General features: G+C 66.8%; 63 protein-coding genes and 7 pseudogenes (2 of these 70 only partly in view). 34 read left to right on the top strand and 36 right to left on the bottom strand.

What is annotated here, in order from left to right; all coding sequences use genetic code 11:
* Together G6N13_RS13490 and G6N13_RS13485 are read right to left on the bottom strand one after the other, a co-directional pair.
* A protein-coding gene (locus G6N13_RS13490; protein ID WP_163697733.1) for a cytochrome P450 crosses the window boundary here: on the bottom strand, positions 1 to 529 show its 5' portion. 686 nt of this gene lie to the left of the window's left edge; only the first 529 of its 1215 coding nucleotides appear in the window; it begins with the start codon at positions 527 to 529; its stop codon lies beyond the left edge, outside the window.
* A gap of 12 nt (positions 530 to 541) precedes the next feature.
* Positions 542 to 931, bottom strand: a complete 390-nt coding sequence (locus tag G6N13_RS13485; protein ID WP_163697731.1) for a (deoxy)nucleoside triphosphate pyrophosphohydrolase — start codon at positions 929 to 931, stop codon at positions 542 to 544.
* 27 nt (positions 932 to 958) lie between these two features.
* Between G6N13_RS13485 and G6N13_RS13480 the strand changes: the two genes are divergently transcribed.
* Entirely contained in the window at positions 959 to 1246 is a 288-nt protein-coding gene (locus G6N13_RS13480) for a 4a-hydroxytetrahydrobiopterin dehydratase (RefSeq protein ID WP_163697729.1), read from the top strand.
* On the opposite strand, the gene G6N13_RS13475 is transcribed toward G6N13_RS13480, so the two are convergent.
* Positions 1221 to 2432, bottom strand: a complete 1212-nt coding sequence (locus tag G6N13_RS13475; protein ID WP_407663927.1) for a mannosyltransferase — start codon at positions 2430 to 2432, stop codon at positions 1221 to 1223. The two genes, G6N13_RS13480 and G6N13_RS13475, sit on opposite strands and share 26 nt — an antisense overlap.
* Before the next feature lie 157 nt (positions 2433 to 2589).
* Between G6N13_RS13475 and G6N13_RS13470 the strand changes: the two genes are divergently transcribed.
* Together G6N13_RS13470 and G6N13_RS13465 are read left to right on the top strand one after the other, a co-directional pair.
* Positions 2590 to 3201 (top strand): hypothetical protein, encoded by a 612-nt coding sequence (locus G6N13_RS13470; protein ID WP_163697725.1) that lies wholly within the window; start codon positions 2590 to 2592, stop codon positions 3199 to 3201.
* A gap of 29 nt (positions 3202 to 3230) precedes the next feature.
* Positions 3231 to 4307: an Rv1157c family protein gene (locus tag G6N13_RS13465; RefSeq protein WP_163697723.1), complete on the top strand. Its 1077-nt coding sequence runs from the start codon at positions 3231 to 3233 to the stop codon at positions 4305 to 4307.
* A gap of 24 nt (positions 4308 to 4331) precedes the next feature.
* Here G6N13_RS13465 and G6N13_RS13460 read toward each other — a convergent pair whose 3' ends face one another.
* Positions 4332 to 4478 carry a hypothetical protein gene (locus G6N13_RS13460; protein WP_005147085.1) on the bottom strand — a complete coding sequence of 49 codons (147 nt, stop codon included), beginning with the start codon at positions 4476 to 4478 and terminating at the stop codon, positions 4332 to 4334.
* A gap of 43 nt (positions 4479 to 4521) precedes the next feature.
* Entirely contained in the window at positions 4522 to 5097 is a 576-nt protein-coding gene (locus G6N13_RS13455; RefSeq protein WP_163697721.1) for an HhH-GPD-type base excision DNA repair protein, read from the bottom strand.
* A 72-nt stretch (positions 5098 to 5169) separates the two neighbouring features.
* Here G6N13_RS13455 and G6N13_RS13450 point away from each other — a divergent pair, with 72 nt between their 5' ends.
* The 9 genes and pseudogenes from G6N13_RS13450 to G6N13_RS13410 all read left to right on the top strand — a co-directional run.
* Complete coding sequence (locus G6N13_RS13450) at positions 5170 to 5466, top strand: DUF732 domain-containing protein (RefSeq protein ID WP_163697718.1); 297 nt, start codon at positions 5170 to 5172, stop codon at positions 5464 to 5466.
* Between the two features lie 13 nt (positions 5467 to 5479).
* Positions 5480 to 6661, top strand: coding sequence for a sensor histidine kinase (locus tag G6N13_RS13445; RefSeq protein ID WP_163697716.1), 1182 nt, complete (start codon positions 5480 to 5482; stop codon positions 6659 to 6661).
* 16 nt (positions 6662 to 6677) lie between these two features.
* Complete coding sequence (locus G6N13_RS13440; protein WP_163697715.1) at positions 6678 to 7460, top strand: LytR/AlgR family response regulator transcription factor; 783 nt, start codon at positions 6678 to 6680, stop codon at positions 7458 to 7460.
* Complete coding sequence (locus G6N13_RS13435; RefSeq protein WP_163697713.1) at positions 7453 to 7836, top strand: hypothetical protein; 384 nt, start codon at positions 7453 to 7455, stop codon at positions 7834 to 7836. Before G6N13_RS13440 ends, G6N13_RS13435 begins: the two co-directional genes overlap by 8 nt.
* Positions 7833 to 9548 carry a sodium/solute symporter gene (locus tag G6N13_RS13430; RefSeq protein WP_163697711.1) on the top strand — a complete coding sequence of 572 codons (1716 nt, stop codon included), beginning with the start codon at positions 7833 to 7835 and terminating at the stop codon, positions 9546 to 9548. The genes G6N13_RS13435 and G6N13_RS13430 overlap by 4 nt, the downstream gene beginning before the upstream one ends.
* Positions 9549 to 9678: 130 nt before the next feature.
* Entirely contained in the window at positions 9679 to 10029 is a 351-nt protein-coding gene (locus G6N13_RS13425; RefSeq protein WP_235677752.1) for a DUF485 domain-containing protein, read from the top strand.
* Positions 10026 to 11660: a monocarboxylic acid transporter gene (locus G6N13_RS13420; RefSeq protein ID WP_163697706.1), complete on the top strand. Its 1635-nt coding sequence runs from the start codon at positions 10026 to 10028 to the stop codon at positions 11658 to 11660. The genes G6N13_RS13425 and G6N13_RS13420 overlap by 4 nt, the downstream gene beginning before the upstream one ends.
* A gap of 122 nt (positions 11661 to 11782) precedes the next feature.
* Positions 11783 to 12180: pseudogene (locus tag G6N13_RS13415) on the top strand (MFS transporter); the annotation flags it as partial.
* A 221-nt stretch (positions 12181 to 12401) separates the two neighbouring features.
* Positions 12402 to 13127 (top strand): annotated as a pseudogene (locus G6N13_RS13410) (acyltransferase family protein); the annotation flags it as partial.
* Between the two features lie 40 nt (positions 13128 to 13167).
* On the opposite strand, the gene G6N13_RS13405 reads toward G6N13_RS13410, so the two are convergent.
* Both G6N13_RS13405 and G6N13_RS13400 read right to left on the bottom strand, forming a co-directional pair.
* On the bottom strand, positions 13168 to 13344 hold the full coding sequence (locus G6N13_RS13405; protein WP_163702079.1) for a DUF5302 domain-containing protein: 177 nt from the start codon (positions 13342 to 13344) through the stop codon (positions 13168 to 13170).
* Positions 13345 to 13366: 22 nt separating this feature from the next.
* A complete protein-coding gene (locus G6N13_RS13400) occupies positions 13367 to 13810 on the bottom strand; it encodes a PPOX class F420-dependent oxidoreductase (RefSeq protein WP_163697705.1) in 444 nt (147 codons plus the stop codon).
* A gap of 31 nt (positions 13811 to 13841) precedes the next feature.
* Here G6N13_RS13400 and G6N13_RS13395 point away from each other — a divergent pair, with 31 nt between their 5' ends.
* The gene (locus tag G6N13_RS13395; RefSeq protein ID WP_163697702.1) at positions 13842 to 14363 is read left to right on the top strand and encodes a DUF1697 domain-containing protein; all 522 of its coding nucleotides are present in this window, start codon (positions 13842 to 13844) and stop codon (positions 14361 to 14363) included.
* Between the two features lie 13 nt (positions 14364 to 14376).
* Positions 14377 to 15204, top strand: a complete 828-nt coding sequence (locus G6N13_RS13390) for a class I SAM-dependent methyltransferase (RefSeq protein ID WP_163697699.1) — start codon at positions 14377 to 14379, stop codon at positions 15202 to 15204.
* A 71-nt stretch (positions 15205 to 15275) separates the two neighbouring features.
* Here the strand turns inward: G6N13_RS13390 and G6N13_RS13385 are convergent, their stop codons facing one another.
* Positions 15276 to 15641, bottom strand: a complete 366-nt coding sequence (locus tag G6N13_RS13385) for an Rv1152 family transcriptional regulator (protein WP_163697697.1) — start codon at positions 15639 to 15641, stop codon at positions 15276 to 15278.
* Positions 15642 to 15679: 38 nt separating this feature from the next.
* On the opposite strand from G6N13_RS13385, the gene G6N13_RS13380 reads away from it, so the two are divergent.
* Entirely contained in the window at positions 15680 to 16399 is a 720-nt protein-coding gene (locus G6N13_RS13380; RefSeq protein ID WP_163697695.1) for an SIR2 family NAD-dependent protein deacylase, read from the top strand.
* Here the strand turns inward: G6N13_RS13380 and G6N13_RS13375 are convergent.
* Positions 16385 to 17026 carry a class I SAM-dependent methyltransferase gene (locus G6N13_RS13375; protein ID WP_163697693.1) on the bottom strand — a complete coding sequence of 214 codons (642 nt, stop codon included), beginning with the start codon at positions 17024 to 17026 and terminating at the stop codon, positions 16385 to 16387. The two genes, G6N13_RS13380 and G6N13_RS13375, sit on opposite strands and share 15 nt — an antisense overlap.
* Before the next feature lie 197 nt (positions 17027 to 17223).
* Between G6N13_RS13375 and G6N13_RS25715 the strand changes: the two genes are divergently transcribed.
* Positions 17224 to 17355: a hypothetical protein gene (locus G6N13_RS25715; protein ID WP_005147116.1), complete on the top strand. Its 132-nt coding sequence runs from the start codon at positions 17224 to 17226 to the stop codon at positions 17353 to 17355.
* 109 nt (positions 17356 to 17464) lie between these two features.
* Here the strand turns inward: G6N13_RS25715 and G6N13_RS13370 are convergent, their stop codons facing one another.
* The 3 genes from G6N13_RS13370 to G6N13_RS13360 are packed head-to-tail and all read right to left on the bottom strand — an operon-like array spanning position 17465 to position 20354.
* Positions 17465 to 18466, bottom strand: a complete 1002-nt coding sequence (locus G6N13_RS13370) for an NAD(P)H-dependent flavin oxidoreductase (RefSeq protein WP_163697691.1) — start codon at positions 18464 to 18466, stop codon at positions 17465 to 17467.
* Between the two features lie 4 nt (positions 18467 to 18470).
* Positions 18471 to 19223, bottom strand: coding sequence for a 3-hydroxyacyl-CoA dehydrogenase (locus tag G6N13_RS13365; protein ID WP_163697690.1), 753 nt, complete (start codon positions 19221 to 19223; stop codon positions 18471 to 18473).
* 45 nt (positions 19224 to 19268) lie between these two features.
* Complete coding sequence (locus tag G6N13_RS13360; RefSeq protein WP_163697688.1) at positions 19269 to 20354, bottom strand: CaiB/BaiF CoA transferase family protein; 1086 nt, start codon at positions 20352 to 20354, stop codon at positions 19269 to 19271.
* Between the two features lie 98 nt (positions 20355 to 20452).
* On the opposite strand from G6N13_RS13360, the gene G6N13_RS13355 reads away from it, so the two are divergent.
* Both G6N13_RS13355 and tet(V) read left to right on the top strand, forming a co-directional pair.
* Entirely contained in the window at positions 20453 to 21259 is an 807-nt protein-coding gene (locus G6N13_RS13355; RefSeq protein ID WP_163697686.1) for an enoyl-CoA hydratase, read from the top strand.
* 72 nt (positions 21260 to 21331) lie between these two features.
* Positions 21332 to 22618, top strand: a complete 1287-nt coding sequence (tet(V), locus tag G6N13_RS13350; protein WP_163697684.1) for a tetracycline efflux MFS transporter Tet(V) — start codon at positions 21332 to 21334, stop codon at positions 22616 to 22618.
* Here tet(V) and G6N13_RS13345 read toward each other — a convergent pair.
* From G6N13_RS13345 to G6N13_RS13330, 4 genes and pseudogenes are all read right to left on the bottom strand, one after another.
* The gene (locus tag G6N13_RS13345; RefSeq protein ID WP_163697682.1) at positions 22615 to 23316 is read right to left on the bottom strand and encodes a CPBP family intramembrane glutamic endopeptidase; all 702 of its coding nucleotides are present in this window, start codon (positions 23314 to 23316) and stop codon (positions 22615 to 22617) included. The genes tet(V) and G6N13_RS13345 overlap by 4 nt on opposite strands.
* Complete coding sequence (locus G6N13_RS13340; protein ID WP_163697680.1) at positions 23316 to 24455, bottom strand: NAD(P)H-binding protein; 1140 nt, start codon at positions 24453 to 24455, stop codon at positions 23316 to 23318. The genes G6N13_RS13345 and G6N13_RS13340 overlap by 1 nt, the downstream gene beginning before the upstream one ends.
* A gap of 35 nt (positions 24456 to 24490) precedes the next feature.
* A pseudogene (locus G6N13_RS13335) lies at positions 24491 to 25005 on the bottom strand (gamma carbonic anhydrase family protein).
* A 25-nt stretch (positions 25006 to 25030) separates the two neighbouring features.
* On the bottom strand, positions 25031 to 25987 hold the full coding sequence (locus G6N13_RS13330; protein ID WP_163697678.1) for a GlxA family transcriptional regulator: 957 nt from the start codon (positions 25985 to 25987) through the stop codon (positions 25031 to 25033).
* A gap of 82 nt (positions 25988 to 26069) precedes the next feature.
* Between G6N13_RS13330 and G6N13_RS13325 the strand changes: the two genes are divergently transcribed.
* Positions 26070 to 27332 (top strand): MFS transporter, encoded by a 1263-nt coding sequence (locus G6N13_RS13325; protein ID WP_163697676.1) that lies wholly within the window; start codon positions 26070 to 26072, stop codon positions 27330 to 27332.
* Positions 27333 to 27449: 117 nt separating this feature from the next.
* The gene (locus G6N13_RS13320) at positions 27450 to 28166 is read left to right on the top strand and encodes a fasciclin domain-containing protein (protein WP_163697674.1); all 717 of its coding nucleotides are present in this window, start codon (positions 27450 to 27452) and stop codon (positions 28164 to 28166) included.
* Here G6N13_RS13320 and G6N13_RS13315 read toward each other — a convergent pair.
* The 6 genes from G6N13_RS13315 to G6N13_RS13290 form a co-directional block, all read right to left on the bottom strand.
* Entirely contained in the window at positions 28163 to 28960 is a 798-nt protein-coding gene (locus G6N13_RS13315) for a crotonase/enoyl-CoA hydratase family protein (RefSeq protein ID WP_163697673.1), read from the bottom strand. The genes G6N13_RS13320 and G6N13_RS13315 overlap by 4 nt on opposite strands.
* Positions 28960 to 30117, bottom strand: coding sequence for a thiolase family protein (locus G6N13_RS13310; RefSeq protein WP_163697671.1), 1158 nt, complete (start codon positions 30115 to 30117; stop codon positions 28960 to 28962). The genes G6N13_RS13315 and G6N13_RS13310 overlap by 1 nt, the downstream gene beginning before the upstream one ends.
* An 88-nt stretch (positions 30118 to 30205) precedes the next feature.
* Positions 30206 to 31927 carry a DUF3556 domain-containing protein gene (locus tag G6N13_RS13305; RefSeq protein ID WP_163697669.1) on the bottom strand — a complete coding sequence of 574 codons (1722 nt, stop codon included), beginning with the start codon at positions 31925 to 31927 and terminating at the stop codon, positions 30206 to 30208.
* Between the two features lie 87 nt (positions 31928 to 32014).
* The gene (locus G6N13_RS13300; protein ID WP_235678071.1) at positions 32015 to 32476 is read right to left on the bottom strand and encodes a DoxX family protein; all 462 of its coding nucleotides are present in this window, start codon (positions 32474 to 32476) and stop codon (positions 32015 to 32017) included.
* 108 nt (positions 32477 to 32584) lie between these two features.
* Positions 32585 to 32869: a hypothetical protein gene (locus G6N13_RS13295; protein ID WP_163697665.1), complete on the bottom strand. Its 285-nt coding sequence runs from the start codon at positions 32867 to 32869 to the stop codon at positions 32585 to 32587.
* Positions 32870 to 32902: 33 nt separating this feature from the next.
* Positions 32903 to 34207 (bottom strand): DUF1298 domain-containing protein, encoded by a 1305-nt coding sequence (locus G6N13_RS13290; RefSeq protein ID WP_235677751.1) that lies wholly within the window; start codon positions 34205 to 34207, stop codon positions 32903 to 32905.
* A 23-nt stretch (positions 34208 to 34230) separates the two neighbouring features.
* Here G6N13_RS13290 and G6N13_RS13285 point away from each other — a divergent pair, with 23 nt between their 5' ends.
* Positions 34231 to 35037: an SDR family NAD(P)-dependent oxidoreductase gene (locus G6N13_RS13285; protein WP_163697663.1), complete on the top strand. Its 807-nt coding sequence runs from the start codon at positions 34231 to 34233 to the stop codon at positions 35035 to 35037.
* Here G6N13_RS13285 and G6N13_RS13280 read toward each other — a convergent pair.
* The 4 genes and pseudogenes from G6N13_RS13280 to G6N13_RS13265 all read right to left on the bottom strand — a co-directional run.
* Positions 35024 to 35941 carry an alpha/beta fold hydrolase gene (locus G6N13_RS13280; protein WP_163697662.1) on the bottom strand — a complete coding sequence of 306 codons (918 nt, stop codon included), beginning with the start codon at positions 35939 to 35941 and terminating at the stop codon, positions 35024 to 35026. The two genes, G6N13_RS13285 and G6N13_RS13280, sit on opposite strands and share 14 nt — an antisense overlap.
* Before the next feature lie 14 nt (positions 35942 to 35955).
* Positions 35956 to 36564: an Rv1363c family protein gene (locus G6N13_RS13275; RefSeq protein WP_163697660.1), complete on the bottom strand. Its 609-nt coding sequence runs from the start codon at positions 36562 to 36564 to the stop codon at positions 35956 to 35958.
* Complete coding sequence (locus G6N13_RS13270; RefSeq protein WP_163697657.1) at positions 36561 to 37181, bottom strand: Rv1363c family protein; 621 nt, start codon at positions 37179 to 37181, stop codon at positions 36561 to 36563. The genes G6N13_RS13275 and G6N13_RS13270 overlap by 4 nt, the downstream gene beginning before the upstream one ends.
* A gap of 76 nt (positions 37182 to 37257) precedes the next feature.
* Positions 37258 to 37377 (bottom strand): annotated as a pseudogene (locus tag G6N13_RS13265) (VOC family protein); the annotation flags it as partial.
* Positions 37378 to 37546: 169 nt separating this feature from the next.
* On the opposite strand from G6N13_RS13265, the gene G6N13_RS13260 reads away from it, so the two are divergent.
* Positions 37547 to 38398, top strand: a complete 852-nt coding sequence (locus tag G6N13_RS13260; RefSeq protein WP_235677750.1) for an alpha/beta fold hydrolase — start codon at positions 37547 to 37549, stop codon at positions 38396 to 38398.
* Here G6N13_RS13260 and G6N13_RS13255 read toward each other — a convergent pair.
* Positions 38395 to 38586 carry a response regulator transcription factor gene (locus G6N13_RS13255; RefSeq protein ID WP_235677749.1) on the bottom strand — a complete coding sequence of 64 codons (192 nt, stop codon included), beginning with the start codon at positions 38584 to 38586 and terminating at the stop codon, positions 38395 to 38397. The two genes, G6N13_RS13260 and G6N13_RS13255, sit on opposite strands and share 4 nt — an antisense overlap.
* A gap of 146 nt (positions 38587 to 38732) precedes the next feature.
* Positions 38733 to 38954: pseudogene (locus G6N13_RS13250) on the bottom strand (cytochrome P450); the annotation flags it as partial.
* 80 nt (positions 38955 to 39034) lie between these two features.
* On the opposite strand from G6N13_RS13250, the gene G6N13_RS13245 reads away from it, so the two are divergent.
* Positions 39035 to 39823 (top strand): adenylate/guanylate cyclase domain-containing protein, encoded by a 789-nt coding sequence (locus G6N13_RS13245; protein WP_163697649.1) that lies wholly within the window; start codon positions 39035 to 39037, stop codon positions 39821 to 39823.
* Here G6N13_RS13245 and G6N13_RS24125 read toward each other — a convergent pair.
* Entirely contained in the window at positions 39820 to 39978 is a 159-nt protein-coding gene (locus tag G6N13_RS24125) for a hypothetical protein (RefSeq protein ID WP_170310448.1), read from the bottom strand. The genes G6N13_RS13245 and G6N13_RS24125 overlap by 4 nt on opposite strands.
* A 22-nt stretch (positions 39979 to 40000) precedes the next feature.
* Here G6N13_RS24125 and G6N13_RS13240 point away from each other — a divergent pair, with 22 nt between their 5' ends.
* Positions 40001 to 40696: a guanylate cyclase gene (locus G6N13_RS13240; RefSeq protein WP_163697647.1), complete on the top strand. Its 696-nt coding sequence runs from the start codon at positions 40001 to 40003 to the stop codon at positions 40694 to 40696.
* 212 nt (positions 40697 to 40908) lie between these two features.
* On the opposite strand, the gene G6N13_RS13235 is transcribed toward G6N13_RS13240, so the two are convergent.
* A complete protein-coding gene (locus tag G6N13_RS13235; protein WP_163697646.1) occupies positions 40909 to 41433 on the bottom strand; it encodes a DUF1942 domain-containing protein in 525 nt (174 codons plus the stop codon).
* Positions 41434 to 41705: 272 nt separating this feature from the next.
* Between G6N13_RS13235 and G6N13_RS13230 the strand changes: the two genes are divergently transcribed.
* Positions 41706 to 42116, top strand: a complete 411-nt coding sequence (locus G6N13_RS13230; RefSeq protein ID WP_163697644.1) for a PPOX class F420-dependent oxidoreductase — start codon at positions 41706 to 41708, stop codon at positions 42114 to 42116.
* Between the two features lie 321 nt (positions 42117 to 42437).
* Here G6N13_RS13230 and G6N13_RS13220 read toward each other — a convergent pair whose 3' ends face one another.
* The 3 genes from G6N13_RS13220 to ychF form a co-directional block, all read right to left on the bottom strand.
* Positions 42438 to 42665: a type II toxin-antitoxin system RelE family toxin gene (locus G6N13_RS13220; protein WP_163697642.1), complete on the bottom strand. Its 228-nt coding sequence runs from the start codon at positions 42663 to 42665 to the stop codon at positions 42438 to 42440.
* A 32-nt stretch (positions 42666 to 42697) separates the two neighbouring features.
* Positions 42698 to 42982: a type II toxin-antitoxin system Phd/YefM family antitoxin gene (locus tag G6N13_RS13215; RefSeq protein WP_163697640.1), complete on the bottom strand. Its 285-nt coding sequence runs from the start codon at positions 42980 to 42982 to the stop codon at positions 42698 to 42700.
* A gap of 156 nt (positions 42983 to 43138) precedes the next feature.
* Positions 43139 to 44218 (bottom strand): redox-regulated ATPase YchF, encoded by a 1080-nt coding sequence (gene ychF / locus G6N13_RS13210; RefSeq protein ID WP_163697638.1) that lies wholly within the window; start codon positions 44216 to 44218, stop codon positions 43139 to 43141.
* A gap of 93 nt (positions 44219 to 44311) precedes the next feature.
* Between ychF and G6N13_RS13205 the strand changes: the two genes are divergently transcribed.
* Positions 44312 to 45445 carry a DUF6542 domain-containing protein gene (locus G6N13_RS13205; RefSeq protein WP_163697636.1) on the top strand — a complete coding sequence of 378 codons (1134 nt, stop codon included), beginning with the start codon at positions 44312 to 44314 and terminating at the stop codon, positions 45443 to 45445.
* Positions 45446 to 45453: 8 nt separating this feature from the next.
* Here G6N13_RS13205 and G6N13_RS13200 read toward each other — a convergent pair whose 3' ends face one another.
* Positions 45454 to 46455, bottom strand: coding sequence for a 4-hydroxy-3-methylbut-2-enyl diphosphate reductase (locus G6N13_RS13200; protein ID WP_163697634.1), 1002 nt, complete (start codon positions 46453 to 46455; stop codon positions 45454 to 45456).
* Positions 46456 to 46509: 54 nt separating this feature from the next.
* Between G6N13_RS13200 and G6N13_RS13195 the strand changes: the two genes are divergently transcribed.
* The 4 genes from G6N13_RS13195 to G6N13_RS13180 all read left to right on the top strand — a co-directional run bounded on the left by G6N13_RS13195 (position 46510) and on the right by G6N13_RS13180 (position 49640).
* A complete protein-coding gene (locus G6N13_RS13195; RefSeq protein WP_163697631.1) occupies positions 46510 to 47064 on the top strand; it encodes a lipid droplet-associated protein in 555 nt (184 codons plus the stop codon).
* Positions 47061 to 48287 carry an exodeoxyribonuclease VII large subunit gene (xseA, locus tag G6N13_RS13190; protein WP_163697629.1) on the top strand — a complete coding sequence of 409 codons (1227 nt, stop codon included), beginning with the start codon at positions 47061 to 47063 and terminating at the stop codon, positions 48285 to 48287. The genes G6N13_RS13195 and xseA overlap by 4 nt, the downstream gene beginning before the upstream one ends.
* Positions 48284 to 48514: an exodeoxyribonuclease VII small subunit gene (locus G6N13_RS13185; RefSeq protein WP_163697628.1), complete on the top strand. Its 231-nt coding sequence runs from the start codon at positions 48284 to 48286 to the stop codon at positions 48512 to 48514. Before xseA ends, G6N13_RS13185 begins: the two co-directional genes overlap by 4 nt.
* A gap of 64 nt (positions 48515 to 48578) precedes the next feature.
* The gene (locus tag G6N13_RS13180) at positions 48579 to 49640 is read left to right on the top strand and encodes a 3-beta-hydroxysteroid dehydrogenase (RefSeq protein WP_163697626.1); all 1062 of its coding nucleotides are present in this window, start codon (positions 48579 to 48581) and stop codon (positions 49638 to 49640) included.
* A 12-nt stretch (positions 49641 to 49652) separates the two neighbouring features.
* On the opposite strand, the gene G6N13_RS13175 is transcribed toward G6N13_RS13180, so the two are convergent.
* Positions 49653 to 50072, bottom strand: coding sequence for a hypothetical protein (locus tag G6N13_RS13175; protein WP_163697623.1), 420 nt, complete (start codon positions 50070 to 50072; stop codon positions 49653 to 49655).
* Between the two features lie 82 nt (positions 50073 to 50154).
* On the opposite strand from G6N13_RS13175, the pseudogene G6N13_RS13170 reads away from it, so the two are divergent.
* From G6N13_RS13170 to G6N13_RS13155, 4 genes and pseudogenes are all read left to right on the top strand, one after another.
* Positions 50155 to 50495, top strand: a pseudogene (locus G6N13_RS13170) (sulfatase-like hydrolase/transferase); the annotation flags it as partial.
* Positions 50496 to 50642: 147 nt separating this feature from the next.
* Positions 50643 to 51710: an NAD-dependent epimerase/dehydratase family protein gene (locus G6N13_RS13165; protein WP_163697621.1), complete on the top strand. Its 1068-nt coding sequence runs from the start codon at positions 50643 to 50645 to the stop codon at positions 51708 to 51710.
* Positions 51707 to 52480 carry an SDR family NAD(P)-dependent oxidoreductase gene (locus G6N13_RS13160; RefSeq protein WP_163697619.1) on the top strand — a complete coding sequence of 258 codons (774 nt, stop codon included), beginning with the start codon at positions 51707 to 51709 and terminating at the stop codon, positions 52478 to 52480. Before G6N13_RS13165 ends, G6N13_RS13160 begins: the two co-directional genes overlap by 4 nt.
* A 4-nt stretch (positions 52481 to 52484) precedes the next feature.
* Positions 52485 to 53636 (top strand): AI-2E family transporter, encoded by a 1152-nt coding sequence (locus G6N13_RS13155; protein ID WP_163697616.1) that lies wholly within the window; start codon positions 52485 to 52487, stop codon positions 53634 to 53636.
* 29 nt (positions 53637 to 53665) lie between these two features.
* Here G6N13_RS13155 and G6N13_RS25885 read toward each other — a convergent pair.
* Positions 53666 to 53692: pseudogene (locus G6N13_RS25885) on the bottom strand (aldo/keto reductase); its annotated part runs 240 nt beyond the window's last position; the annotation flags it as partial.

Raw genomic sequence — 53692 nt, 5'->3', positions numbered from 1 at the left:
ACTCCTCGGAAGCCACCGAACTCAGCGCTATCACCATATCGTCGGACCAGGCCAGCAGGGTGGCGTGATCTTCGGGGACGACGCCGAGCATGTCACCGATCACGGCCATCGGCAGCGGTGCGGCAAGGTCACGGACGAAATCGCATTCACCGCGCTCACAGATCGCGTCGATCAGCGTATCGCAGAGTCCCTCAATGGATTTCACCTTGGCTTGCACGCGTTTGCGGGTGAAACCGGCATTGACCAGTTTGCGCCGCAACAGGTGTGCGGGATCGTCCATATCGATCATGTGCGGCAGCGCAGGCGTCGTCGGGCGGATACCGCCGGCGTTGGAGAACAGTTCGGGCTGACGTTCGGCGTCGATCACCGCGCGGTAGGTGGCCGCGGCGGCCAGGCCATTACGGTCCCGGAAGACCGGCTGGTGTTCGCGCATCCAACGATAGGCATCGCGCGCCGCAGTACTGGCGTAGAACCGCCCGTCCATCAGGTCGACGTCGGCGGTGACGTCCGTGAGCACGCCCCAGATCATAGGGCGGCGCGCTCACGCACCAAGGCGTTTCGACAGCTCCGGCAGCCAGGCGCGATCGGCGGGCACCCAGTCGAGCGAATCCAGATCGGCGGCGCCCACCCAACGCAGTGCGTGGTGATCGTGCGGATGCAGGGCGCCGCCGGTGTGGGTGACGAGGTAGGCGCGCAGGATCAACGACTGCCCGATCGGGATGTCAGCGCCGAGCCGCGCGCCGACGATGACGTCGACCCCGAGTTCCTCGCGCAGCTCCCGCACCAGCGCGTCGGCTTCGGTTTCCCCCGCCGCGACCTTGCCGCCGGGCAGTTCCCAGAGGCCGGCGAGCTCCAGTGGCCGTTGTCGCTGGGCCACCAGAAGCGTCGCGCCGGAGATCAGGGCACCGGCGACAACGATCTGGGTGGACATCGCGCCTGACGGTACTACCGTCAAAGCATGGCCGTATTAAGCGATGAAGAAGTGGATTCCGCCATCACCGATCTCGACGGCTGGGAGCGCGCCGACGGCACCCTGCGCCGCTCGGTGAAGTTCCCGGCGTTTCTCGAGGGTATCGACGCCGTGCGCCGGGTCGCCGCACACGCCGAAAGTGAAGACCATCATCCCGATATCGATATTCGTTGGCGGACAGTCACTTTCACTCTGGTGACCCACTCGGAGGGTGGAATCACCGACAAGGACGTGCAGATGGCGTCCGATATCAGCGAGATTGTCGGCGACCGCTAGCCGCAATCCAGGCCAGCGTCGCCAGCGTCGCCACGATGTAGATCAGACCGGGCCAGGCCAGATACCACGGCCGGCCGATCTGCCAGATCGTCGGCTGGGCGAAGCTCAGCAGCCACGGCACCCCGATCAGGGTCAGCACGAGCCAGCCCCAGCCCAGCAACCGCGCGCCCGCGCGAGTCCGCCACGGCCCGTGGATCAACCAGATCATCAACGGCAGCAACCACACCCAGTGGTGGGTCCATGAGATCGGTGATATCAGCAGCCCGAGCAGTTGCACCACCAGCAGCGAACCCAGCCGCTCACCGTCCAGCGCACGCCAGGCCAGCAGTGCCAGCACCGCCGTCACCGCGATCCCGGCCAGGACGATCGGCCCATAGCCGGCCTCGTGACCAAGGATGCGCGAGATGGCACCGCGCCAGGACTGATTGAACGAGGTGCCGATTGGGCCGATGCGGCCGGCATCACCGAGCAGGTCGGTGAAATAGAAGCGGGCCTGCTGCCCGATCACCGCGACGGACAGTCCGACGGTCGCGAAGAACACGATCGCGGAGAAGACCGCCGCCCCCCAGCGGCGCACCCCGAGGAAGTACAGCCCGGTGATGGCCGGCGTCAGCTTGATCCCGGCCGCGACGCCGACCAGCAGACCCGACAGGCACCATCGGCTGCTGTAGGCCGCGCACAGGACAGCCAGTACGAGGATGACGTTGATCTGGCCGTAGTCGAAGTTGCTGCGCAACGGTTCAATCCAGATGCCGACGGCGGTCCACTGCATCGCGACGCGGTGGCCGCGCCAGGCCGGCACGCCCAGCAGCCGCTGGCTGACCCGGACCACGCCGTAGAGCGCGGCGACGATGCCGAGCTGCCAACAGAAGGCGACCAGCCCGAACGGCAGCAGGTGCAGCGGGTAGAACACCAGCGCCGCGAACGGCGGGTAGGTGAACGGCAACGGGAAGTCGGGAGTCTGGTCGGCGTAGACGTAGGAGTACAGCGTGCCGGGGTCATCCAGGGCGCCCGCGCCGCCGAGGTAGACGTGCAGGTCGACGAAGTTCGCGCCGTTGGGCACCAGGTAGGTCCACCCCAGTCGGGCGGCCACGCTGACAATCAGCAACGCCGGAGCCAGCCAGGCTCGCCGCGCCGGCGAGGCCACGGGGGCCGCTGTGTCCACCGTGCGACTGTAGCGACGGATGCTGCCGAGCCCCCGACTTCGACGCCTGACGGCCCCGCGCATCACCATCGGCCATCACTGCCGTAACGGTTGCATAAACACCACACGTGTCACTTGAGTAACTCTAGTAACGGACTACCTTCGGGTTCAGACCTGCACTCGAAGGATTGGGATAACCATGTCACGTAAATCAAAGCTGTTCGCCGCCAATGTGATTGGTGCCGCCGGGCTGTGCTCGGTCGCACTCGCACTCAGCCCGTCGGCCGCCGCTGACCCGGGTGTTTCACCCGCCGTTCCCGGCGTGCCCGGACTCAGCATGCTGCAACAAATCGCCACGAATCCGGCCAGCGCAGCGGCGCTGCTCCAGACCGCGGCGACCGCACTGTCCGGCGCGTCGGGTCTGACCGGCGCCCCGTCGTCGACGCTTCCGGTCTCGCCGATCGGCGGCGCGCCGGCCACGTTGCCGGTCTCGCCGATCGCCGGCGCTCCGGCGCCCGCCGCCCCGGCGGCCAGCACCATCCCCGGCGGCAGCATCACCGCACCGCTCATTCCGCTGCTGAACCAGCTCGGCATGCCCGGTGACCTGGCCAGCCTGACGCCGTCGAACATGCCGTTCCCGGTCAAGGTCGGCGACACCCTGGCCGTCGGACAGCCGGCGCCGGTCGCCCCCGTTGCCACCGGCGTCGCCGGACCGGCCGGGGTGCCCCCGGCCAGCAGCCCGGCGATCGCGCCGACCACTCCGGGTGGGGCTGGCCTCGGCCAGCTGCTGCCGCTGTCCGCTCTGCCCTGACCAATCACCACCCGATAAGGGAGTTCACCGTGCCGCAGATCGCCAAGTTGGCAATTCTGCTGACCACCGCCACGTTCGTGGCCGCGACCAACCTGGCGTTCAGCCCGGTCGCGGCCGCGGACCCGGCCATCCCGCTGGATCCCGGTCAGCTGCCCGGCCTCGACGCCATGCAGATGCTCGGCCCGGTCGTCCAGCAGGCCGCGGGGAACCCCTCATCGGCGCAGTCACTGCTGCTCGCAGCGGCCTCGCAACTCGCAGGTGGCGCCACCACGCCGGGAGGCTCGGCGGCGCTGGCCCAACAGGTCACCAAGTTCGTGCAGGAGGGCGGGGCCGCGGGCCCCGCGGCCGCACTGCCTTCGTCGGCTCCCCCCGCCGCCGCAGGCGTGACTGGCGTCGCCCACGGCACCACGCCGCTGCTGACGCCTGGTACCGGTAACGGCCCCGTCCCGCTGCCCGAACATCTGCCAGGCGGCAACGACCCGACCGCGATCTTCGGCACCGAAGCGCACCTGCCGACCGGTATCGACCCGGCCCACGCCGTCGGCCCGGTGCCCAATGCTCTGCCCGAGGTGCCTACCCCGGTGACCGTGGTGACGCCGTCGGCGACGCCCGGCGCCGCGCCGGTCGGCAACTCAATCAACGTCGCGACACCGGCGCCCGCGCCGGCAGCGGCGGCCGCGCCGAACTACGACCCAGCCACCCCGCCGACGCAGGACTTCATGTACCCGTCGATCAGCAACGGCTGCCTCAAGGACGGCGGCAATGTGATCGCGACCGCGATCTCGGTCGCCGGCCCGGCGAAGATCCCCACGCCTGGACCGACCGCCGGCCAGACCGCCTACGTGTTCACCGCCGTCGGCACCCCGGCCCCGGCCGCCGAGCAGAAGCTGCCGCTGAACGTCACGTGGGTGAACCTGACCACCGGCAAGTCCGGCAGCGCCACACTCAAGCCCAACCCCGAGATGAACGCGGCGGGGCCGACCACGCTGATGGCCATCGCCGACACCGGCTCGGGCAGCATCATGTCGACCATCTTCGGCCAGGTGACCACGATGGACAAGCAGTGCACCTTCATGCCGACGATCGGCTCGACCGTCGTGCCTTAAGTCGCGAAAAGCGCGCAGCCGCGCCTAGTACGCCATAAAGAGGATTTCGTCGCGGCCGTAGTCCATCCCGGGATGGGCCGCGGCCAGGTGCTGCTTGGTGAGGTCGACGAGCTCGTCCTCATCCTTGGCGCTGATCGCCTCGCCACACGGACAGTTGATGTGAGTCTTCATGGTTCCTCCGTTATCCGGCCTTAGCCTCGGCTGACCCTATGACTCAGGCCTTCGCCTTCGCCGCGGCTTTCATCTTCTTCTTGTAGGCCCTGACTTCTTCCAGCGACCCCTTGTCGACCACATCGGCGATCGACATGTGGGTGCCTGCCTTGCCGTAGTCACCGGCCGCCTCGCGCCAGCCCTTCGGTGTGACGCCGTACTGCTTGCCCAGTAGCGCCAGGAAGATCTTGGCCTTCTGCTCACCGAAACCGGGCAGGGCCTTCAGGCGGCGCAGCACCTCGGCGCCGTCGGGGTTGCCGTCGAGCCAGAGTCCGGCGGCGTTGCCGTCGTAGCGGTCGACGATCTCGCGGGCCAGATCCTGCACCCGCTTGGCCATGGAGCCCGGAAAGCGGTGCACGGCAGGCGTTGTCGAGAATTTCTCGGCGAACTGCTCGGGGTCGTAGTCGGCGACCAGCCGAGGGTCGATACCGCCGATGCGCTCGACGATCTTGCGCGGCCCGGCGAACGCGGTCTCCATCGGAATCTGCTGATCAAGAAGCATTCCGGTCAGCAAGGCGAACGGATCGTCACTCAACAGGTCGTCGGACGCGGGATCTCCGGTGAGCTGCAGTCTCGCCATGGCCACATCTTAGGCAAACAACGATGCCGGTTCAGCCATCTGCGCCGCCTGGACTGTGCAATCGTGAACGGCATGAGACGGGTGATTGCGCCTGCTGTCGCGGCGGTCGTTGCCGCTATCGCCTTGGCCGGCACGGCGCAGGCGATACCAGACCAGGGCACGCCGGAGTTCGACGTCTACATGCAGGGCCTGGCGAAAAACGGCTACAACCTGAATCCGGACACTGCGTGGCGCGTGGCTCATCAGGCCTGTATCGGCGGCATACCGGGCTACATCGGGCTGGAACTGGCCGCTCAGGGCGTGATCGGCCCCGGTGCGCAGGAACGGGTTTTCGACGTGGCCCGGAAGTACGCCTGCCCCGTTCAGTAAGCGAGAAGACGAGATGTCGGGTGCGGTAGCGCTCGCGCTGGCAGTCGCACTGGCCGCGGTCGCACTGATCGTCGGCGCTATCGCCGTCCTGACCCGCAGCGTGGTCAGCACCCCCGCCGAGCGCACCGTGCACGCCGCGCTGCACACTGCCTCCCTGGCCGCGCGCTCGCTGCGCAAGGGTCTGGACGCCGACTCGGCGGCCGGTGCCGCCCCGCACCTGCGCGGCCTCACCGGCTCCACAGGCCTCGCCATCTACGACGGCGACACGGCCCTGCTGGCCTTCGACCCACCCGGGGATCCGGTGTGGACACCGGCCACCCTCGAGATCGCGCACCACACCGCGCGGGACGCGATCACCGGCCAGCGCCGGGTGCTGGCACGCGACCAGTCCCCCGCCGTGGTGGCACAGCCCATCCTCGATGACGACGGCATCGTGATCGGGGTGCTCGTCGTGGTCAACGCCGACGAGCCGTCGCCGGGCATGCTCGGTGCCATCGCCGAGGTCGCCCGCTACGCCGCCAGCCAGCTCGAGCTGGCCGAGCTCGATGCCTCGCGGGCCCGCCTCGACCGCGCCGAAGTACTCGCCCTGCGTGCGCAGATCAGCCCGCATTTCATCTACAACGCGCTCAACACCATCGCCTCGTTCGTCCGCACCGATCCCGACCGGGCTCGCGATCTCATCCTGGAGTTCGCCGATTTCACCCGCTACTCTTTTCGCTCCGCGGGCCCCTACACCGTGCTCGCCGACGAGCTGCGCAACATCGACCGCTACCTGACGCTCGAACGGGCGCGCTTCGGCCCGAATCTGTCAGTGACACTGCAGATCGCGCCCGAAGTGCTGACGGTCGTGGTGCCGTTCCTGGCGCTGCAGCCTCTCGTGGAGAACGCGGTGCGCCACGGATTGGCCGGGCGCCAAGGCGGTTCGATCGAGATCGTCGCCCGTAATGAAGGATCCGACTGCGTCATCAGTGTGGAGGACGACGGGATCGGCATGGACCCCCAAACCCTGCGGGAAGGGCACGGCGACGTGCTCGGCGAGGGTGAGCAAAGCGCCCACGTCGGGCTGAGCAATGTCGACCATCGCCTACGGGCGGCGTTCGGCAACGACTACGGTCTGGTGGTCGAGACCGCCCCGGATGCGGGCACGAAGGTGATCATGCGGGTGCCGAAGTTCCGCACAGGCGTGCGGGTTTGAGCCAGAGAGGACGAGCATGGCGGCAGGACTGTGGGTGCTGGCGGTCGACGACGAAGCTCCTGCGCTCGACGAGCTCAACTATCTGCTCGGTGGACACCCCGATATCGCCGAAGTCACCGGCGCGGGCGACGCGACCTCCGCGCTGCGGATCATCAACGAACGCACCGTCGACGCAATCTTCCTCGACATCAACATGCCCGGCCTATCCGGCCTCGAACTGGCCAGTGTGCTGGGCAATTTCACGCTTCCACCCGCCGTCGTTTTCGTCACCGCGCACGAGGACAAGGCGCTGGCCGCCTTCGAGGTCGGCGCGCTGGACTACCTGCTCAAGCCGATCCGCAAGGAGCGCCTCGACGAAGCCGTCCGGCGGGTGGTCACCGCGCGCGCCGCCGAGCCATCCCCGCCGGTTGACGAGCCACAGGCCGACACGATCCCCGTGGAACTCGGCGGGGTCACCCAGCTGGTGCGCTGTGACACCATCGGCTGGGTGGAGGCCGAGGGCGACTACGCGCGGCTGCATGCCGCGTCCGGCTCGCATCTAGTGCGAATTCCATTGAGCACCTTGGAAGATCGCTGGCGCAACCGCGGCTTCCAGCGAGTGCACCGCTCCTACCTCGTCGCCCTGAACATGGTGACCGGCCTGCGCACATCCGGCACCTCGACGATGGTGCGGATGCGGGCCAACGGCGCATCGGCCGCCATCGAGCTACCGGTCAGCCGCCGCCAGGCCCGCGAACTGCGCGACCGGCTGATCCGCGACCCGATGCGCACCTTCCGGCCCGGGACAGCCAATGACTAGGCCGAGCCGCCCGCAACGCGAACGCGTCGTGCTGGCCCACCGGCGCGGCACCCGCGTGGTGCACACCCGAGTGGAGGTCCAGGAGCAGACCGAGATCGGCGACGCGCTGGTGCGCGGCTTGGTGCGCGCGCAGCTGGGCCTGGCGCTGCGACTGGCCGCGGTGGTCGCCGGCGGCATGGCCGCGCTGCCGTTGATCAATGCGGTGTTCCCAGAACTGTCTGCCGCCAGCGTGTTCGGCGTGCGGCTGAACTGGCTGACCCTGGCGGCGCTCGTCTACCCCGCGCTGTATGGTGTCGGCCGGCTGTTCATCCGGCTGGCCGAACAGGGTGAGCGCGATTTCATGGGTGTGGTCGACGAAGAGAGCCCGCCGCCATGACCTCGACCGCGACCGCGCTGACCGCGGGCGGCCTGCTCGCGTCCGCGGTGGCGACGGTGGCGGTCGGCACCTACGGAGTTCGGCTGTCGCGCAACACATCCGACTTTCTGGTGGCCTCGCGCACCGTCGGCCCCCGCTGGAACGCCGCCGCGATCTCCGGTGAATACCTCTCGGCGGCTTCGTTTCTCGGTGTCGCGGGCCTGATCGCCAAGTACGGTGCCGACGCGCTGTGGTACCCGGTCGGGTTCACCGCCGGCTATCTGGGCCTGCTGCTGTTCGTCTCGGCCCCGCTGCGCCGCTCGGGCGCCTATACCGTGCCCGACTTCGCCGAGTTCCGGCTGGGCTCACCGCGCGTACGCCGGGTCGCGATGCTCGTGGTCGTCACGATCTGCATCCTCTACCTGATCCCCCAGTACCAGGGTGCCGGGATAGCCCTGAAAGCTCTTCTCGGCGTTCCGGTGTGGCTCGGCCCACTGGCGGTCGGCGGCATCGTCATCGCCAACGTCGTCGGCGGCGGGATGCGATCCATCACGTTCGTTCAGGCGTTCCAGTACTGGCTGAAGCTGACCGCCGTCGCCGCCCCCGCGCTCATGCTGCTGATGCATTTCGGCCACCAGCACCCCCAGCTGGCCGGTCCGCTCCCGCCGACGGTGAATCACCAGACCGTGGTCACGGTGGAGACCGACGTCGACGTCATCGTCGCCGACCCCGCCGGAGTGACGGTCGACAGTCACGCGCTGCCCGGGCCCGGCCAGTACACCCTGCGGGAGGGAACCGCCCTGACGCTGGCTGCCGGGGCGCAGACCCCCGTGGTCACCGGGGCGCCGGTCAACGGCGCCGCGTGGATCCAGAGTGGCGGCGGCCTGGGCGGTAACCACCCGCTCTATCAGGTGTTTTCGATCATGGTGGCGACATTCCTTGGTGCCATGGGCCTGCCGCACGTGCTGGTTCGCTTCTACACCAACCCTGACGGGCGCGCCGCGCGCCGGACCGCGCTGGCCGTGATCGTGCTGCTATCGCTGTTCTACCTGTTCCCCGTGCTGCTCGGGGTGTTCGCACGGCTCTACGTCCCACAGCTGCTCATCACCGGCAGGGCTGACGCCGCGGTGTTGCTGCTGCCGTCCGCCGCGATCGCCGGGCTGCCCGGCGAACTGGTCGGTGCCCTGGTGGCCGCCGGCGCCATCGCAGCCTTCCTGGCGACCTCGTCGGGTCTGCTGGTCAGCATCGCCGGCGCGGTGTCCACCGACGTGCTGCGCGGCCGGGTCAGCGATTTCCGTTGGGCGGCACTCATCGCCGGGCTCGTCCCGATTCCGCTGTCGTTGGTCGCGCCCAGCCTGGAACTGTCCCGCGGGGTCGGCCTGGCGTTCGCCGTCGCCGCGTCCACCCTGTGCCCGCTGCTGGTACTGGGGATCTGGTGGCGCGGTCTGACTGCTGCGGGCGCCATCGCGGGGTTGGTGGTCGGTGCGCTGGCTTGCGGTGTCGCGATCCTGGTGGCGGTCACCGGCTGGGTCGATGACGACGTGCTCGGCGGCTGGCTGACGACGTTGATCGGCTACCCCGCCGCCGTCACGGTTCCGTTGGCGTTCGCGACGATGACGCTCGTCAGCCGGCTCACCCGTGGCGATGCACCATCCGACGTGGCCCGCATCTTCGCCCGCATGCACGTACCGGAACGCCTGGGCATGGGGGTCGAGCGCGTGCCGCGGGGCTGACCCCCCGACCGTTCAACGGTGCCAGACAACCGTTCACCGCATGCTGCGCGCGAGCCCTCGGGCTGTGACCCACCTCTCAATATCCTGTCAGCACGATCGGAGTTCACACTTTCGAGCTGAGGAGCATGTGGTGCCCACAACCGACCTACCGCCGCGGGAAACCCAACCCAGCGGCGCCGAGTACCTGGCCGTACAGGCCAGTCCCGAATTCCAGGACCTGCGCCGCACGCTGCGCCGCTTCGTGTTCCCGACCACGGCGTTCTTCCTGATCTGGTACGCCACCTACGTCATCCTGGGCGCTTTCGCCCACGACTTCATGGCCATCAAGGTGTGGGGCAATATCAACCTCGGCCTGATCATCGGTCTTGGCCAGGTCCTGACGACGTTCCTGATCACCGGTCTCTACGTCCGGTTCGCCAACAAAGAGCTCGACCCGCGTGCCGAAGCCATCCGCGACGAGATGGAAGGCATCGCCAAGTGACCACCACCGTTCTCGCCGAGGCCAGCAAGATCGGCAATCCCGTCGTCAACATCAGCATCTTCGTGGCCTTCGTACTCGTCACGCTGTTCGTGGTGATTCGCGCCGGCCGCTCCAACACCAACGCCACCGAGTTCTTCACCGGTGGCCGCGCGTTCTCCGGGCCGCAGAACGGCATCGCCATCGCCGGTGACTATCTTTCGGCGGCAAGCTTTCTCGGTATCGCCGGCGCTATCGCGGTATACGGCTATGACGGCTTCCTCTACTCCATCGGGTTCCTGGTGGCCTGGCTGGTGGCACTGCTGCTGGTAGCCGAATTGTTGCGTAACACCGGCAAATTCACGATGGCCGACGTTCTGAGCTTCCGGCTTAAGCAGCGGCCGGTGCGGGTGGCCGCGGCCACCTCGACGCTGACGGTGTCGTTGTTCTACCTGCTGGCGCAGATGGCCGGTGCCGGTGGCCTGGTCGCACTGTTGCTCGACATCCATGGCCGCACCGCCCAGTCCGTCGTGATCGCGGTGGTCGGCGTGCTGATGATCGTCTACGTTCTGGTCGGCGGCATGAAGGGCACCACGTGGGTACAGATCATCAAGGCCGTGCTGCTGATCGTGGGTGCCGCAGTCATGACCGTGCTAGTCCTGGCCAAGTTTGGGCTGAACTTCTCGGAGATCCTCGGTTCCGCACAGCAGATGGTGCACGACGCCACCACCAAGGGCGTGTCCGGCCGTGACGTGCTGGCCCCCGGCGCGCAGTACGGCGCTAACACCACCTCGAAGATCAACCTGCTGTCGCTGGGGCTGGCTCTGGTGCTGGGCACCGCGGGCCTGCCACATGTGCTGATGCGCTTCTACACGGTGCCGACGGCCAAAGAGGCTCGGCGGTCGGTGGTTTGGGCAATCGCATTGATCGGCGCCTTCTACCTGTTCACCCTCGCACTGGGCTACGGTGCGGCGGCGATGGTCGGACCGGACAAGATCCTGGCCGCTCCCGGCGGGCAGAATTCGGCCGCACCACTGCTGGCGTTCCAGCTCGGCGGGGTGGTCCTGCTCGGCGTCATCTCTGCGGTGGCGTTCGCCACCATCCTGGCCGTGGTCGCGGGCCTGACCATCACGGCGTCGGCGTCGTTCGCCCATGACGTGTACGCGAGCGTCCTCAAGAAACACAAGGTGACCGAGGAAGAGCAGGTGCGGGTATCGCGGATCACCGCCGTCGTGCTCGGTATCGCCGCAATCGGGTTGGGCATCCTGGCCAACGGCCAGAATGTCGCATTCCTGGTAGCGCTGGCGTTCGCGGTGGCGGCCTCGGCGAACCTGCCGACGATCGTGTACTCGCTGTACTGGAAGCGCTTCAACACCCGTGGCGCACTGTGGAGCATGTACGGCGGCCTGATCAGCTGCCTGGTACTGATCGTTTTCTCGCCGGCCATCTCTGGCAACAAGACCGCGATGATCCCCGGTGCTGACTTCGATTTCTTCCCGCTCGCCAACCCCGGCATTGTGTCGATCCCGCTGGCGTTCATCCTCGGCATCATCGGCACGCTGACGTCCAAGGACACCGGCGATCCGGAGCTCAACGCCGAAATGGAGGTCCGGTCGCTGACCGGTGTCGGCGCCGAGAAGGCCGTCAGCCACTGAAATCGAGGTGAGAATCTCGCCGGGTCCGGGAATGGTGTCGATGTGGCAACGTTGACTTCGCTATCACCCGCACCCGGCGAGCTCTCGCCTTCGCCCTGCTGGCCCACGCTTTCGCTGCGATCATGCTGGGCACCACACTGCCCACCCCGCTGGACGCGCTGTACTCCGACCGCATGCATTTCGCGGTACTGACCACGACCGTCATCTACGCCACCTACGCCGGCGGCCTGTTGTTCGCACTGCTGGTCTTCGGCAGGTGGTCGGACGCCATTGGCCGGCCGCCGGTACTGCTGGCCGGCGGCCGGTACTGCTGGCCGGCACGGTGTGCGCACTCGCCAGCGCCGTGGTGTTCCTGATCGCGGATTCGGTGCCGCAACTGCTGGTCGGCCGCGTGGTCTCCGGGTTGTCGGCAGGGCTAACCGCCACCGCCGCGGTCATCGAGGCCGCGCCACCACGCTGGCGCAACCGCGCACCGATGGTCGCCACCATCGCCAATACGGGTGGTCTTGGCACCGAGCCGAAGTCAGCTCCACCTATTTCGTGGTGGCCTACGTCGCAATCTCGATCCCGGTGATCGGCGAGGGTTTCGCCGCCCGGGCCTGGGGCCTGCGCACCAGAGGCATCGTGTTCGCCACCGCGGTCGGGGTGCTGGCGCTGGCCTGCCTGGCAGCCATCCTTCGGCCGGAATCTTGCGAGAAATCAGGTAGATCTACCTACGCCGACGCGGACGAGTTTTCTCCCATGAGACTGGCTTTCCCGACCTCCGATGAGGTTGCGGCACAGATGTCGCCGGATCGTGACCGGGCGATCGACGTGATCCGGATCGGCGCGCTTCTTGGCGTAGTGCTGGGCCACCCGGTGATGGCGACGAGCGTCATCGCCGACGACGTCCTGCACTGTGACAACCCGCTGACCAGGCCGGTGGTGTTCCAGGCCGCAACCTGGATTTTCCAGATCCAGCCGCTGTTCTTCTTCGCCGGTGCCGCGGCAAGTATGGCGGCCTGGCGGGCCGACGCGAGCTGGGGTCAGTGGCTGATGAAGCGCTGCGCCAAGCTTTTTAGGCCGGTTTTCGCTTACCTGACGTTCTGGGCAGTGGCGCTGACCATCCTGCATCAGCTCTTGCCACCGCACGTCTCCAACCCGGTGGCCGGCGTCTGGACCCAGTTGTTGTGGTTTTTGGGCACCTACATGCTGATGCTGGCAGCGATGCCGCTGCTGATCCGGATCAGGACGCTGGCCCAGCTGGTCGCCGCCGCGACGGTGGTCTACCTGGCGGTGTGGCTAATCCCCGGCATGTTCGGGGTGGCCTACGGCCCCTACGATCTCAGCCTCGTCGGCATCGAGGGCCAGCGGCTCGCTAGCGTGGTGCCACCGTCGCTGCTGCGTGCCGGGCACGCAATCATGATGTGCTGCTTGATCATTGCCGCGGCACCCGCGATCGGCCGGTCGGCGCGCGCATCACGTGTGGAAATCGCTCTGCGGCAAAGCTTCCCGAGCAGATCCCCGGTTAGCCGCTCTTGCGGCGGAACTCCCGGCGATTCTCCACGGCCCCGTGCGAACGGGCTTGTTTGGCACCGCGGTCCGTGTGCGCGGAGCCGCCCGCCGATTTCGCCTTCTTACGCTCCAGCGCCTCGCGGAACTTTTGCTTGGTGTCGTCCTGCGGATCGGACTCTGATTCGGCCATGTTGGTGAGCCTAACGCGTGAGTCAGCGGATGCCCGGCGGCATTCCATAAACATGGGAGATCGGCATCGTGAGCAGCACCCGGCGGTCGTCGACCATGGCGCGGCGGTAGTCGTCCCAATCGGGATGTTCACCGGCGACGTTGCGATAAAGCGCGACGAGCCCCTCCACGGTGTCGTCGTGCGGTGCCGCCGCCGGCAGGGTGAGGATGGAGTTCCCCTCGGCAACGGCGTACGACCAGCCGTCGTCGGAGGACACCAGAAGCGATGCCCGTGGGTCGCGCCGCAGGTTACGGGTCTTGGCCCGCGGTTCGGTGATCGACACCTCAACGACGAGATTGCGCGGGTCGAAGTGATACGTCACGTTGGACAACTGCGGACGACCGTCCCGTTTGATGGTCGCCAACACACCGAGTTTGTTGCCCGCGATCACCGCCAGCAGCTTGTCGTCGAACGCGTGACGGGTCATCCGTCGAGACTACGTCGCTACCATCGAGAACATGACCCGCTATGCGGCTTTCTTGCGTGGTGTGAATATCGGCGGCGTGAACATGAAGATGGCCGACGTCACCGCGGCGCTGACCGATGCCGGATTCACCGACGTCACGACAATCCTCGCCAGCGGCGACGTTTTGCTCGACAGCGGCGCCACGGCGACCAAGGTCCGCGCGAAAGCCGAAGCCGCACTGCGGGATACGTTTGGTTACGACGCCTGGGTACTGGTCTATGACCTCAGGACCGTCAGCGCCGTCGCCGAGGCATACCCCTTCGACCCGGAGGTCGACGGTTATCAGTCTTGGATGACGTTCATCAGCGATCCCACCGTGCTCGACGAACTCGCCGCCCTGGCCGACGACGCCGGACCCGACGAGAAGATCGCCCGCGGCGAGGGCGTCCTTTACTGGCAGGTGCCCAAGAATTCCACCCTGGACTCGACCATCGGCAAAACGATGGGCAAGAAGCGCGACAAGTCGTCGACCACCACGCGCAACCTACGCACCCTGGCAAAGGTAGTGAAATGACAGAGGCAGTGACATGAGCAGCCATAAGATCGACGCCAGTGAGTTGGGCGGCGTTTCTGAAACCGCGTTGATGACGCTCAACGGTCGCGCCCATCAGGCCGGGCTGCCGGGCGCGATCCTGCACGACCCGATGGCCCTCAAGCTCGTCGACTCCATCGAGTTCGATTTCGACAAGTTCGGCCGCAAGGGACAGGAGATGGCATTGCGTTCGCTGGCCGTCGATGCCTGCGCGATCGAATATCTGACGAAGCATCCGAGGGCCACCGTCGTCGCGCTGGCCGAAGGATTCCAGACCAGCTTCTGGCGGTTGACCGAGGCCGTGCCCGACCCGCAGTTTCGCTGGCTGTCGGTGGATCTGGTGCCGGTGATCGCGCTGCGCGAGCGACTCCTGCCATCGTCACCGCGGATCACGGCACTGGGACAGTCTGCACTGGACTACAGCTGGATGGACCACGTCGACGCAGCAGACGGTGTGTTCATCACCGCCGAGGGCCTGCTGATGTACCTGCAGCCCGCCGAGGCGATGGACCTTATCGTGCAGTGCGCCAAGCGTTTTCCCGGTGGTCAGATGTTCTTCGACCTGCCGCCGGTGTTCGTCAAGAAACTCGCCCCGAAGGGGATGAAGTCATCGAGGCACTACCGGGTCCCGCCGATGCCATTCAGCCTGAGCACCATCCAGCTGGCCGATCTGGTCAATACTGTGCCGGGAATCAAAGCGGTGCACGATATTCCGATGCCGAAGGGCCGCGGCTTCTTCTTCAAGACAATATGGCCGGCCATATGGCACTTCGGCCCGACCAAGCGTTTCCGCGGGGCCTACACCCTGCTGGAATTCGGCTAGGGCTGGAATTCGGCTAGGGCTGGAATTCGGCTAGGGCTGGAATTCGGCTAGGGCTGGAATTCGGCTGAGGCTCAGCCGAACGCCGAGTCCAGATACCGCAGCGCCTCGTGCTTGCCCAGCCCGAGCGCGCGGACGGCCTCCACGTACGCATTGGCCGCGGCGGCCATCGCCGCATCGGCCGGATCGGCTCGCGCCACGAACGTCCCGAATCTCCCCCGGGTTTCGACGATCCCCGCTGTCTCCAGCTCGCGGTACGCGCGCGCCACGGTGTTCACGGCCAACCCCAGCTGACCGGCCAGCTCACGTACCGTCGGCAACCTGGTGCCCGGCGGCAACCGCCCCTCCCGGATCCCCTCGATGACCCGCGTTCTGAGCTGATCAAATAGTGGACGCCCGCCCCCTGCGTCGATGCGCAGTCCAAGCCCCAACTCCGACACACTGCTCAGTATCGCTTAGACCGGCTAGTTTGGGGGATGTGCGAATTGCGGTGCTGAGCGGGGCGGGGATATCCGCCGAGAGCGGTGTGCCGACGTTTCGCGACGACAAAACCGGGTTGTGGGCCAAGTACGACCCCTATGAACTGTCCAGCACCGACGGCTGGCAAAGCCACCCCGAACGAGTGTGGGCCTGGTACCTGTGGCGACACCATTTGGTCGAGCGTGTGCAACCAAATGATGGTCACCGCGCGGTCGCGGCCTGGCAGGACTACGCCGACGTCACCGTGATCACGCAGAACGTCGACAATCTGCACGAGCGGGCCGGTAGCACGACGGTGCATCACCTGCACGGCAGCCTCTTCGAATTCTGGTGTGACACCTGCGGATCTCGCTTCCACGGCCCGCTGCCGGACATGCCCGAGCCGGAACTGGAGAAGATGCCACCGCAGTGCGATATCTGCGGCGGGCTGATCCGCCCGGGCATCGTCTGGTTCGGTGAGCAGCTGCCCGACGAGCCGTGGCAGGCTGCCGTGGAGGCAGCGGCCACCGCCGACGTTCTCGTCGTGGTCGGCACCTCGGCGGTCGTCTATCCCGCGGCCGGTCTGCCTGAGGTCGCGCTCGCCCAGGGCGTGATCGTCGTGGAGGTCAACCCCGAACAGACCCCGCTGTCGGGCACCGCGACCCTGTCGATCCGGGAGTCGGCGAGCACCGCGCTGCCGCGGCTACTGCCGCAGCTGCCCGAGCTACTCGCCAACTGACTTCGACGCCCGGCCCAGCGCGACCTCTTGGGCGGGCAGCGGCACCCACGTCGGCAGCATGGCCTCGCGGCGCGCGGTGTCGATGACGAACCCGGCGCCGGCGATCGAGCGCTCGGTCTCGCGGTGCGTGTGGCAGTTCCCGGTGAACCGCGGCCAAATCGTGGCGTCGGCCAGCCGCTGCAACCCGCCCCGCCAGCCGGGGACGGCGATGTGCTCGAAGTAGCGCAGCTGCCCGCCCGGTTTCAGGACGGCGTTGAGCTGACGCAGCACCGCGTCCGGGTCAGCCACCGAGCACAGGACCAGCGAGCAGACCACCGCGTCGAAGGGTTCGGTGGCGGGCATGGCCTCGATCGTCGACTCGATCAGCGTGACCGGAACCGGCGCCGCCGCGGCGGCCGCTGTGGCCAGCGGTGCCAACCGGGTCTCGGGCTCGAGCGCGACGACCTCGGTCACTGATTCGGGGTAGAACGCGAAGTTACTTCCAGTGCCCGCGCCGACCTCCAGGACCCGTCCCGAAAGGTCTAAGAGATTGGCCCGGCGCAGCTCGCGCATGGCCCGTGACTCGTGTGCGGAGAGCACCGTCCAGAGGCGGGCGAAGAAGGGATTGTCAAACGTCTCTCCGACCATGGTTGTGGTGTCCTCTCGTCTCAAAACCGCCCTAGTCGCAGCCGGTTTTCGGGCCTGACCTGCGAGTAAGGTACTCGCAGGTAACCCGGAAGCTGACTCGCGGGTAACCGGGCACCTGACCCGAGAGTAATAATTGCCAGGAAACTCCGAATCGTGACTCAAAGTTTCCTTAAAAGTGACTCATACAGTCCATGAGTATGTGGATCGACGACACCAGTGCCGATGTCATCAAAATCGACTTCGACGAGCTTTACCACGGCGATTTCCTGGTGGAGGGCGATACCTCGGAGCAGTTCGAGGATCTCCCCCCGCTCGCCAACGCCAGCTAGGTAGCTCACCAGCAACCGCCCGGCCGGGCCCCGCGACATCGCAGTGCGATGCGTAGGGCCACACCGGGCGGTTTTTGCGCTCTAGGTCGAGGCCGCTCCAGATCAGGCCCTAAGCCGACAGTTCCTCGCTGCTGGGCACCGTGACCATGTCGATCAGCCTGTTCGTGATCAGCTGCTCGGCTTCGGTGACGATCCGGCTGATCAGCTCACCCACGGTCGGGATGTCGTCGATCAGGCCCATCACCGTTCCCACGGTCCAGATACCGGCGTCGATATCACCATCGTCGAACACCTTGCGGCCGCGCACGCCGGCCACCAGATCCTTGACGTCCTCGAATTGGCCGCCGCCCTTGAGGATCTCCACGACCTCGCGCGAGACGACGTTGGAGGCCACCCGGGCGGTGTTGTGCAGGCTGCGGAAGATCAGCTCGGTACCGCGCTCATCGCCGTCGACGATCGCCTGCTTCACGTTGTCGTGAATGCACGACTCGACCGTCGCCATGAACCGGGTGCCCATGTTGATGCCGTCGGCGCCCAGCGCCAGCGCGGCCACCAGACCGCGAGCATCGCCGAAACCGCCGGAGGCGATCATCGGAATCTCGATGTGCTTGGCGGCGGCCGGGATCAGCACCAGACCCGGGACGTCGTCCTCACCCGGATGTCCCGCGCACTCGAAACCATCGATGCTGATGCCGTCCACGCCCAGGCTCTGCGCCTTGACCGCGTGCCGCACCGAGGTGCACTTGTGCAGCACCTTGATGCCGTTGTCATGGAACATCGGCAGGTGCGGGGCCGGGTTGGAGCCGGCCGTCTCGACGATCTTGATGCCCTCGTTGACGATGACCTGGCGGTACTCGTCATACGGCGGCGGGTTGATCGCCGGCAGAATCGTCAGGTTCACCCCGAACGGCTTGTCGGTGAGCTCGCGGGTCTTCTGGATCTCCCGGCTCAGGTCCGCCGGCGTCGGCTGAGTGAGCGCGGTGATGAACCCGAGCCCGCCCGCATTGGCCACGGCCGCAACAAGTTCCGCGCGGCCCACCCACTGCATACCGCCCTGGGCGATTGGGTGCTCCACACCGAATACCTCGGTGAACTTCGTCATGAGTGTCATGTGATCACCGCGGAGCCATCCGGATCGCGCCATCCAGGCGGATCACTTCGCCGTTGAGCATCGGGTTCTCGACGATGTGCGTCGCCAGGGCGCCGTACTCGTCGGGGTCGCCGAGCCGGGCCGGGTGCGGTACCTGCTTGCCGAGGGAGGCCTGCGCCTCTTCCGGCAGCGAGCCCAGCAGCGGCGTCTTGAACAGGCCCGGCGCGATGGTGACGACACGGATGAGCTCGCGGGCCAGGTCGCGGGCGATCGGCAGGGTCATGCCGACGACACCGCCCTTGGATGCCGAGTACGCGGCTTGGCCGATCTGGCCATCGAACGCGGCCACCGATGCGGTGTTGATGATGACGCCGCGCTCTTCGCCGATCGGCTCGGTCTTGGCGATCCGCTCGGCGGACAGCCGCAGCACGTTGAAGGTGCCGATCAGGTTGACCTGGACGACGGCGTTGAACCAGTCCAGCGGGAACGGCCCGTCCTTGCCGAGGGTCTTGACGGCGTTGCCGATACCGGCGCAGTTGACGTTGATGCGCAGCGGCCCAAGCTCTTCGGCGAGGTCGAGAGCGGCCGACACCTGCTCGGGGTCGGTGACGTTGGCCTGAGCGAAGCGGGCGCGCGGGCCGAGTTCGGCCACCACCTCTTCACCCTTGAGGTCGATCACCACCACCGATGCACCGCGGTCGAGCAGGCGCTTGGCAGTGGCCAGGCCCAGACCTGAGGCACCACCGGTGACGACGGCTACGGCGTCCTTGATCTCCACGAATGGGTTTCCTTTCGATGACTCGACCTACTGGTTGGTTGGGGACTATACCCAGTCGCCCAGCACTGCTTCGTTGTCGGCTCCCGGAACACCCGGCGCGCTCGGCGCATCGAGCACGGTCCGGGAAAACCGCGGGGCCGGCGCTGGGAACGTGGAGCCCTGCTCGGTGTAGAACGTATCCCGCTCGGTGTTGTGCGCCTCGGCGTGCACTTCGGCGAACGAGAGCACCGGGGTACAGCAGGCGTCGCTGGTGGCGAACACCGCGGCCCAGTGGTCGCGGTCGTGCGCGGCAAAGGCCTGCGTGAGCACCGCTCGCAGTTCCGGCCAGCGGGCGATGTCGTTCTGATCGGGCAGGTCGGCGGCGTTCAAGCCCAGCTTCTCCAGCAGCTCGGCATAGAACTGCGGTTCGATCGCACCGACCGCGACATAGCGGCCGTCGGAGCATTCGTAGGTGTCGTAATAGGGCGCGCCGGTGTCGAGCATGTTGGTGCCGCGCACATCGCCCCACATCCCCATGTGGCGGAACGCCCATATCATTTGGGCCAGCACACTGGAGCCATCGACCATCGCGGCGTCGACCACCTGGCCCTTGCCGGAGCGCTCGCGCTCCCACAGCGCCGACAGGATGCCGACCAACAGGAACATCGAGCCGCCACCGAAGTCGCCGACCAGGTTCAGCGGCGGGACAGGGCGCTCGTTGGCGCGGCCGACGGCATGCAGCAGACCGTTGAGCGAGATGTAGTTGATGTCGTGGCCGGCCTGCTGGCTGCGCGGGCCGGTCTGACCCCAGCCGGTCATCCGGCCATAGATCAGCCGCTCGTTGACCTTGGCGCAGTCGTCCGGGCCCAGCCCGAGGCGCTCGGTGACACCGGGCCGGAAGCCCTCGATGAGCACGTCGGCCTTGGCGATGAGGCCCAGCACCATGTCGCGATCGGCGGGGTCTTTGAGGTTGGCGCCCACTGAGCGACGGTTGCGCAGCAGGTAGTCATTGCTGGGCACGCCGGCGCCCTTGCCGAGTCGATCGACGCGGACGACGTCGGCGCCGAGGTCACCGAGGATCATCGCGGCATGCGGACCCGGGCCGATACCGGCTAACTCGACAACCCGCAAACCGTGCAATGGTCCGGCCATAGCTATCTACCTTCCAATTGATTGATCGCCGCCTTAACTATTTACACCTGGGCTGACCCGACGCGGGCTGCGCCCCTGTAGCGGCCTATGGTGCAGCCATGACTACCGTCGACGCTTACGCCGGCATCCCGGAATTGACCGTGTCGCTCGACGGCGGACTCCTGACGGCGACGCTGAATCGACCGGGCAGCCTGAACTCGCTGAACGCGGCGATGCTGCGCGCCCTGGCCGACGTCCTGGCGCACGCGGCCGACGACCCGGCCGTGCGGGTGGTGCGGCTCGGCGGCGCCGGGCGTGGATTCAGCTCGGGTGCGGGTATCAGCGCCGACGATCAGTCCGAGCGCCGGCCGGATACCCCCGATGAGGTACTGGCCGAGGCCAACCGCGCGGTGCGGGCGATTGTGGACCTGCCCAAGCCGGTGGTGGCCGTCGTGCAGGGCCCGACGGCCGGGGTCGGGGTGTCGCTGGCACTGGCCTGCGACATCGTATTGGCATCGGAGAAGGCATTTTTTCTATTGGCGTTCACCAAGATCGGGCTGATGCCCGACGGCGGGGCGTCGGCATTGGTGGCCGCGTCCATTGGCCGGGCCCGCGCGATGAAGATGGCACTTCTGGCCGAACGTGTTTCGGCCGCCGAGGCATTCGACAGCGGGCTGGTCAGTGCGGTGTATCCGGCCGACGAGCTGGAGGCCGGGGTGGCCGCGGTGATCGACAAGCTGGCCTCCGGTCCGGCGGCCGCGCTACGCAAGACCAAGCAGGCGATCAATGCGGCGACGCTGACCGAACTCGACGCCGCGATCGGCCGGGAGAGCGAAGGCCAGCTGATCCTGTTGGGCACCAAAGATTTTCGCGAGGGAACCAAGGCGTTCCAAGAGCACCGCTCCCCCGGCTTTACTGACGAATAGCTCTACAACGACAGTTTGAGCGCACCGAAAATTGTTGGACGCGGCCCCGATCGGTGCGCGACCATTGATGTCATGAGCACGCACTACGACATTGGCGAGCCGGTGAGCACCACCGGCCGCTGGCGTGTGCTCGCGCCCTTCAAGTACCGCGAATTCCGTCTGCTCATCGCGGCGATGTCGCTGTTCCTGTTTGCCGAGGGCATGTGGACCGTCGTGATGGCCCTGCAAGTCATCGCGCTGGCCGATGATCCCGCCGCACTCTCGCTGGTCGCCGCGTGCCTAGCCGGCGGCATGCTGGCCTTCATCCTGGTCGGGGGCATCGTCGCCGACCGGGTACCGCAACGCGCCGTCATCATCGCCGTCGAGGCCGCCAACGTCGCGGCAACTGGCGCCGTAGCCGTCCTCGGCCTGACCGGCGAACTCAGGCTGTGGCATATGGCTGTTGCCGCAACGGTTCTCGGCATCGGCGCGGCATTCTTCTTCCCGGCCTACAACGCCTACCTGCCGCGCATCCTGCCCGCCGAGCACCTGCTGGCCGCCAACGGTGTCGAGGGCACAGTCCGCCCCACGTTGCAGCAAGCCATCGGTCCCGCCGCGGCGGGCGTCCTGATCGGACTGTCCTTCCCCGCGCTGGGTTCGGTGGCGGTGACCGTGCTGATGGCGGTAGGCCTGATCCTGTTGGTGGCGATGCGGCCGGGCAACGGGCAGCACATCGTGATGACCGTCGAGCGCGAGAAACCGCACGTGCTCACCGATCTGCGCGACGGCCTGCGCTTTGTGGTGCACACCCCGTGGCTGCGCTGGACGCTGCTGTTCGCTAGCACCTGGGTCTTTCTGGCGCTGGGCCCGATCGAAGTGCTGTTGCCGTTCATCGCCCGCGAGCGGTTCGCCGACGGTGAGCAGGTGTACGGGCTGATGCTCGCCGCGTTCGGACTGGGCAGCGCGGTGGGTGCGGTGGCCGTGTCCTCACGGCCACTACCGCGCCGCTACCTGACAGTGATGATGACGATGTGGGGCGTGGGCTCGGTGCCGTTCGTGATTGTCGGCACGACGTCCTCGCTGCCGCTGATGCTGGCCGCGCTATTCATCATCGGCCTCGCCGAAGGGGCCGGCGTGATCTGGGGGACGCTGCTGCAGCGCCGCGTACCCGCGCACCTGCTGGGCCGGGTGTCGAGCCTGGACTTCTTCGTCTCGCTCGCGTTCATGCCGGTGTCGATGGCGGTGGCCGGCCCACTGTCGAAGGTGGTCCCGGTGGCGCTCATCTTCGCCGTGGTTGGCATCGCGCCGGTGCTGCTGGCCGCGGTCGCGCTCGTCGCGGCGCGCATGCCCCACGACGAAATCGCCCACCCCCTGCGCTAGTGCCAGACTCCGAACATCGGCGGCAGTGCCAGCACCATGATCAGCCCCCACACCACGTGGGTCAGGGCCGGTGCCAGCACTCCGCCGGTGGCTCGGCGCTCCCACGCACACACCGTGCCCAGGATGAGAGCGGCGAAACCGAGCATCGGGTTGCCACTGGCGCAGGTCGCCACGGTGTAGATCAGCGTGGAGATCGCCACTGGATGAAATGTCCCCAGGGCGGGGTAGAGCGCGCCGCGGAAGAACAATTCCTCGGCGAGGCCGTTCACCAGAGTAATGAGCACCACCAGCGCCAAGCTGCCGTGATTGGCGTACTCCAGCACCCGGGTGATGCGTTCGGCCACCGGCCCGATCTCGCGCGCCACCAAACCGCCGACCACAAAGGCACCGCCGAGCAGCAGCCCGATCGTGATCCCGGTCAGCACGGGGCGCTGGTTGCGTCCGCGCCATCGGATGTGGCCCAGGTGCAACGGGCCCGATAGCCGGGCGCCCAAGGCCCACGCCGCCGCGAGCGCGAGCGTCAGCCAGTAGAACGCCGTATCGCCGGGTGTGCGCGTCAACGACAGGCCGAGCAGCACCGCGCCGACCACCAACGTCACGCACACGACGATGCGCCTGCGCCGGACCATCGAGGGCCATTCCTGATGCGGCACAGCGGTATTGGTCACCGCAGCGCGAATTTCAGCCATCGCCGCCATTACGTGTGCACCTTCGTCAGCAGCAGATCCAGCCCGGTACGCAACACCCCCGCCAGCGGGCCGGGCACGGAGTCGAACAGCCCCAGGGCGGGCCGGGCCACCGCCGGTGTCACGGTCGAGGCCACCCGCCGCAGCCGGAGCGCGTCTCCCCCGGCCCAGATCGGGTCGCTGTCGGCCAGGTGATGCGGGTCGGCCAGCTTGTCGACCGGGAGCGGCCGCCCGTTGGCCACTGCCGCGGCGACGGCGTCTTCGATGCTGGTGAGGCCTCCGGGCGGATCGGGCACATGGTCACGTAAGACAGTGTCGGAGGCAGTCATCGGATGGTCCAGCGATTCGATGAGATCGGCAGCCAGCCCGGTCGGCACCGGCACCGCGGCACCGGCGACCCGGCCGACGACGCCAAGGGGCACGATGTCGCGCACCGGCAGCCCCGCGCGAAGCGAGCCCACCGCGTCGACGTAGGTCGACAACAGCTGGCGATAGGTGGTCCGGCCCGGCCCCGCGATGTCGTAGGACCCGGCCGGCACGACGGCCGGGTCGGCCGCGGCGAGCAGGTAGTACAGCACATCGCGAATCGAGATCGGGTCGATGTCGTGATCGGCCCACGGCGGCAACGGGATCAGCCAGAATCGGTCGCCGACGTAGCGGACCATTTCGAACGACGTCGACCCCGCACCGATGATCACCGCCGCACCGAGCCAGACCAGCTCCGGTCCGCCTTCGACGCTGAGTGCGCCGGCGACCTCGGCGCGGCCGGCCAGATGCTCGGAGAGCGCGCCATCGTCAGGCACGAACCCACCGAGGTAGACGATCCGCTTCACCCCGGCGGCCTTGGCCGCGGCAGCGAGACTCGCGGCAGCGGTGTTATCCCGCTCGCGAAAGCCGGGTTGACCGATCCCGTGCACCAGGTAATAGACGACGTCGATCTGGCCGGAGACGCCAAACGCCGAGTCGATCGACGACGGATCGGCGGCGTCCAAGGCAACGGCAGTCACTCGGTCACACCAGCCGAATCGGCCGAGCTTCTCCGGGTCACGGGTGGCGGCGACGACGTCGTGCCCGGCGTCGAGCAGCCTGGCCACCAGCCGGGAGCCGACGTATCCGGTGGCACCGGTGACCAGAATCCGTAGCGACTTCACGGTAGGACTATCGGCAATCTGGACCCGGCGCAAACCTACTCGGGGCTGCGGTGCAGGTCGATGAGGTGTTCGTACACCGCGCGTTGTTGCCCTCCAACTCGGCGTCGGACAGCTCGCGACGGACCTTGGCCGGCACCCCCGCCACCAGCGAACGCGGCGGTATCACCGTCCCCTGCGGCACCACCGCGCCGGCACCCACGATCGATCCCGCCCCGATCACCGCCCCGTTGAGCACGATCGCGCCCATACCGACCAGGGCCCCATCCTCGACAGTGCAGCCGTGCAACACGGCGTTGTGCCCGACCGTCACGCCCGCCCCGATCCGGGCCGGGAATCCCGGGTCGACGTGCACGGTGGCACCGTCCTGAATGTTGCTGCCCTCGCCGACATCGATCCACTCTGCCTCGGCGCGCAGCGTCGCCGAGTACCACACACTGGCCCGCGCTGCGAGCCGCACCTGGCCGATCACCGCCGCGTTGGGCGCGACCCAGGACTCGACGTGCAGTTCGGGAGAGTGTCCGCGCACGGACATGATCAGAGGTTCGGCCATGGCCGACATCGTAGGCAGACGCTCCTCAGCTGCCTCGGAACACCTTGCGATAGCTCGACGGCGACATGCCGAGACCACGCCGCAGATGATGGCGAAGATTGCCGCCCGAACCCAGACCGGCGCGGCGGGCCACCTCGTCGACGGGGAGGTCATCGGTCTCGAGCAACTCGCGCGCCCGCTCGACTCGTCGGCTGCGCACCCAGCTGCCTGGCGACTGCCCGGTCTCGTCACGGAACCGGCGGCAGAAAGTGCGCTCGCTCATCCGGGCGTGGCGGGCCAGTTGTTCGATCGACAGCGGCTCGTCGAGGTGATCGAGCGCCCACTGCCGAGTCGGCGCGGTCGACGCCTGGGGGTCGCCGGGCACCTGTCGTTCGATGAACTGGGCCTGCCCACCTTCTCGCCAGGGCGGGACGACGCAGTAACGAGCCACCTCATTGGCCACGGACGCGCCGTGGTCGGCGCGAATGATGTGCAGGCACAAGTCAATTCCGGCGGCCAGCCCGGCCGAGCTGAGCACATCGCCGTCGTCGACGAACAACACGTTCTCGTCGAGCAGGACGTCTGGGTGCAGGGCACGAAGATCGTCGGCCCAGCGCCAGTGTGTGGTGGCCGCCCTGCCGTCGAGCACCCCGGCGGCGGCCAGCACGAACGCGCCGGTGCAGATCGATACGATCCGCGTGCCAGGCCGAATCGATGCCAGTGCCGCGGCCAGCTCAGGTTCCAGCTCGCCGCCCAGCCGGGCGGGCTGATACCGCGTGCCCGGGACAACGACGGTGTCGGCGGTCGCCAGCGCCTCGGGTCCGGCCCCCGGCACGATCGCATAGCCGTTGGTGGTGGCGACCGGCGCGCGGCGCAGCCCGCACACCACTACCTCGTAGAGCGGAGACCCCTCAGCTGTGGTGGCCGCGCCGAACAACGTCGGCGCGATCCCGGCGTCGAATCCGACGACGGGCTCGACCAGCAGGACGGCCACGCGATGCACACCGCCAGTCTGGCATGTTTTTGACGAATAGTGTCATTCTTGCCACTAGCCGGATCCCGGGCCGGTCGGCCAGAGTGATCCGGTGACCTCGACAACGACCGGGCGGGCCACCCGCATCGGTCTGCACTGGGCTTGGGTGGTGGCCGGCGTCAGCTTCGTCGCGATCCTCGGCGCGGCCGGATTCCGGTCGGTACCCGGCGTGATGATGAACCCGCTGCACCACGAGTTCGGCTGGTCGCACGGTGTGGTCGGGCTGGCGATGTCGGTCAACATGACGCTGTTCGGGCTGACGGCGCCGTTCGCGGCCGCCCTGATGGACCGGTTCGGGGTGCGCCCGGTGCTGACGGCTGCGCTGCTACTGATTGCGACGGGCTCGGCGGCCAGCGTGCTGATGACCACCAGCTGGCAGCTGGTGCTGCTGTGGGGCGTGCTGGTGGGCGCAGGCACCGGCGCGATTTCGATGGGGTTCGTCGCCACGGTCGCGGTGCGGTGGTTCGAGCAGCGGCGAGGGTTGGTCACCGGCGTGCTCACCGCCGCGGGCGCCACCGGGCAGCTGATCTTCCTGCCGGTCGTGGCCGAGGTGACGACCCGCCACGGCTGGCGCTGGGCCTCGCTGATCGTCGCCGCCGCCGCGCTGACGGTGGTGCCGCCAGTGCTGCTGCTGATGCGAAACTATCCGGCGGACAAAGGCTTGCTGCCCTACGGCGCCACGGAAGCCGAAGTGCCGCAAGCAGTTGCATCCTCAAGTTTCCGAGCAGCCTTCGACGGGTTGCTCATCGGCGCACGCCTCCCGGCGTTCTGGTTGCTGGCCGCCAGCTTCGCCATCTGCGGGATGACCACCAACGGTCTGATCGGCACGCACTTCATCCCGGCCGCCAACGACCACGGCATGCCCACCACGGTCGCCGCCGGACTGCTGGCGGCCGTGGGCGTGCTCGACGTTGCGGGCACGATCTTCTCCGGCTGGCTCACCGACCGCGTCGACCCTCGGCTGCTGCTGGTGGTCTACTACCTCGGACGGGGGTTGTCACTGTTGGCGCTGCCCGCGCTGCTGTCCCCGCACGCTGAACCGAGCACCTGGGTGTTCATCATCTTCTACGGCCTGGACTGGGTGGCCACCGTGCCGCCGACGATCGTGCTGTGCCGGGAGTACTTCGGTGCGCGCTCGCCGGTGGTGTTCGGCTGGGTGTTCGCCGCCCATCAAATCGGAGCGGCGGTGGCCGCCTTCGGAGCCGGCTGGCTGCGCGATGTCAACGGCAGCTACGACCCGGCGTTCCATTCCGCCGCCGGGCTCTGCGCGGCAGCGGCACTGCTGTGTTGGCGGATACGCCGGCCGGGCCTCTGACCTGGACATTGAGTGCCCGTTTTGAGACTGACACTGAGCTGCACGTACGATTCACGGGGCGCAGCGGTAACGGGGACCCGCGATTGGCCGACTCCCTAGCAGAACTCAAGGAGCCATGTGAGCACTCGCACCAAGTCCCTGGGCGTCGCAGCGGCGCTGGCTGCCATCGCCGTCGCCATCCCGACCGCCGTCCAGGCCTACGCCGATCCGACGCCCACCACGACCACCCCGGCAGCGCCGACCACGTCGGAACTCCCGGCGCCGAGCATGAGCCAGCTGCCCGATCCACAGGGCTCGGGCTGCGATGCCTATAAGAACCGGATCCCCTCCGGCCCGGGCTCGTTCGCCAGCATGGGCACCCAGACGGCGACCGCGGCGATCGCCGCCAACCCGGACCTGAGCACCTTCAACGCGGCGATCTCCGGCGGGTTCAATCCGGCCGTCAACATCGGCAGCGTGATCGACGGCGGGCCCTACGTGGTGTTCGCGCCGACGAATGACGCCTTCGCCAAGCTCGACGAGGCGACGCTGGCTCAGCTCAAGAGCGATCCGGCCATGCTGACCTCGACGCTCTTCTACCACCTGGTGCTTGGCTACCTCGGCCCCGACGACCTGCACGGCAAGATGCCGACGCAGCAGGGCAGCGTGGTGAACGTGACCGGCAAGGGCGGCGACATCAAGATCAACGACAGCGTGAAGGTGCTGTGCGGCTACACCACCCGCGCCGCCTACATCTATATGATCGACACCGTGCTCAGCCCGGGCGACGCACCGACGCCGAACACGGCGACGAGCACCAGCACCACGACGTCGACGACGGCGAAGCCCGCCTAGCGCGCCTTCCAGACCGGCGGGCGCTTCTCGGCGAAGGCCAGCGGGCCCTCCATCGCGTCCTCGGATTTCATCAGCGCGCCGATTTCTTTTATCGTGCGCGTCCAGCCGGCCTCGTCGGCGGTGATGACGCCGTCGTCGACTCCGACCGCAACTCGCTTACTGGCCTGCACGGCCAGCGGTGCGTTGACGGTAATGCGTTGCGCCAGAGCCAATGCCGCGTCGACGGCGGTGCCGTCGGGCACCACCTCGTTGATCAGGCCCCACTCCAGCGCCTCGGCAGCGGTGATCGGTTCGCCGGTGAACAGCACCTGCATGGCCACCTTGCGGGGCAGCTGATCGACGATCCGGAACACGCCCCCGGCTGCGGCGACCAGACCGCGCTTCACTTCCGGCAACCCGAATTTGGCGCTCTCCTGGGCGACCACGAGGTCACTGGCCAGCGCCAGCTCGGTGCCGCCACCGAACGCCGCGCCATTGACCGCCGCGATCGTCGGTTTGTCGATGAAGTGGCGCACATAGCCTGCGAAGCCCCACTCGGGGTGCTGCGGGTGAAAGAGGTTCTCCCGCTTATAGATCGCCTTGAGGTCGGCGCCGGCACAGAACGATTTGTCGCCCGCGCCGGTGAGCACCACAGCCCAGACGTCGACGTCATCCTGCGCCTGCTGAAGCAGGTCACCGACGGCGGTGCTCACCGCGCCGTTGACGGCGTTGCGCGCATCGGGTCGGTTGATGGTGATGACCAGGACGTTGCCCCGCCGCTCGCAGAGAGCGGCGGGGGTCTCGACGTCGGTCACTACAGCAGCTCGAGGATGGTGGCATTGGCCTGGCCGCCGCCTTCACACATGGTCTGCAGACCGTACTGGATGTTGTTGTCCCGCATGTGATACAGCAGCGTGGTCAGAATCCGGGCACCTGAGCCGCCGAGCGGGTGGCCCAGCGCGATCGCGCCGCCATTGGGGTTGAGCTTGGCCTCGTCGGCTCCAATGTCCTTGAGCCACGCCATTGGGACCGGGGCGAAGGCCTCGTTGACCTCGAAAGCACCGATCTGGTCGACCGTCAGGCCGGACTTGGCCAACGCCTTCTGAGTGGCCGGGATCGGCGCGGTCAGCATGATGACCGGGTCGGCGCCGGCGAGCACGGCGGTATGCACCTTCGCCAGCGGCTTGAGGCCCAGGTCCTTGGCCTTCTCCGCCGACATGATCAGCAGCGCGGCCGAGCCGTCGGAGATCTGGCTGGAGTTGCCGGCGTGGATCACACCGTCTTCGCGGAAAGCCGGCTTGATCTTGGCCATCGACTCCACAGTGCCGCCGCGGCGGATGCCGCCGTCTTCGAGCACCACGGTGTCGTTGCCATCGGCGTCCTTGGTCTTGATGCCGACGATCTGATCGGAGAATGCGCCGGAATCCTGGGCGGCCGCGGCCTTCTCATGCGAACGCAGCGAAAACTCGTCGAGCTGGGTGCGACTGAAGCCCCACTGCTCAGCGATCATCTCGGCGCCGACACCCTGGTTCGGGTTTGTGGTGTAGCGGGCCTTGAACGACTCTCCGTAAGGGTTGCCGCCGTTGGCCAGCGAGGCGCCCATCGGGGTGCGTGACATCGACTCGACACCGCCGGCGACGACGACGTCATAGTGGCCCGCGACAACGCCTGCCACCGCGAAGTGCAGTGACTGCTGGCTGGAACCGCACTGGCGGTCCACGGTCACGCCCGGGACGCTCTCAGGCCAGCCGGCGGACAGCACCGCGGTGCGGGCAATGTCGAGCGCCTGCTCACCGGCCTGCATGACACAACCCCAGATCACATCGTCCACGAGCGCGGGGTCGACGCCGGCGCGCTCCACCAGGCCGTTGAGGACCTGAGCAGACAGCTCCGCCGGGTGGATACCGGACAGTCCACCATTACGCTTGCCGACCGGCGTACGCACAGCTTCGACAATTACCGCTTCAGCCATCGGCCTACTCCTTATGCAGAGGGGGTTGATCTTCGATTTCTAACACGCCCCCGCCGAGCGCCCTCAGCCGGGTCAACCAACCGTTCGGTTAGCCCGATGTCACGTGCACCGGCAGGGTGTCGTCCCACGGCTGGCGGTCGACCATGTCGACGACGTTGACGTAGCCGGTCTCGAACTCCCCGGTCGCGGCGTCGACAAGCCGGTAGGCCTGCCGTTGCCGGTGGATCGGCTGACCGTCGAGCAGAACCACGCGGACCTCGCCGGGCTCGAAGTGGCAGCGCGTCTGCATGGCGGTGATGAGCTGTTCGTTGTGCATGTGCCCGTCGCCGAAGTTCCAGCCGATCGCCATGCTGCAGATGCGCTCCCCGTCGGTGATCGAGTAGTCGTCCTCGTTCTCGCCCGCCATGGCGCGATGTGCCAGGGTGAACAGCGCCTTGCCGTGAGTGTTGAAGGCGCGGAACGCATATCCCATGAAGAGCGGGATCTGCGCGGCTTCCTTGCTGCCGTAGAACTTTTCGAGCTGGGCGGCCGGCATGTTGGCGATCGTCACCAGGTTCTGCTCGATCTTCGCTTCCGCCGAGGGCTTCACACACCACAGCGTGGTGTCCCAGTTGCCGGCGTAGTAGCGCATACCGGGCAGGAAGGAAACCTTGCGCGGCACCACGTTTCCGAGAAACACGGTCGTGGCCAGGGCCAGGAAGAGCAGGATCGGCCACGGTGTGGTGATATCGGTGATCCCGATCTGGGCGTGCGCGACGAACAGCGACAGCACCGAGAAGATCATGAACACGTTCCACTCCAGCGGCACCCCCATCGGGATGGCCGACAGGATCCCGAAGTGGAAGCAGACCATCACGATCGCCGCGATCGTCGTCGGCCAGCCGCCGTGCGAGAAGAACAGTGCCAGCGGCACCAGCCCCTCGATGGCCGTGCTGATGTGCGCCACGATGTGCGACATCCGGCCGGGCCGAAGGTCTTCGGGAAACTTCTTGAAGAACATCCGCTTGAGGAACCGGGGGCGCACCACCGGGCTGTTGGACATCATCGTGGAGATGACGAACGGGAAGTGCCGCGTGAGTTTGGACGTCGCGGCACCGATCCAGATCGCCATGCACACCAGCTTCAGCGCGATGATGACGTCGACACCGGCGAACAGGAAGGCGACCGCGAAGGCGCCGTACACCTCACCGCGGGCGGCCAGGAAGATCACCTTGTCGCGCAGGCCCGCCAGGGCCAGCAGCGCGACGACCGCCGCGATCTGCCAGGTCGGCAGTAGACCCACGGTGGTGCCCAGCTCCGGGATGGGCCCGGTGCCGTCGGAGAACAACGCGACCAGGATCATCAGGATCAACGCCGCGTACAACACGATGTCAACGGGGCCGCGGCTGTCACCCTTGGTCAGCGGCACCAGGTTGGGCCAGGGTGGGAGGCGAATTGTCTTGGGGCGCAACCAGTAGATGATCGAGCCCATCGGCGGCCAGAAGCGGTTATTCAGCGGGCCGAACCCACAGCCGAGGCCGACGACCTCGAAGAGCATCGTGTAGAGCACGGCCTTTTCGTAGACGATCGGCTCCGACCACCACGATCCGATATTGGTGAACCCATCGATGCCCTTGGTGGCAAGACCGAACAGGGCGCCGACGAAGACGTAGAGCAGGATCTTGACGACGTAGAACAGGTGCAGTGCCGCCGGGGTGCCAAAGCCGACCTCGGCCCAATGGCGGGCCATCGGCTTGATCCGCTCCGCGCGCGTGCCCTTGCTCCACGTCTCGAAGTCGATGACGGGCACTTCCTGCTTCAGAAACCCCATGCCGACGAGATTAGAACGCGTTCTAGTGCGGCGGGAAGGAATTCCCGCGCGTCGGGACTGTGCCGAGACGGGTCTTGCCCGCGAGCATCAGGATTTGGCGGGCGGGCGGTAGAAGATCGCCAGCTGCCCGATGCCGCCACCGAGTCCGAGCACCACCGCGATCAGCAGACCGCACCAGCCGTACAGCCAGTGGTAGACGCTCGTCCCGTGGAACAGCGCGTAGTCCAGGCTGTACTTGCCGGCTCCGGTCGCGGCGAGCGCCACGGCCGCGGCCGCCAGCACCACGTTGTACTCCCAGCCTTCTTTGACGATGAAGAAGCCGTTGTGCCGGTGCACTGTCCATGCCGCAACCAGCATCAGGGCCACGAACCCAGCCGCCGGAATGGGCGTCAGCAGCCCGAGGGCCAGGCCGATACCGGCAGCCATCTCAGTGCTGGCCGCCACCCGCGCATGGAAGGCGCCGGGCTTCATCCCGATGCTCTCGAACCAGCCGGCGGTGCCCTTGATCCGGCCGCCGCCGAAGAACTTGTTGTAGCCGTGCGCGGCCATGGTCACGCCGAGCACCACGCGCAAAAGAAGGAGACCGACGCTAAAGGCTTGATGGGAGGCAGTCACGGGAGTAAACCTAAAGCATCAACCCCGGTGCTGGGCAGATGCCTAGCCGAGGTGGGAAATGACGGGCAGGCTATAGCTCAGGTCGCCACTCTCCATCCAGTGCAGCAGAGGCGACAGGCCCTCGTCCGGCGGCTGCGGCATGTAGCCGCGGCTGGTGGTGCCCGGAAGCGGCTGATCGCACTGGCGCATCCGCAAAACGTTGGCCCACAGGTAATCCTGGACCCGGGCCATCGTCTGCAGGTTGCGCTGGTCGGCGAAAACCTGCACATCCTGGGGATCGGGAACGTAGCCCAGATCGATGGCGCTGATCTGCGCGTATGGTTTCATCACGTAGCTGCCTGACCACCGCCGAGACCGTGATCACTGTTTTGGATAAGTGGTTCTTTGCTGTTCATGCCCGCCATCGCCTCGCACCGCCAGCGCCGCCCGCAGCCGTTCCCAGTAATCGTCGATGTCGACGTTGTCCGGATCGGCGTTGACGCTGACCGCGATCAGGTCGCCGAGGCCGTGCACACCGTGGGTCAGGCTCATCATCGGCGACAGCGAGGAGAAGCCCGCGGCGAGCAGGACCGGGAACCCGCCGAACGATAAATCGGCCGGCCCGCGATTCACACTGGACACCACGGTGTTCCCGGTGACGGTGTCCGAACGCGCGTTGGGATCGAAGTGCCCCACACCCCACCGCAACAGCGCGGCGGGGATGGCAGCGGACGCGGCGGCCGATGCCCGCATCGACGGGTGCTCGCCACGGCGGCGCTGGGCGGCCAATTCGGCGCCGATCAGTTCCGCGCGCCGGACCCGGTCCACATCAGCGTGCAGGCTGATGCCGACATTGCGAAAGTTATTGTGCGAAGCGGGATCCTGCTGCCCCGCCATGGTGACTTCGGCGCCCAATGCCGAGGTGTCCTCGCCGCGCGCGGTCAGATACCCCGCGAGCGCCTCGGCGACGGCCACCAGTACGGCGATCGTCACGGTGGGCCGCGAAAGCTGATCGCGCCGCAGTACCAGTGTCCGCACCACCGGCGTGGCGCGGGGCTGGCGATTGATGCTGAGCAACGGGCATCCCGGAGCGGGAGCCGGTACCAGTCCCGCCTCGGTGTCGCGCACCAGCATGCGATGCGCCCGGGCGGCGGCGACGCCGCGTACCGGCAGGAAACCACGTCGGCCCGAAGCCGGCACCGCTACTGGTTGTGGGCGCCCCAACAGCGCGCCGCCCAATGCGGTGCCGCGGCTACCGTCGGCGAACGCGTGGCCCGTCTGCAACACCACCACCGAGCCCACCCCGCGAGCCCCCGGAATTCCCATAACTCGCGGGTAAATATTTGCGCGCCAGGTCATTTGGTGAAGATCCAGCGGGTCGGCGCGCAGCCCAACGGCGGCCTCCAGGCTCCCCTGCCAGTCCAGTCCCTGCGGATGGTGAATGACGAACTGATCGGTACCGACCTCACCGCGGCTCCACCGCGGGTATCGCCATCTGCCCGCCTCGACCGCCCGCAGGCGCAGCTCGTCGCACGCCTGCGCGCGCTGCCGCAGCTCATCGACGGCCGCTTCTGGAGTATGCGGTGCGCCATTGAATGCGTACACCACGATCTGATCGTTGGGAATCACGGCTGACATCCACAGCATCTGCGCGTCCACCGCGGTCATCGCTCTGCCGGCAGCCATGTTGACCATTGTCTTACGCTGGCATGATGCTGCCACCTCCTGGTCCCAGCCGCGCTGCGCTGATCACCGGAGCCTCTTCAGGCATCGGCGCCGAGATTGCCCGGGAACTCTGCGCCCGGGGCCATCACGTCATCCTGGTAGCTCGGCGCACCGAAGCACTCACGGCGCTCGCCGAAGAGCTCAAGGGGCCCAGTTCCGTTGTAACAGCTGATCTTTCCAAGCCCGCCGAGCGGGCCGCCCTCCCCGACCGGGTGGCCGACCTCGGCCTGGAGGTCGACATCCTGGTCAACAACGCCGGGCTGTCCACCACCGGTCCGGTGTCCGCCGCCGATCCCGCCGCGGAGATGAACGTCGTGGAGGTCGACGTTAACGCGGTGGTCGACCTATGTACCCGGTTCGTGGCCGGCATGGTCAATCGTCGCCGCGGCGCGGTGCTCAATGTCGCCTCGCTGGGTGCGTTCGGACCGCTACCGGGCCAGGCCGTCTATGGCGCAGCCAAGGCCTTTGTGCTGTCCTACACCTACGCGCTGCGCGAGGAGCTCAAGCCCAGCGGCGTGACAGCCACCACGCTGTGCCCTGGTCCGGTCAAGACCGGGTTCGGTGAGGCTGCCGGCATCTCCGACGCGGACGCCGAAGCCGCGCTGCCCAAGCCGCTGTGGGTGTCGGCCGACGATGTCGCCAAAGCCGCGGTGGACGGACTGGCGGCGGGCAAGCCCATCGTCGTGCCGGGGCGACTCAACCGCGCGGCGACGTTCGTCTACCAGCTCACACCCAAGCGACTGCTACTGCCGATGCTGGCCGGCAGCCACCCCAGCCTCAAGAAGAAGTAGTAGCCGACAAGAAGTCGACGATCAGCCTGCCGACCACGTCGGGCTGTTCGAGTTGCAGGAAATGCCCGGCGTGCTCGACGATCGCCACCCCGCTACCCGACGGCAGAACGTCACGCACCCACGGCGTGAATTCCGGTGTCATACAACCATCGTCGTCGCCGTGCAGGTACAGGGTCGGCAGCCGCGGCGGCTCGAGCCACCGGGGATGAAGTTCGGCGTAGCGCGCCGGCGGGCGGGTGTTGCGGATGGTCGCCCGGTAGGTGCCCAGAGCGGCGCGCCACCGATCCGCGGAGCCGATCGCGGCATCAACGTGGCGCAGGTCCTCGGCGGCGTTGTAGCCCGGCGACCAGCGCCGCCACAGCAGCGGCACGATCCAGGACGAGGAGCGCTCCGGCAGGAACGGGAGCTGGAAGTAGCTGATGTACCAGCTACGCACGAACTGCCGGGGCAGCAGACCGAGCAGACGCCGCCGATTGGCCAGCGGCTTGCCAACCCGTGGCCGCAAGGCCGCCGAAGGCGGCACCGACATCACGACCGCCTTGACAAACGGGCTACCCGGCAGCGCGGCCAGGCCAGTGGCGGCGATGGCACCCCAGTCGTGGCCGATGACGATATCGGCGTCGGTCGGGTCACACGCGGCACGCACCGCAAGCGCGTCCGCCATCACCGCCCCGATGTGATAGCTGCCGTCGGTGGGGATCGACGAGGGCACGTAGCCGCGCATGAACGGGGCGATGACGCGGTAACCGGCTGCCACCAAATGCGGTGCCAGTTTCCGGAAGCCGTACGCGGTATCGGGAAAACCGTGCAGGCACAACGCAATCGGGCCGTCGTCCGGCCCCCAACTCAGTGCACGCAGCTGGACCGCCGACGCCGAGACGTCAATCCAGCGTGACTCCATCATCGAACCCCCGTTCGCTAGACCGGATCGAACCCCGAGATGAGCCAACGGTCGCCCACCTTGTCCAGAGTGACCCGCACGCTAGAAGCCGTGTTGGTCGGTGCGTCGGTCCCCATCACGACGGTCTGGTTCACGAACAGCAGCACCACCGCATGGTCAGCCTTGGCGGACACCAGCGCCGCGGCCGGAACCTGAGCCACCGCCGAGATCTTCTTCTCCTTGGCGCCCGGGATGACGACGTTGTTGATCAGCTGGGTGTAGGCGTCCAGGAAGCTGCCCGTGAGCCGGTCGCGCGCCGCACCGAGATCCTTGTCGACGGTCTCGGCCTTGTAGCTCAACAACGCGACGGTCGAGTCCTTGGCGACCTGCACCGAATCGGTACGAGCCCGGTCGACGTCGCGCCGAGCGGAATCCTGCCAGCCCAGATAGCCGGTGCCCGCCGCCAGCAGCAGCCCGAGGATCGCGAGCACCGAGACGGCCGACACCGCGGCCACGCTGACACCGCGCTTGGAGGGTGCTTGCGCGGGGGCGATCGTCTCGACGTCGCTGTCGGTGAGTTCGACCGCGGTGGTCTCCGCCTCGACGACCTCGAGGTCGGGGGCGTCGGATTTGTCGTCAGCGGTCACGGTACGAACTCCACTTTCGAAACCTTCGCTTGGTCGTCACCGGTCTTCTTGACCGTCAGACGCATCCGCCAGGAGCGGGGTGGTTGGTTGGCGGCACCGGCATTGGAGGTGGTCACGGTGACGGCGACCAGCACCTGACCTTCGCTGCCCGTCACCGACTCCAGCCCGGCCTCGGTCACCTGGCCGTCGGATTTCGACTGTGCCTGCTTGACCACCTCGATGAACGGCTGAGACCGCTTGGCGAAGTCGTCGTAGAACGCATCGGTAGCCGAGTCGAGGATGCGTTGCACATCCTTGTCGGCCTCATCGAAGTGGATGGTGGTCAGGTTGAGCGCACCCTGCCGGCCGACGCTGACGAAGAGCTCGCGCAGATGGTCATCCTGCTTGGCCTCATACGCCCGGTATCCCAGCCAGCCGACAACCCCGCCGAGGGCGAGCACCACAACCGTCGCGATGATCAGCGAGACCAGGACAACGCGGGACCGCGCGGGCGTGGCCACGAGCGACACATCCTCGACAACGTCGTCGCCAGCCTCGGTGGCCTCGACTTCTTCGGCCGTCTTGACCTCTGCTGGCGTGGCGGCCTCGTCCTCAGGCGCGGCAGGCTCGTCAGCCATTGTTCTCCCTCTACGGCACTACGGGCCGGTTCACCCGCTGGGGCGAAAGGCTACCCGTAAGACCCAGTGAGGCCGGTCACGGGTTCGCTGCGGCAGCCTCCAGATTCGCGATGACGATCGTGCGCATCCCGAGCATTTCGGTGGTCGCGGCGGCAGCCCGAGCCGGGTCGGGGTCCGACAGCAGCTCGTAGAACCGCATCGCTTCCTCGTGGTCATCGTCGAACCACAGCGACAGGGTGATGGCACGGGGGTCCCCTCTATTAGGGGTGCGAAAGGTGCCGACGGGGTTGACCGGTCGGGGTGCCGACGGTCATCGCTAGCACCGCTAGGTAACGTGCTGTTCACGTTCGGTCGAGAGGATGCCCGTGAGCAGCACGAATACCGTTGAGTTCCGCGGCGATAAAAACCTCACGCTGGTGGCCGACGAATGGAACCGCGGCGCGCCCGAGGCGGGTGACCGCCCGACGATCCTGATGTTGCACGGCGGCGGCCAGAACCGCTTCTCGTGGAAGAACACCGGGCAGGTGCTGGCCGATCAGGGCTTCCATGTGATGGCGCTGGATGCCCGCGGGCACGGCGACAGCGACCGCGCGCCCGACGCCGATTACAGCGTCGATGCCTTGGCCACCGACGTTATGGTGGTGCTCGAACAGATCGGCCGGCCGGTCGTCCTGATCGGGGCGAGCATGGGCGGGCTGACCAGCATCCTGGTCGCCGAGCAGGCCGGACCGCAGACAGTGACCAAGCTGGTGCTGGTCGATGTGGTGCCGCGCTTTGAAAAAGACGGCAGCGCCCGAATTCGGGACTTCATGTTCAGCAACGTCGACGGCTTCGAGAACCTCGAGCAGGCCGCCGACGCCATCGCCGGGTACCTGCCGCATCGCAAGCGGCCGAAGAACCTCGACGGCCTCAAGAAGAATCTGCGGCTGCGCGACGGCCGCTGGTACTGGCACTGGGATCCAGCGTTTCTCACCGCCCCGAAGGACGATCCCTTCGGCCGGGTCGAGCGCCTCGAGCAGGCCGCCATCGATCTGACGATTCCGATCCTGCTGATCCGCGGCAAGCTCTCCGATGTCGTCAGCGCCGAAGGGGTGCAGGACTTCCTGGCCAAGGTGCCGGACGCGGAATTCATCGAACTCGCCGATGCCGGCCACACCGCTGCCGGCGATGACAACGACGCCTTCAGTGAGGCCGTCGTCTCCTTCGTGACCCGCTAGACCGGCCTGATCAGCTGACCGCCGGTCAGGTTGCGCGTGTCATCGCGGCTGGTCACGTTCAGTGTGAGGTACATCCGGTACAAGTGCCCTTCGACCGTGCGTGTCGACACGACGAGGCGCTCGGCGATCTCACGGTTGGACCACCCGCGGACAACCAGGCGGGCGATTTCGAGCGCACGCGGGCTCACCGGCAATGGTTGCGAAGTAGCCCACAGCGCAGGGGTTTTCAGCCCGCCACGGGCGAGTTCCCGACCCCGTCGCAGGACGGGCCAGGTCCGGCTGTCCCCCACGGCCGAAGTTCACGCAGCCCTCAGTGCTGACCCGGCGGATTCGCTCAACGTTTCACCACGACGGCCCGAACCGGTTCGCTCGCCACGACGGTGAACGGAACAGTAACCGGAAAATCGTCGCTGAGCGAGCCGATTTCGCAGCGCCCGATGCTGGTGGCCAACGCGAGCGTGGCCTCCAGCATGGCGAAGTGGTCACCGATGCAGGACCGCGGGCCGGCGCCGAAGGGCAGGTATTGATATCGGTCGATCTGCTTGGCCCGGTCCGGGTGAATGGCACGGATGAATCTGCTCTCGTAGTGGGGAGGCATCATCAGTTCAGGATTCCCGATCGGAGGGCGGCGCAGGAGTGGGTTGGACGATCGCGGCGGCGGTATTGGCGGTGCTGGCCGCGGCCGAGGGCATCGCCCTGGTGGTGCTGCGCGCGCGGTTGCAGGCCAGCCAGCGCGACGCCGAGGAGATGCGGGCCCGTCTGGACACCCGCACGATGCTGTGGACCGGCGGGCGGGAGGCCGTCAAGCAGGTCTGGCAGACCGCCAACCTGGTGCGCACCCAGGGCTTCGGCGGCGCGGTCCGCTCCTCGATCGAGGAACTCGCCGACTGGGCCGACGTGGAACGCCCGGACCTGGCCCGGCTGGCCCCGGGCGGCGAGTTGGTGGTGATGTTCTCCGATATCGAGGAATCCACCGCACTCAACGAACGCATCGGCGACCGGGCCTGGGTCAAACTCATCGGCAGTCACGACCGGCTGGTCCGGCGGCTGGTGAAGGCGCACGACGGGCACGTCGTCAAGAGCCAGGGCGACGGCTTCATGGTGGCCTTCGCCGAACCCACGGCCGCGGTGAGCTGTGCCGTCGCGATGCAACGAGAATTCAAACGGGACGCAAAACGCGCGCGGCACAACAGTATTCGGGTGCGAATCGGGATCCACATGGGCAAGTCGGTGCTGCGCGGCGACGACGTGTTCGGCCGTAACGTGGCGATGGCCGCCCGGGTCGCCAGCCAGGCCGCCGGCGGCGAGATCCTGGTGAGCGAATCGGTGCGCACCGCAGTGGGCGATCGGCAGCCCTTCGACCGAGGGCGCGACGCCGAACTGAAGGGGTTCAGCGGAACCCACCGGCTCTACGCGGTGGCCTAGTTCTTCGCGGCCTCGGCGTGCCGTTGGTGCAGCCGATTACGAATCTCATCAGGGGTGTAGGCCTTGCGCTTGCGCTGGTCCCGCGCGACGAGAACACCACCGGCGACGACGCCGGCCGCACCGGCCAGCCCGATCCACTTCCAGATACCGCGCATGCGATCACATTATGCTGCGCTGGTGACCGAGCACACCGTGTCGCTGACACAGGCGCTGAATGAGACCCGTACCGGGGATGTCTGGCTGTTTCGCGGCGACTCCGGCCCCGACCGGGCGATCCAGACCCTGACCAACGCACCGGTCAATCACGTCGGCATGACCGTGGCCATCGACGACCTGCCGCCGTTGATCTGGCATGCCGAGCTGGGGCACAAGCTCCTCGATATGTGGACGGGCACCAACCACCGTGGGGTGCAACTCAACGACGCCCGCGAGGCCGTCGAACAATGGCTGCACCAATACGGTCAGCGCTGCTGGCTGCGCCAGCTCACCCCCCAGGTCACCCGCGACCACGAAGACCGGATGCTGGAGGTGATCGCGCGAATGGACGGCACCCCGTTTCCGTCGACCGCACGGCTCACCGGACGGTGGCTGCGCGGCAGGCTCCCCACCGCCAGCGACTGGACTCGCGGAATTCCTCTGGTGCACAAAAAGATTCGCGAGTCCGCCCAGCGACGCAAAGTCACCGAACGAGAACTGGGCCTACAGACTGCCTACTGCGCCGAGACGGTCGCCATCACCTACGAGGAGATGGGGTTGTTGACCACCGAGAAGAACGAGAACTGGTTCGACCCGGGACGATTCTGGAGCGGCGACACCTTGCCGCTGATCGCGAACTATCGGCTCGGCGCCGAAATCCAGGTCATCGCAGACTGATCCGACCTCAGAAGCCAAAGCCGCCGCCGATACCGCCGGTCGCCTGCTGACGCAGGCACGCCAAATCGACGTAGACGGTTGTCGCACTAAATGATTCGCCCGGTGATCGGTCCGGGTTGTGGACAGCCACGACCCGGCATGAGGACAACGGGGCACCGGTATTGCCCTCGACCCAGTTGAACGCGACCACGTAGCCCTGGGCCTGCAGCTGATTACCCCGTCGACCAGACCGCCAGCAGTTTGCCCTTCGGATCGCGGAACATGATCGCCGTGATCGTTTTTCCCTGCGGGACGTCGTAGGCGACGTGGGTGGCGAGTTGCTGGCCCTGCGGAAGCTGTCCCGAGGTGATGCCCGGCTGGACCGCGCCGACGGCGGGTGCGATATTCGATCCGTCCGCGGCCCGCGCCACGAACCAGAAGCCGTTGTAGGCGACCGTGCCGGTCTTGGCGGCGATCGTCACGTCGACGGCGTACATAGTGCCCTTCGCCGGGACGATCTGGGCATCCGGCGGCACCGGCGCGAGGTTGTCGACGGTGTAGGTCGCTAAGCCACCGTCGGACGCGACGTCGACCGGGGTGCCGAAGGTGACCGCCTGCTTGGCGGCCGGCTGAGTCGACGTGGCGGGCGCGCTGGTGGCCGATTGCTGCGCCGTCGAGCCTGAACCCCCGCACCCCGCGGTGATCAGTGCGATCGCCAACACACCGAGAACGACCGTGGATATCCGTATTGCGCGCATCCGCGGATACTAGCGCGGCGCGGCGGCGCCGAATGCCCCGCCGCAGCCGGGCGAACTCCTGCTCTTGCGCCCCAGCACTTCGGTCGACACCGTGGCTATGCGGTCGGTGTGAGCATCGAACATGTCCCATTGCGCGCCGACCATTGACAGTCGCCGCTCGCATCGTTCACGTAGCCGTCGAGGGATATCGTCGGGCCGTGCAGAAGTTTTCCCATAGCTGGTCAGACTCGCACGCCCGCTTGAACTCATCGCGATGTCGTGAAAGGACGATCATGCCCACGTCGTTGCCCGACGGTCTCATTGATCTTCTCCGCAAGCCCAGCCCGTGCTTCGTTGCCACCCTGATGCCCGACGGCTCACCCCAGCTGACCGAGACGTGGGTCGACACCGACGGCGAACACATCATCCTCAACATCGTCGGCGGCATGCAGAAGGCTCGAAACCTGGAACGAGATCCGCGGGTCGCCATCAACATCGTTGACCCCGAGAATGTCTCGCGGTTCTACGCCGTGCGCGGGCGCGTGATCGCCACAACCGCCGAGGGCGGACGCGACAGCATTGACGCCATCTCGCAGAAGTATTTGGGCATTCCGTACCCCAATTTCAGCGGCAACCCCAACGAGACCAGGCTCATCGTCACGATCGGCGCGGACAAGGTGACGCCACCGCCTGGCGAGGATTAGCCGCTCTCGCGCGCCGGCGTCATGCGCGACAAGGGATTCGCCGTCGACCGGGCTTCTCCCCCCGCGAACTACCCTAAGCGTGGCCGTTGACTACCTCCGCAATCCGGCGGGCCACCTCGGCTGGGGTGCGATGTGAGGTGTCGACAACTTACGCGTCTTTGTGCAACCAGCTTCGGGCCGCCGGTGTGTTCAACGAGTCGGCGAGCGGTTTCAACCACCAGCGGCCGCCAAGGCGGCCAGTGCTCGAAGTTATCCGTGCCCGGCAGACTCGTCGTCGTCTTGCCGACACCGTGAGTGCCGTTCAGCCACACCATCATTGCGTCACCGATAAACGTCACGGCGATACGCGATGTGGATCACTCGGACAACCACTCGTTCGTCGAAAATCTGGTATACCACTCGGAATTCGCCTCGTCGTGCCGAGTACCGCCCCTGCAGCTGGTTGCGTAGCGGCTTGCCGACGCGATGAGGATTCTCTGCGAGTGGCCCGCGAATGAACTCCCAACACGCGACAGCGATTGCCTGGGGTAGGTCATCGGTGAGCGCCATCCGTGCTGCTCGGGTCAACTCGATTTCATAGGTCAACCTGGCAACCGCCCGACGGTACGCATAGCTTCGGTCACCTCATCGAGCGTGTAGGTCTCGCCCGCGTCAGCCTCGGCTTCGGCTTCTCGGATTTCGAGCAGCAGATCGCGATCACTCAGAATCTCCAGAGTTTCCATGATCGAGTCGTAATCGTCTGCACTGAGAATCACCGCCGCCCGACGCCCTTGACGGGTGACCTCGATGCGCTGGTGAGTACGGACCGCTTCGTCGACAATCTTCGATAGGTTTGCGCGGACTTCGGCAAGCGGGAGGGTCGACATGTACAGAATTCTAGCGCGAACGCCAATCTCGCGCCGCGGCCACCGATCACGAAGTGCGCAGACGGGGACGCCGTGTCCAACCACTGGTCCGGAGTCACGATCGACTGCCTCGATCCGCTCAGCATGGCGAGATTATGGAGGTTGAATCGCATTTCGTCACACGTTGAAGCGGAACTCCACCACGTCGCCGTCGGCCATCACGTAGTCCTTGCCTTCGATGCGCACCTTGCCCTCAGACTTGGCCGCGGCCATCGAGCCGGCCTCCACCAGGTCGGCATACGACACGACCTCAGCCTTGATGAAGCCCTTCTCGAAGTCGGTGTGGATCACGCCGGCCGCCTTGGGTGCGGTATCGCCCTGGTGAATCGTCCACGCGCGGGCCTCTTTTGGCCCCGCAGTCAGATAGGTCTGCAGCTTCAAGGTGTGAAACCCGGCCCGCGCCAACGCATCCAGCCCACGCTCGGTCTGCCCGATCGACTCCAGCAGCTCGGCCGCTGACTCGTCGTCGAGCTCCTGCAGCTCTTCTTCGATCTTGGCGTCGAGGAACACCGCATCGGCCGGCGCGACCATCTCCCGTAGTGATGCGACCCGCTCGGGATCGGTGAGCACCGACTCATCGCAGTTGAACACGTAGAGAAACGGTTTGGTGGTCAACAGGTTCAGCTCACGCAGCAGCCCTGAATCCACTTTCTTGCCCGCGGCGAACAGTGTCGTGCCGTCGTTCAGCAGCTCCTGGGCAGCCACCGCCGCGTCATGCACCGGTTTGCGTTCCTTGTTATTGCGGGCTTCCTTCTCCAGCCGGGGCACCGCCTTCTCCAGCGTCTGCAGATCGGCCAGGATCAGCTCGGTGTCGATCACCTCGATGTCGGACTTGGGATCGACCTTGCCGTCGACGTGGACCACGTCATCGTCGGCGAAGACCCGCACCACCTGGCAGATCGCATCGCACTCACGAATGTTCGCCAAGAACTTGTTGCCCAGACCGGCACCCTCGGAGGCGCCCTTCACGATGCCGGCGATGTCGACGAATGTCACCGGCGCCGGCAGGATCCGCTCGGAGGAGAAGATCTCGGCCAGCTTGGTCAGCCGCGGATCGGGCAGCGGCACGACGCCCTCATTGGGCTCGATCGTGGCGAATGGATAGTTGGCTGCCAGCACGTTATTGCGGGTCAGCGCATTGAATAGGGTGGATTTCCCCACGTTGGGCAGACCGACGATTCCGAGGCTAAGGCTCACAGGGAGGACAGTCTAGGAGAAAGGTCTGGCAGACCCGTCCGCTCTCGGCCCCGCTGCCGGTCCACATTCAGTCAGAACCGGTACGGTCTACGTGTGTCAGCACAGCGATCCAGGTCGTCGGTGGCGGCCGCGAATTGCTCGGCGCATCCGAATCTCCCCGGCGTGCCCTGGTGGGCAGCAGTCCTTATTGCTGTGATCGCCACCACAATTGGGGCCGCGTTCGACGCAGGCTCGGGCAACAAGGATCTCGGCAGTGTGTTCGGGGCCCTGTACGCCATCGGCTGCGTGGCCGCAGTGCTGGCGGTTGGGCAGTCCAGCATCTTCACCGCCGTCATCCAGCCCCCGCTGATCCTGTTCGTCGCCGTGCCCAGCGCTTATTTTTTGTTCCACGGTGCGCAGTTCACCGGCATCAAGGACACCCTGATCAACTTCGGCTACCCACTGATCGAGCGCTTCCCACTGATGCTGTTCACGTCGGCGGGCGTGCTGCTCATCGGATTGGTGCGCTGGTACTTCGCGATGTCGAGTCGGTCGGCCGTGGCGGCCGCGCCCGTCGATGCCGACGACGACCAGCCGTCCCCCGGCTTGTTCGCCGGGCTGGCGGCCAAGCTTTCGGGCCTACGCCACGGCGACGCTGACGCCGAGGACATCGAAGGAGCGCCCGGCATCGAACGCCCTGCCACCGCGCGGCGGCAGCCCCGGTCGACCCAGCCCGCCAAGCGTCCCGCCCCCACGCGCTCCCGCCATGCGCGCCCCCCGGTGGAGGACGTCACCGAGGCGCCGGAGCGTCCCCGCCGGCGCCGTCCGGTCGCGGACGACGCCCCAGACCTGGCCGACGCCCCGCGGCGCCGGCGTCAGCCGCGCGACGGAGGTAACCGCCCGCCCTCGTCATCCCGTCGCGAGCCTCGTGAGCCTCGTGAGCTGCGTGAACCACGCGAACCTCGCGAGCCGCGAGTGCCCCGCGAACGCCGCGACCGCTACGGCGCGCCGCCCCAGCGGAGCAGCCGCTTCGAGCCGTATGAGTCCTACCCGTCGTCCTACGAGCCGTATCCGCCCTATGAACCGCCGCCTCGGCAGCGGCCGCCGAGCCGGGCCAACGGGGACACCAGCGGACACCACCCGGTATCGCGGGTGCGCTATCGCGGCGAAGGTGAAGATCAGGCGAGGGAACCCCGCCCGCGTCGCTCAAGTGACCGGGACGCCGAATCCTGGCGTTCCGACCGCTGACCGAACCCCTAGGGACGGGCCGGACGGATCTCTCGCGGTAACGCGAACACCAGCGTCTCGTTGGCGGTCGTCACGGGCTGCACGGTGCCGAAGCCGTACTCGGCCAACCGGTCCAGCACACCCTTCACCAGGATCTCCGGCACCGACGCGCCAGACGTGACGCCGACGGTCGTGACCCCGGACAGCCAGGCGGAGTCGATGTCCTCGGCGTAATCGATCAGGTGCGAGGCGGTCGCGCCGGCATTGAGCGCGACCTCGACCAGGCGCACCGAGTTCGATGAGTTGCGCGAGCCGACCACGATCACCAGATCGCATTCCGGTGCCATCGCCTTGACCGCGCCCTGGCGGTTCTGGGTGGCGTAGCAGATGTCGTCGCTGGGTGGGTCTTGCAGCGTCGGGAACTTCTCCCGCAGCCGGCGCACCGTCTCCATGGTCTCGTCGACGCTCAGCGTGGTCTGGGACAGCCAGATGACCTTGTTCGGGTCGCGCACGGTGACCTTGTCGACGGCATCCGGGTTGTCGACGACCTGCACGTGGTCAGGTGCCTCACCGGCGGTGCCGACGACCTCCTCGTGGCCTTCGTGGCCGACCAGCAGGATGTCGTAGTCGTCGCGGGCGAACCGCTTGGCCTCGTTGTGCACCTTGGTGACCAGCGGGCAGGTCGCGTCGATAGTCCTCAGATTGCGCGCGGCGGCCTCGACGTGAACGGTCGGCGCGACACCGTGGGCGGAGAACACGACGATGGCCCCCTCGGGCACCTCATCGGTCTGCTCTACGAAAATCGCCCCGGCCTTGGCCAGGGTCTCCACCACGTAGCGGTTGTGCACGATCTCGTGGCGCACATAGACCGGGGCGCCATGCTTTTCCAGCGCGCGTTCGACGGTCTCGACGGCGCGGTCCACGCCGGCGCAGTAGCCACGGGGTTCGGCGAGCAGCACCCTTTTGCCGGTCGCGCCTGTGGCGACCGAGCTGGCGGCACCCGGAATCCCCATGTTGACGGTAGGCGGCATGGTTTCCAGGGTACGTTCCCGCAACCTGGCGGGGCCAGCCGTAGGCTGTGGGCCATGGCAACAGCACCATATGGGGTTCGTCTGCTGGTCGGCGCCGCCGTGACCGCGCTGGAGGAAACCCGCAAGCTGCCCCAGACGATCCTGATGTACCCGATGACGGTCGCCAGCAATATCGCGCACATCGTGATGAAGGTGCAGCAAGACCTCGCTGACCTGGTGATAAAGGGTGACAGCACGCTGGAGAGCATCTTCCCGCCGAAGGACGAGCAGCCCGAATGGGCGACGTTCGACGAGGACGTCGCTGACGACGGCGACGGGCCCGCACTCGACGGCGAGCGCCTGACCGAGGGCCGATTTGCCCTGTACACGGTGACCGACGGGGTGGACACGAAACCCCAGGGATCGACCGCGGCGAAGACCACCAGCGCGCCGGAGATCGCCGAGGAGCTCGACTACGAATCGCTGACGTTGGCCCAGCTCCGTGCCCGCCTGCAGTCGCTGAGCGTCGCCGACCTCGAGGCGCTGCTGGCCTATGAGGAAGCCTCCAAGGCCCGGGCACCGTTCCAGACCCTGCTGGCCAACAGGATCACCCGCGCGTCCGCCAAGTGACCACCGCCCAGGCCAACTCTGCGGAGAACCCGTATCCGGTCCGTGCGGTGGCCATCCGGGTGGCCGGCTGGATCGACAAATTGGGCAGCGTGTGGGTCGAGGGTCAGCTGACCCAGATCAACGTGCGCAGCTCGACGGCTTACATGGTGCTCCGCGATCCAGCGGCCAACATGTCGCTGGACATCAGCTGCCCGCGGGATTTGGTGCATTCCGCGCCGGTTAAGCTCACCGAGGGCACTCAGGTCGTGGTCTGCGGTAAGCCGACTTTCTACACGGTGCGCGGCTCATTTTCGTTGCGCGTCAACGATATTCGTGCGGTCGGCGTCGGCGAGCTGTTGGCTCGCATCGAGCGGCTGCGCAAGCTTCTGGAGGCCGAGGGCCTGTTTGACCCACGCCTCAAGCGCCCGCTGCCATTCCTGCCGTCGACGATCGGTTTGATCACCGGGCGGGCGAGTGCCGCCGAGCACGACGTGACGACGGTGGCCGCAGCTCGCTGGCCGGCGGTGCGGTTCGCGATCCGTAACACCGCCGTGCAAGGGGTCAACGCGGTGGCACAGATCGTGGAAGCGTTAGCGGAGCTGGATGCCGATCCCGATGTCGACGTCATCGTGATCGCCCGCGGTGGAGGCAGCGTCGAGGACCTGCTGCCGTTCTCTGACGAGACCCTGTGTCGCGCTATCGCTGCCTGTACCACCCCGGTGGTCAGCGCGGTCGGCCACGAGCCGGACAACCCGCTGTGCGACTTGGTTGCCGACGTTCGCGCGGCCACCCCCACCGACGCCGCCAAGAAGATGGTGCCCGACGCCGTCGCCGAGCTGGCCTTGGTCAAGGAACTGCGCCACCGCAGCGCCCAGGCGCTGCGTAACTGGGTCGGCCGCGAGCAACGTCACCTGACCCAGTTGCGCAGCCGCCCGGTGCTAGCCGACCCGCTGCGCGCGCTGACCGAGCGTGGCGACGAGATCGAGCGGGCCCGCGCCGCGGTGCGACGCGACGTGCAACGGCTGGTCGCCGTCGAATCCGACCGGATCGGGCACCTGGCCGCGCGGCTGGCCACGCTGGGTCCGGCGGCGACGCTGGCCCGCGGCTACGCCGTGGTGCAGACCGCGGCCGGTGACATCCTGCGAACAACCGCCGCCGCCCCGACCGGAACCCGGTTGCGCATCCGGGTCGGCGACGGCGCGATCGGCGCCACCAGTACGGGCCCGACGGATGGAGCCGCATGAGTAAGTCAGACGAAGCGAAGCCTATTAGTGAGCTCGGCTATGAAGATTGCCGAGACGAGCTGGTCGATGTGGTGCGGGTGCTCGAGCAAGGCGGACTCGATCTTGATTCGTCGCTGCAACTCTGGGAACGCGGCGAGGAACTGGCCCGACGCTGCGAGGAGCACTTAGCCGGGGCACGCAAACGCATTCAGGATGCGTTGGGCGCGCGCGAGGACGCCGGGGACTGATCCGCGCGGGCCGATAACCTCAGATATTGGAACACTGGAACGTGTTTCAGTTATCCTCGCCGCCATGGGAGATGCCACGTTGACGACTGACCTCGGCCGCGTCCTAGTGACCGGCGGCGCTGGGTTCGTCGGTGCCAATCTGGTGACCGAGCTGCTCGAGCGCGGACATTTCGTGCGCGCCTTCGACCGGGCGGCCTCGTCGCTGCCGCCGCATGAGCGTCTCGAGGTGCTCCAGGGCGATATCTGTGACACCGCCACCGTCGCCGCCGCGGTCGAGGGGATCGACACGATCTTCCACACCGCAGCGATCATCGATCTCATGGGCGGGGCCTCGGTCACCGACGAGTACCGCAAGCGCAGCTTCGACGTCAACGTCGGCGGCACCAAGAATCTGGTGCAGGCCGGACGGGCGGCCGGCGTCAAGCGCTTCGTGTACACCGCGTCCAACAGCGTGGTCATGGGTGGCCAGCGCATCGTCAACGGCGACGAAACCCTGCCGTACACGGCGCGATTCAACGATCTGTACACCGAGACCAAGGTGGTGGCCGAGAAGTTCGTGCTCAGCCAGAACGGTGCGGACGGCCTGCTGACCTGTTCGATCCGCCCGAGCGGCATCTGGGGCCGCGGCGACCAGACGATGTTCCGCAAGTTGTTCGAGCGGGTGATCGCCGGGCACGTCAAGGTTCTGGTCGGCAACAAGGACGCCAAGCTGGACAACTCCTATGTACACAACCTTGTGCATGGATTCATCCTGGCCGCAGAGCATTTGGTGCCCGGTGGCAGCGCGCCCGGCCAGGCGTACTTCATCAACGACGGCGAACCGATCAATATGTTCGACTTCTCCCGTCCGGTGGTCGAGGCCTGCGGTGAGAAGTGGCCGACGTTCTGGATTCCCGGTGCAGTGGTTCACGCCGCGCTGTCCGGTTGGCAATGGTTGCACTTCAAGTTCGGACTCCCCCAACCGCCGCTGGAACCGCTTGCGGTGGAACGAGTGTCGATCGACAACTATTTCTCCATCGACAAGGCCCGTCGCGACCTCGGTTACCAGCCGCTGTACACGACCGACCAAGCGCTCAAGGAATGCCTGCCCTACTACACGCAGCTGTACGCCGAGATGAAGGGCTAGTACGGCCGCAATCTATGGATTGGCGGGTGTCAGCATCGCGTGCTTAACGACCGTTCCGTAAGCGGTCTTCTGCTCGCCGCTGACCGTCGGGGCATACACCACCACGACGTCCTCGACCTGAAGCATGTCGCGCACCCCGGCGGCGTAGAGCTCGGCACGGCCGGTGCTCGGGAATTTCAGGAGCGTGACCGTGTCGGTGTCGGTTGCCTGCACACAGCCGATTTCCGGACATTTCGCCGATGTCGCATCCCGCGGGTTCACCGCAGGCAGGTTCGCTTTCCCGAAGGCGTCCAGCAGCGCGGCGACGGAAATGTCGTTGAGCATCACCGGAGCACCCGGCACCGTCCCGCCCGCACCGTGGAAAACATGGCCCCCACAGCCGGCCAGCAAAGCGGCCAGCGAGAAGACCATCAGACCGCCGCGCCACTGCATGCCCCGAGCGTAGCCTGTCCCGATTCGTGCATTGTTCGTGAGAAGCGCTCACTCCTCTGCACGGTTGGCCTAGCGTCGGAATATGCCTGACGGAAAGCCCAACATCCCGGTCATCTGGGGCGATGACATCGGCATCAGCAACCTGCGCTGCTACCGCGACGCCATGATGGGGTACCGCACCCCAACATCGATCGCATCGGCGCCGAGGGAATGCGCTTCACTGATTCTCACGGCGAGCAGAATTGCACGGCCGGACGCGCGGCGTTCATCAGCGGCCAAAGCGTGTACCGCACCGGAATGAGCAAAGTCGGAGTCCCTGGTGTCGATATCGGTTGGGCCGCCGAAGATCCCACGATAGCCAAGTTGCGCACACCGCTGGGATACGCCATCGACGAGATCGTCAAGAAGCTCAACGAGTTCCTGGCGCGTGCGGTCGACACGGTGGCACCAGAACGCGGCCGGAGATGATCGGCACCGGCATGAGCCACATCGGCTTCCGCTGCGTGAAGCGGTAGGCCCGATCCGTCGCCCGTGCTTGACTAGAACGCGTTCTACGCGGGAAGGGAGCTCATGTCCGACGCTGTGCTGGTAACCGGCGCATTCGGGTTGGTGGGAAGCGCGACGGTCACGCAGTTGGCGGCTGCCGGCCGTCACGTGGTCGCCACCGATCTCGACACCGAGGCGACCCGCAAGGCCGCCGCCGATCTGCCGCCGGGGGTGCAGGTGCGCTGGGCGGACCTCACCGACCCCGCCGCCGTCGAGAAGCTGCTGGGTGAGGTCTCCCCCGCCGCCGTCATCCACCTGGCCGCGGTGATCCCGCCGCTGTGTTATGCCAAGCCGGCGCTGGCCTACAAGGTCAACGTGGGAGCCACCGCCAATCTGGTGAAAGCCGCTGAGGGACACTCCAACCCGCCACGGCTAGTGCAGGCGTCGAGCATCGCCGTCTACGGGCCGCGCAATCCGTACACGAATCCCGACGTGCTCACCGCACAGACCCCGATGAATCCGTACGACAACTACGGCAAGCACAAGGTCGAGGCCGAGACGATCGTACGAGCCTCCAGCCTGGACTGGGTGATCCTGCGACTGGGCGGGGTGCTGACCACCGAACCCAACCTGGGGATGGACCCCAACCTGATCTTCTTCGAAGGTGTGCTGCCCACCGACGGGCGGCTGCAGACCGTCGACGTGCGCGACGTGGCCTTCGCCTTCGCGGCGGCCGCCACCGCCGATGTGCTGGGCCAGACACTGCTGATCGGCGGCGACGACAGCCACCGGCTGCGCCAGGGCGACATCGGGCAGTCCACCTCCGCGGCGATGGGCCTGGTCGGTGCGCTACCGCCGGGACGTGAGGGCAACCCTGAGGATGACGAGGGCTGGTTCGCCACCGACTGGATGGACACGGCAACCGCGCAGGCGGTGCTCAAGCATCAGCACTATTCGTGGCCGCAGATGTTGACCGAAACCGCGAACAAGGTGGGTTGGAAACGCTATGTATTCCGGGTGATCGCGCCGATCGCCCGCGAGTACCTCAAACGTCAATCGCTCTACTATGGTCAGCCACCCGGCTACGGCAACCCATGGGAGGCGGTGCGGCGCAAGTGGGGTGCTCCAGATAACGACGGGAAGGTGTCATGACCGAACAGGTGGCGATAATCATCGGAGGTGCCTCGGGCATCGGCTGGGCGACGGCTCAGACGCTGGCGGCGAAGGGCGTGCGGGTGACGATCGCCGACCGCAACACCGAGTTGGCCCAAGAACGGGCCTCGACACTGGGCGAGCCGCACACCTGGGCGGCTGTCGAGGTGACCGACGAAGCTTCGGTGGCAACACTTTTCGACGATGTGGTGGCCCGCGAAGGTGGGCTGCACATCGTGGTGAACTGCGCGGGGTTCAGCGGGTTCGGGGTGATCACCGAACTGGACACCGAGCAGTTCCGGTCGGTGGTCGACGTCTGCCTCAACGGTGCGTTCATCGTGATCAAGCACGCCGGGCGACATCTGGGCGAGGGCGGCGCTTTGGTATCGCTGACATCGCTCAACGCGCGCCAGCCGGCGATCGGGATGAGCGCCTACTGCGCGGCCAAAGCCGGGCTGTCGATGCTGACGCAGGTGGCGGCCCTGGAGTTGGGCCCGTGCGGCATCCGAGTCAACGCCGTCGCACCCGGCTTCGTCCACACCCCACTGACCGAGGGCGCCGCCGTGGTGCCCGGTGTCGTCGATGAGTACGTCGAGAACACCGCGCTGGGCCGTGCGGGTACGCCGCAGGACATCGCCGACGCGGTGGCGTTCCTGTGTTCACCGCAATCGTCATGGCTCACCGGCGAGATCCTTGACCTCAACGGCGGCGCACACCTCAAGCGCTACCCCAACATTGCGGCGCACCTGACTCGGCTAATGAATCAGTAGTCCGGTGAACACCGAATTCACCGTCACCCAGAAGCGCGCACTGGCGATCATCACCGTGCTCGCCCTGGTGTTGGGGGCGTATTTCCTGCGGCACTATTTCATCCTGGTCGTGATCGCGGCCGTCGTCGCCTACCTGTTCTCCCCGCTGTACAACCGGTGCCGGCGCCGGTTCGGGTCCGGGTTGTCGGCGACGCTGACCGTGCTGGCCGCGCTGGCCACGGTCATCATTCCCGTTGGCGCACTGTTAACGCTTGCCGTGCTTCAGATTTCGCACATGGTGATGCACGTTGCGGACTGGGTGCAGACCGCGGACATGTCCACGGTCGGCAATCAGGCGCTGACATATACGAATCAGGCGCTGGCCAAACTGCCGTTCGGGCACTTCTCCGTCACCACCGACTCGTTGCGCGACACGATGATCACCGTTTCGCAAAATCTCGGGCGCTGGCTGCTGCACACGCTGCAAGGTGCCGCGGGTGGCGTGATCGGCGTGATCACCTCGGCGATCATCTTCCTCTATGTGCTGATTTCGCTACTGACCAACTCCGAACAGCTGCTGCTGTTGATCCGCCGGCTCAACCCGTTGGGCGAGGAAGTCACCGACCTCTATCTGGCCAAGATGGGCGCGATGGTGAAGGGAACCGTCAAGGGCCAGTTCATCATCGCTCTGGTTCAGGGTCTGCTGGGTGCGGCGTCGATCTACCTCGGCGGCTTCCACCAAGGGTTCTTCATCTTCGCGATCTTTTTGACCGCGCTGTCGGTGATCCCGTTGGGCAGCGGCATCGTCACCATCCCGTTCGGCATCGGGATGATGTTGTTCGGCAACATCGGCGGCGGGCTGTTCGTGGTGCTGTTCCACGTCATCGGCGTCACCAACGTCGACAACTTCTTGCGGCCCATCCTGGTGCCACGTGAGGCCCGGCTGGATCCGGCGCTCATGCTGCTGGCGGTGTTCTCGGGTATCGCGATGTTCGGCTTCTGGGGCATCGTGCTGGGCCCGGTGCTGATGATCATCATCGTCACGACGATCTCGGTGTACCTGGCCGTGTACAAGGGCGTCGAGATGACCGTGCATGAGCCACCAGAAAGGCACCGCCGGATGTTCCGACGCCGCCTTCGGGCCGAGACTGAGGCTACTGTGGCTGCCGCGGGCTGAAGAAGTACCCAGGCAATCGCCAGCTCCGCAAGTGCTTGGCCGCGTTGTTGCGCTAT

The sequence above is a fragment of the Mycolicibacterium sarraceniae genome (assembly GCF_010731875.1).
In the GTDB taxonomy this organism is placed as follows: domain Bacteria; phylum Actinomycetota; class Actinomycetes; order Mycobacteriales; family Mycobacteriaceae; genus Mycobacterium; species Mycobacterium sarraceniae.
Note: the sequence above shows the minus strand (reverse complement) of the source record. Positions and strands in the feature narration are given on the sequence as shown.

What these genes read in the sequence shown, in the direction of transcription:
- G6N13_RS13305 (WP_163697669.1), bottom strand. Translation starts at nt 31,927, where the DNA reads ATGGGGTTTCTGAAGCAGGAAGTGCCCGTCATCGACTTCGAGACGTGG.
- G6N13_RS13400 (WP_163697705.1), bottom strand. Translation starts at nt 13,810, where the DNA reads ATGACCCGTCACGCGTTCGACGACAAGCTGCTGGCGGTGATCGCGGGC.
- G6N13_RS13430 (WP_163697711.1), top strand. Translation starts at nt 7,833, where the DNA reads ATGACCTCGACCGCGACCGCGCTGACCGCGGGCGGCCTGCTCGCGTCC.
- G6N13_RS13485 (WP_163697731.1), bottom strand. Translation starts at nt 931, where the DNA reads ATGTCCACCCAGATCGTTGTCGCCGGTGCCCTGATCTCCGGCGCGACG.
- G6N13_RS13460 (WP_005147085.1), bottom strand. Translation starts at nt 4,478, where the DNA reads ATGAAGACTCACATCAACTGTCCGTGTGGCGAGGCGATCAGCGCCAAG.
- G6N13_RS13395 (WP_163697702.1), top strand. Translation starts at nt 13,842, where the DNA reads ATGACCCGCTATGCGGCTTTCTTGCGTGGTGTGAATATCGGCGGCGTG.
- G6N13_RS13375 (WP_163697693.1), bottom strand. Translation starts at nt 17,026, where the DNA reads ATGGTCGGAGAGACGTTTGACAATCCCTTCTTCGCCCGCCTCTGGACG.
- G6N13_RS13200 (WP_163697634.1), bottom strand. Translation starts at nt 46,455, where the DNA reads ATGCCGCCTACCGTCAACATGGGGATTCCGGGTGCCGCCAGCTCGGTC.
- G6N13_RS13280 (WP_163697662.1), bottom strand. Translation starts at nt 35,941, where the DNA reads ATGATGGAGTCACGCTGGATTGACGTCTCGGCGTCGGCGGTCCAGCTG.
- G6N13_RS13405 (WP_163702079.1), bottom strand. Translation starts at nt 13,344, where the DNA reads ATGGCCGAATCAGAGTCCGATCCGCAGGACGACACCAAGCAAAAGTTC.
- G6N13_RS13220 (WP_163697642.1), bottom strand. Translation starts at nt 42,665, where the DNA reads ATGGCGCTCACCGATGACCTACCCCAGGCAATCGCTGTCGCGTGTTGG.
- G6N13_RS13480 (WP_163697729.1), top strand. Translation starts at nt 959, where the DNA reads ATGGCCGTATTAAGCGATGAAGAAGTGGATTCCGCCATCACCGATCTC.
- G6N13_RS13295 (WP_163697665.1), bottom strand. Translation starts at nt 32,869, where the DNA reads ATGAAACCATACGCGCAGATCAGCGCCATCGATCTGGGCTACGTTCCC.
- G6N13_RS13175 (WP_163697623.1), bottom strand. Translation starts at nt 50,072, where the DNA reads ATGCAGTGGCGCGGCGGTCTGATGGTCTTCTCGCTGGCCGCTTTGCTG.
- G6N13_RS24125 (WP_170310448.1), bottom strand. Translation starts at nt 39,978, where the DNA reads ATGCGCGGTATCTGGAAGTGGATCGGGCTGGCCGGTGCGGCCGGCGTC.
- G6N13_RS13360 (WP_163697688.1), bottom strand. Translation starts at nt 20,354, where the DNA reads ATGGCCGGACCATTGCACGGTTTGCGGGTTGTCGAGTTAGCCGGTATC.
- G6N13_RS13160 (WP_163697619.1), top strand. Translation starts at nt 51,707, where the DNA reads ATGACCGAACAGGTGGCGATAATCATCGGAGGTGCCTCGGGCATCGGC.
- G6N13_RS13345 (WP_163697682.1), bottom strand. Translation starts at nt 23,316, where the DNA reads ATGGCGGCGATGGCTGAAATTCGCGCTGCGGTGACCAATACCGCTGTG.
- G6N13_RS13300 (WP_235678071.1), bottom strand. Translation starts at nt 32,476, where the DNA reads ATGGCCGCGCACGGCTACAACAAGTTCTTCGGCGGCGGCCGGATCAAG.
- G6N13_RS13235 (WP_163697646.1), bottom strand. Translation starts at nt 41,433, where the DNA reads ATGCGCGCAATACGGATATCCACGGTCGTTCTCGGTGTGTTGGCGATC.
- G6N13_RS13450 (WP_163697718.1), top strand. Translation starts at nt 5,170, where the DNA reads ATGAGACGGGTGATTGCGCCTGCTGTCGCGGCGGTCGTTGCCGCTATC.
- G6N13_RS13470 (WP_163697725.1), top strand. Translation starts at nt 2,590, where the DNA reads ATGTCACGTAAATCAAAGCTGTTCGCCGCCAATGTGATTGGTGCCGCC.
- G6N13_RS13445 (WP_163697716.1), top strand. Translation starts at nt 5,480, where the DNA reads ATGTCGGGTGCGGTAGCGCTCGCGCTGGCAGTCGCACTGGCCGCGGTC.
- G6N13_RS13355 (WP_163697686.1), top strand. Translation starts at nt 20,453, where the DNA reads ATGACTACCGTCGACGCTTACGCCGGCATCCCGGAATTGACCGTGTCG.
- G6N13_RS13370 (WP_163697691.1), bottom strand. Translation starts at nt 18,466, where the DNA reads ATGACACTCATGACGAAGTTCACCGAGGTATTCGGTGTGGAGCACCCA.
- G6N13_RS13310 (WP_163697671.1), bottom strand. Translation starts at nt 30,117, where the DNA reads ATGGCTGAAGCGGTAATTGTCGAAGCTGTGCGTACGCCGGTCGGCAAG.
- G6N13_RS13290 (WP_235677751.1), bottom strand. Translation starts at nt 34,207, where the DNA reads ATGGCTGCCGGCAGAGCGATGACCGCGGTGGACGCGCAGATGCTGTGG.
- G6N13_RS13165 (WP_163697621.1), top strand. Translation starts at nt 50,643, where the DNA reads ATGTCCGACGCTGTGCTGGTAACCGGCGCATTCGGGTTGGTGGGAAGC.
- G6N13_RS13195 (WP_163697631.1), top strand. Translation starts at nt 46,510, where the DNA reads ATGGCAACAGCACCATATGGGGTTCGTCTGCTGGTCGGCGCCGCCGTG.
- G6N13_RS13455 (WP_163697721.1), bottom strand. Translation starts at nt 5,097, where the DNA reads ATGGCGAGACTGCAGCTCACCGGAGATCCCGCGTCCGACGACCTGTTG.
- G6N13_RS13435 (WP_163697713.1), top strand. Translation starts at nt 7,453, where the DNA reads ATGACTAGGCCGAGCCGCCCGCAACGCGAACGCGTCGTGCTGGCCCAC.
- G6N13_RS13440 (WP_163697715.1), top strand. Translation starts at nt 6,678, where the DNA reads ATGGCGGCAGGACTGTGGGTGCTGGCGGTCGACGACGAAGCTCCTGCG.
- G6N13_RS25715 (WP_005147116.1), top strand. Translation starts at nt 17,224, where the DNA reads ATGTGGATCGACGACACCAGTGCCGATGTCATCAAAATCGACTTCGAC.
- G6N13_RS13270 (WP_163697657.1), bottom strand. Translation starts at nt 37,181, where the DNA reads ATGGCTGACGAGCCTGCCGCGCCTGAGGACGAGGCCGCCACGCCAGCA.
- G6N13_RS13285 (WP_163697663.1), top strand. Translation starts at nt 34,231, where the DNA reads ATGATGCTGCCACCTCCTGGTCCCAGCCGCGCTGCGCTGATCACCGGA.
- G6N13_RS13185 (WP_163697628.1), top strand. Translation starts at nt 48,284, where the DNA reads ATGAGTAAGTCAGACGAAGCGAAGCCTATTAGTGAGCTCGGCTATGAA.
- G6N13_RS13180 (WP_163697626.1), top strand. Translation starts at nt 48,579, where the DNA reads ATGGGAGATGCCACGTTGACGACTGACCTCGGCCGCGTCCTAGTGACC.
- G6N13_RS13215 (WP_163697640.1), bottom strand. Translation starts at nt 42,982, where the DNA reads ATGTCGACCCTCCCGCTTGCCGAAGTCCGCGCAAACCTATCGAAGATT.
- G6N13_RS13390 (WP_163697699.1), top strand. Translation starts at nt 14,377, where the DNA reads ATGAGCAGCCATAAGATCGACGCCAGTGAGTTGGGCGGCGTTTCTGAA.
- G6N13_RS13230 (WP_163697644.1), top strand. Translation starts at nt 41,706, where the DNA reads ATGCCCACGTCGTTGCCCGACGGTCTCATTGATCTTCTCCGCAAGCCC.